The 57,671-nt window shown below is 60.3% G+C and carries 49 protein-coding genes, 1 tRNA gene and 2 pseudogenes (2 of these 52 only partly in view); 22 read left to right on the top strand and 30 right to left on the bottom strand.

Annotated features, from left to right (window positions below; genetic code table 11):
• Nucleotides 1-17 carry the start of a LysR family transcriptional regulator gene (locus tag C4J94_RS24900; protein ID WP_124388464.1) on the bottom strand. It extends 883 nt beyond the left edge of the window, so the window shows 17 of its 900 coding nt (coding positions 1-17); the start codon lies at nt 15-17; the stop codon falls past the left edge of the window.
• Nucleotides 18-226: 209 nt separating this feature from the next.
• Between C4J94_RS24900 and C4J94_RS24895 the strand changes: the two genes are divergently transcribed.
• On the top strand, nt 227-1,489 hold the full coding sequence (locus C4J94_RS24895; protein ID WP_124388463.1) for an aspartate aminotransferase family protein: 1,263 nt from the start codon (nt 227-229) through the stop codon (nt 1,487-1,489).
• 493 nt (nt 1,490-1,982) lie between these two features.
• Nucleotides 1,983-2,141: a YqaE/Pmp3 family membrane protein gene (locus tag C4J94_RS24890; protein WP_003194776.1), complete on the top strand. Its 159-nt coding sequence runs from the start codon at nt 1,983-1,985 to the stop codon at nt 2,139-2,141.
• Between the two features lie 5 nt (nt 2,142-2,146).
• Here C4J94_RS24890 and pqqE read toward each other — a convergent pair whose 3' ends face one another.
• The 9 genes from pqqE to C4J94_RS24845 form a co-directional block, all read right to left on the bottom strand.
• Nucleotides 2,147-3,277 carry a pyrroloquinoline quinone biosynthesis protein PqqE gene (pqqE, locus tag C4J94_RS24885; protein WP_124388462.1) on the bottom strand — a complete coding sequence of 377 codons (1,131 nt, stop codon included), beginning with the start codon at nt 3,275-3,277 and terminating at the stop codon, nt 2,147-2,149.
• Nucleotides 3,270-3,545, bottom strand: a complete 276-nt coding sequence (gene pqqD / locus C4J94_RS24880) for a pyrroloquinoline quinone biosynthesis peptide chaperone PqqD (protein WP_124388461.1) — start codon at nt 3,543-3,545, stop codon at nt 3,270-3,272. Before pqqD ends, pqqE begins: the two co-directional genes overlap by 8 nt.
• Nucleotides 3,542-4,294, bottom strand: a complete 753-nt coding sequence (gene pqqC, locus C4J94_RS24875; RefSeq protein WP_124388460.1) for a pyrroloquinoline-quinone synthase PqqC — start codon at nt 4,292-4,294, stop codon at nt 3,542-3,544. Before pqqC ends, pqqD begins: the two co-directional genes overlap by 4 nt.
• 11 nt (nt 4,295-4,305) lie before the next feature.
• Nucleotides 4,306-5,217, bottom strand: a complete 912-nt coding sequence (gene pqqB, locus C4J94_RS24870) for a pyrroloquinoline quinone biosynthesis protein PqqB (RefSeq protein ID WP_124388459.1) — start codon at nt 5,215-5,217, stop codon at nt 4,306-4,308.
• 70 nt (nt 5,218-5,287) lie between these two features.
• On the bottom strand, nt 5,288-5,362 hold the full coding sequence (gene pqqA / locus C4J94_RS24865; protein WP_003194766.1) for a pyrroloquinoline quinone precursor peptide PqqA: 75 nt from the start codon (nt 5,360-5,362) through the stop codon (nt 5,288-5,290).
• Nucleotides 5,363-5,520: 158 nt separating this feature from the next.
• The gene (gene pqqF / locus C4J94_RS24860; protein WP_124388458.1) at nt 5,521-7,896 is read right to left on the bottom strand and encodes a pyrroloquinoline quinone biosynthesis protein PqqF; all 2,376 of its coding nucleotides are present in this window, start codon (nt 7,894-7,896) and stop codon (nt 5,521-5,523) included.
• Between the two features lie 48 nt (nt 7,897-7,944).
• Nucleotides 7,945-8,739: a carbon-nitrogen hydrolase family protein gene (locus tag C4J94_RS24855; protein ID WP_124388457.1), complete on the bottom strand. Its 795-nt coding sequence runs from the start codon at nt 8,737-8,739 to the stop codon at nt 7,945-7,947.
• Nucleotides 8,740-8,749: 10 nt separating this feature from the next.
• Entirely contained in the window at nt 8,750-10,432 is a 1,683-nt protein-coding gene (locus C4J94_RS24850) for an NAD(P)/FAD-dependent oxidoreductase (RefSeq protein ID WP_124389039.1), read from the bottom strand.
• 167 nt (nt 10,433-10,599) lie between these two features.
• Nucleotides 10,600-11,046 carry an Lrp/AsnC family transcriptional regulator gene (locus tag C4J94_RS24845; RefSeq protein WP_124388456.1) on the bottom strand — a complete coding sequence of 149 codons (447 nt, stop codon included), beginning with the start codon at nt 11,044-11,046 and terminating at the stop codon, nt 10,600-10,602.
• Nucleotides 11,047-11,523: 477 nt separating this feature from the next.
• Here C4J94_RS24845 and C4J94_RS24840 point away from each other — a divergent pair, with 477 nt between their 5' ends.
• Nucleotides 11,524-12,489 (top strand): hypothetical protein, encoded by a 966-nt coding sequence (locus tag C4J94_RS24840; RefSeq protein WP_124388455.1) that lies wholly within the window; start codon nt 11,524-11,526, stop codon nt 12,487-12,489.
• Nucleotides 12,490-12,537: 48 nt separating this feature from the next.
• Entirely contained in the window at nt 12,538-13,077 is a 540-nt protein-coding gene (locus C4J94_RS24835; protein WP_124388454.1) for a hypothetical protein, read from the top strand.
• Here the strand turns inward: C4J94_RS24835 and C4J94_RS27935 are convergent.
• From C4J94_RS27935 to rpsU, 6 genes and pseudogenes are all read right to left on the bottom strand, one after another.
• Nucleotides 13,073-13,227: pseudogene (locus tag C4J94_RS27935) on the bottom strand (site-specific integrase); the annotation flags it as partial. The gene C4J94_RS24835 and the pseudogene C4J94_RS27935 sit on opposite strands and share 5 nt — an antisense overlap.
• 127 nt (nt 13,228-13,354) lie before the next feature.
• Nucleotides 13,355-13,431 (bottom strand) — tRNA-Ile (locus C4J94_RS24825).
• A gap of 15 nt (nt 13,432-13,446) precedes the next feature.
• Complete coding sequence (locus C4J94_RS24820; protein ID WP_124388453.1) at nt 13,447-17,190, bottom strand: bifunctional diguanylate cyclase/phosphodiesterase; 3,744 nt, start codon at nt 17,188-17,190, stop codon at nt 13,447-13,449.
• A gap of 133 nt (nt 17,191-17,323) precedes the next feature.
• Complete coding sequence (rpoD, locus tag C4J94_RS24815) at nt 17,324-19,174, bottom strand: RNA polymerase sigma factor RpoD (protein ID WP_124388452.1); 1,851 nt, start codon at nt 19,172-19,174, stop codon at nt 17,324-17,326.
• Between the two features lie 67 nt (nt 19,175-19,241).
• Entirely contained in the window at nt 19,242-21,212 is a 1,971-nt protein-coding gene (dnaG, locus tag C4J94_RS24810; RefSeq protein ID WP_124388451.1) for a DNA primase, read from the bottom strand.
• Between the two features lie 441 nt (nt 21,213-21,653).
• Nucleotides 21,654-21,869 carry a 30S ribosomal protein S21 gene (gene rpsU, locus C4J94_RS24805; protein WP_002551877.1) on the bottom strand — a complete coding sequence of 72 codons (216 nt, stop codon included), beginning with the start codon at nt 21,867-21,869 and terminating at the stop codon, nt 21,654-21,656.
• 202 nt (nt 21,870-22,071) lie between these two features.
• Between rpsU and tsaD the strand changes: the two genes are divergently transcribed.
• Nucleotides 22,072-23,097, top strand: a complete 1,026-nt coding sequence (gene tsaD / locus C4J94_RS24800; protein WP_124388450.1) for a tRNA (adenosine(37)-N6)-threonylcarbamoyltransferase complex transferase subunit TsaD — start codon at nt 22,072-22,074, stop codon at nt 23,095-23,097.
• A 19-nt stretch (nt 23,098-23,116) separates the two neighbouring features.
• Here tsaD and plsY read toward each other — a convergent pair whose 3' ends face one another.
• Nucleotides 23,117-23,686 (bottom strand): glycerol-3-phosphate 1-O-acyltransferase PlsY, encoded by a 570-nt coding sequence (gene plsY, locus C4J94_RS24795; RefSeq protein ID WP_124388449.1) that lies wholly within the window; start codon nt 23,684-23,686, stop codon nt 23,117-23,119.
• 74 nt (nt 23,687-23,760) lie between these two features.
• Here plsY and folB point away from each other — a divergent pair, with 74 nt between their 5' ends.
• Nucleotides 23,761-24,114, top strand: a complete 354-nt coding sequence (gene folB, locus C4J94_RS24790) for a dihydroneopterin aldolase (RefSeq protein ID WP_032883867.1) — start codon at nt 23,761-23,763, stop codon at nt 24,112-24,114.
• The gene (gene folK / locus C4J94_RS24785) at nt 24,105-24,623 is read left to right on the top strand and encodes a 2-amino-4-hydroxy-6-hydroxymethyldihydropteridine diphosphokinase (protein ID WP_124388448.1); all 519 of its coding nucleotides are present in this window, start codon (nt 24,105-24,107) and stop codon (nt 24,621-24,623) included. The genes folB and folK overlap by 10 nt, the downstream gene beginning before the upstream one ends.
• 72 nt (nt 24,624-24,695) lie before the next feature.
• Here the strand turns inward: folK and C4J94_RS24780 are convergent, their stop codons facing one another.
• The 11 genes and pseudogenes from C4J94_RS24780 to C4J94_RS24730 all read right to left on the bottom strand — a co-directional run bounded on the left by C4J94_RS24780 (nt 24,696) and on the right by C4J94_RS24730 (nt 38,798).
• Nucleotides 24,696-25,928, bottom strand: a complete 1,233-nt coding sequence (locus C4J94_RS24780; RefSeq protein WP_124388447.1) for a multifunctional CCA addition/repair protein — start codon at nt 25,926-25,928, stop codon at nt 24,696-24,698.
• Nucleotides 25,929-25,991: 63 nt separating this feature from the next.
• On the bottom strand, nt 25,992-27,557 hold the full coding sequence (locus tag C4J94_RS24775) for a SpoVR family protein (protein WP_124388446.1): 1,566 nt from the start codon (nt 27,555-27,557) through the stop codon (nt 25,992-25,994).
• Nucleotides 27,554-28,825 carry a YeaH/YhbH family protein gene (locus C4J94_RS24770; RefSeq protein ID WP_124388445.1) on the bottom strand — a complete coding sequence of 424 codons (1,272 nt, stop codon included), beginning with the start codon at nt 28,823-28,825 and terminating at the stop codon, nt 27,554-27,556. Before C4J94_RS24770 ends, C4J94_RS24775 begins: the two co-directional genes overlap by 4 nt.
• 113 nt (nt 28,826-28,938) lie before the next feature.
• Nucleotides 28,939-30,861, bottom strand: a complete 1,923-nt coding sequence (locus C4J94_RS24765) for a PrkA family serine protein kinase (protein ID WP_124388444.1) — start codon at nt 30,859-30,861, stop codon at nt 28,939-28,941.
• Nucleotides 30,862-31,146: 285 nt separating this feature from the next.
• Nucleotides 31,147-31,476 (bottom strand): thiosulfate sulfurtransferase GlpE, encoded by a 330-nt coding sequence (glpE, locus tag C4J94_RS24760; protein WP_124388443.1) that lies wholly within the window; start codon nt 31,474-31,476, stop codon nt 31,147-31,149.
• Nucleotides 31,477-31,485: 9 nt separating this feature from the next.
• A complete protein-coding gene (locus C4J94_RS24755; RefSeq protein WP_124388442.1) occupies nt 31,486-32,337 on the bottom strand; it encodes a symmetrical bis(5'-nucleosyl)-tetraphosphatase in 852 nt (283 codons plus the stop codon).
• Nucleotide 32,338: 1 nt separating this feature from the next.
• A complete protein-coding gene (gene apaG / locus C4J94_RS24750; RefSeq protein ID WP_124364650.1) occupies nt 32,339-32,719 on the bottom strand; it encodes a Co2+/Mg2+ efflux protein ApaG in 381 nt (126 codons plus the stop codon).
• Between the two features lie 195 nt (nt 32,720-32,914).
• Nucleotides 32,915-33,726 (bottom strand): annotated as a pseudogene (gene rsmA / locus C4J94_RS24745) (16S rRNA (adenine(1518)-N(6)/adenine(1519)-N(6))-dimethyltransferase RsmA).
• Nucleotides 33,723-34,712, bottom strand: a complete 990-nt coding sequence (gene pdxA / locus C4J94_RS24740) for a 4-hydroxythreonine-4-phosphate dehydrogenase PdxA (protein ID WP_124388441.1) — start codon at nt 34,710-34,712, stop codon at nt 33,723-33,725. The pseudogene rsmA and the gene pdxA overlap by 4 nt, the downstream one beginning before the upstream one ends.
• Complete coding sequence (locus C4J94_RS24735) at nt 34,709-36,043, bottom strand: peptidylprolyl isomerase (protein WP_124389038.1); 1,335 nt, start codon at nt 36,041-36,043, stop codon at nt 34,709-34,711. Before C4J94_RS24735 ends, pdxA begins: the two co-directional genes overlap by 4 nt.
• Nucleotides 36,024-38,798, bottom strand: coding sequence for an LPS-assembly protein LptD (locus C4J94_RS24730; RefSeq protein ID WP_124388440.1), 2,775 nt, complete (start codon nt 38,796-38,798; stop codon nt 36,024-36,026). The genes C4J94_RS24735 and C4J94_RS24730 overlap by 20 nt, the downstream gene beginning before the upstream one ends.
• A 130-nt stretch (nt 38,799-38,928) precedes the next feature.
• On the opposite strand from C4J94_RS24730, the gene C4J94_RS24725 reads away from it, so the two are divergent.
• Genes C4J94_RS24725 through C4J94_RS24715 form a run of 3 tightly spaced genes read left to right on the top strand, consistent with a single transcriptional unit; the run spans nt 38,929 to nt 41,394 of the window.
• Nucleotides 38,929-39,954, top strand: a complete 1,026-nt coding sequence (locus C4J94_RS24725; RefSeq protein WP_124388439.1) for an aminoglycoside phosphotransferase family protein — start codon at nt 38,929-38,931, stop codon at nt 39,952-39,954.
• A complete protein-coding gene (gene murU / locus C4J94_RS24720) occupies nt 39,951-40,625 on the top strand; it encodes an N-acetylmuramate alpha-1-phosphate uridylyltransferase MurU (protein ID WP_124388438.1) in 675 nt (224 codons plus the stop codon). Before C4J94_RS24725 ends, murU begins: the two co-directional genes overlap by 4 nt.
• A 1-nt stretch (nt 40,626) precedes the next feature.
• Nucleotides 40,627-41,394 (top strand): TerB family tellurite resistance protein, encoded by a 768-nt coding sequence (locus C4J94_RS24715; RefSeq protein WP_124388437.1) that lies wholly within the window; start codon nt 40,627-40,629, stop codon nt 41,392-41,394.
• Between the two features lie 82 nt (nt 41,395-41,476).
• Here the strand turns inward: C4J94_RS24715 and C4J94_RS24710 are convergent, their stop codons facing one another.
• Nucleotides 41,477-42,451 (bottom strand): alpha/beta hydrolase family protein, encoded by a 975-nt coding sequence (locus C4J94_RS24710; RefSeq protein WP_124388436.1) that lies wholly within the window; start codon nt 42,449-42,451, stop codon nt 41,477-41,479.
• A gap of 77 nt (nt 42,452-42,528) precedes the next feature.
• Here C4J94_RS24710 and C4J94_RS24705 point away from each other — a divergent pair, with 77 nt between their 5' ends.
• The 10 genes from C4J94_RS24705 (at nt 42,529) to trpE (ending at nt 54,194) form a co-directional block, all read left to right on the top strand.
• Complete coding sequence (locus C4J94_RS24705) at nt 42,529-44,517, top strand: histidine kinase (protein ID WP_124388435.1); 1,989 nt, start codon at nt 42,529-42,531, stop codon at nt 44,515-44,517.
• 18 nt (nt 44,518-44,535) lie between these two features.
• The gene (locus tag C4J94_RS24700; protein ID WP_124388434.1) at nt 44,536-45,165 is read left to right on the top strand and encodes a response regulator transcription factor; all 630 of its coding nucleotides are present in this window, start codon (nt 44,536-44,538) and stop codon (nt 45,163-45,165) included.
• A gap of 225 nt (nt 45,166-45,390) precedes the next feature.
• Nucleotides 45,391-46,503 (top strand): ABC transporter ATP-binding protein, encoded by a 1,113-nt coding sequence (locus C4J94_RS24695; protein WP_124388433.1) that lies wholly within the window; start codon nt 45,391-45,393, stop codon nt 46,501-46,503.
• Between the two features lie 43 nt (nt 46,504-46,546).
• Nucleotides 46,547-47,587: an ABC transporter substrate-binding protein gene (locus C4J94_RS24690; protein WP_124388432.1), complete on the top strand. Its 1,041-nt coding sequence runs from the start codon at nt 46,547-46,549 to the stop codon at nt 47,585-47,587.
• Nucleotides 47,588-47,737: 150 nt separating this feature from the next.
• Entirely contained in the window at nt 47,738-48,964 is a 1,227-nt protein-coding gene (locus C4J94_RS24685) for an ABC transporter permease (protein WP_124388431.1), read from the top strand.
• Between the two features lie 12 nt (nt 48,965-48,976).
• On the top strand, nt 48,977-49,801 hold the full coding sequence (locus tag C4J94_RS24680; protein ID WP_124388430.1) for an ABC transporter permease: 825 nt from the start codon (nt 48,977-48,979) through the stop codon (nt 49,799-49,801).
• A gap of 120 nt (nt 49,802-49,921) precedes the next feature.
• Nucleotides 49,922-51,070, top strand: a complete 1,149-nt coding sequence (locus C4J94_RS24675) for an iron-containing alcohol dehydrogenase (protein ID WP_124388429.1) — start codon at nt 49,922-49,924, stop codon at nt 51,068-51,070.
• A gap of 84 nt (nt 51,071-51,154) precedes the next feature.
• Nucleotides 51,155-51,829, top strand: a complete 675-nt coding sequence (gene rpe, locus C4J94_RS24670) for a ribulose-phosphate 3-epimerase (protein ID WP_065937054.1) — start codon at nt 51,155-51,157, stop codon at nt 51,827-51,829.
• Nucleotides 51,826-52,644 carry a phosphoglycolate phosphatase gene (locus C4J94_RS24665; RefSeq protein WP_124388428.1) on the top strand — a complete coding sequence of 273 codons (819 nt, stop codon included), beginning with the start codon at nt 51,826-51,828 and terminating at the stop codon, nt 52,642-52,644. Before rpe ends, C4J94_RS24665 begins: the two co-directional genes overlap by 4 nt.
• 68 nt (nt 52,645-52,712) lie before the next feature.
• Nucleotides 52,713-54,194 (top strand): anthranilate synthase component I, encoded by a 1,482-nt coding sequence (gene trpE, locus C4J94_RS24660; RefSeq protein WP_124388427.1) that lies wholly within the window; start codon nt 52,713-52,715, stop codon nt 54,192-54,194.
• Between the two features lie 136 nt (nt 54,195-54,330).
• Here the strand turns inward: trpE and estP are convergent, their stop codons facing one another.
• Nucleotides 54,331-56,253 carry an esterase EstP gene (estP, locus tag C4J94_RS24655; RefSeq protein WP_124388426.1) on the bottom strand — a complete coding sequence of 641 codons (1,923 nt, stop codon included), beginning with the start codon at nt 56,251-56,253 and terminating at the stop codon, nt 54,331-54,333.
• A gap of 411 nt (nt 56,254-56,664) precedes the next feature.
• Between estP and C4J94_RS24650 the strand changes: the two genes are divergently transcribed.
• Both C4J94_RS24650 and trpD read left to right on the top strand, forming a co-directional pair.
• Complete coding sequence (locus tag C4J94_RS24650; RefSeq protein WP_124388425.1) at nt 56,665-57,258, top strand: aminodeoxychorismate/anthranilate synthase component II; 594 nt, start codon at nt 56,665-56,667, stop codon at nt 57,256-57,258.
• Between the two features lie 9 nt (nt 57,259-57,267).
• Nucleotides 57,268-57,671, top strand: the beginning of a protein-coding gene (trpD, locus tag C4J94_RS24645) for an anthranilate phosphoribosyltransferase (protein WP_057723690.1). It continues 646 nt past the right edge of the window; 404 of the gene's 1,050 nt are visible here — the first part of the coding sequence; the start codon lies at nt 57,268-57,270; its stop codon lies off the right edge, out of view.

Below are 57,671 nucleotides of genomic sequence, written 5' to 3'. Positions count from 1 at the left end.
AGTTGCTTGAAATCCATAAGATTTGCTTATCGAAAAAGCTGGAAAATCGAAATGGCCGTTGGCCCCCCAGAGGCCTAGTCTAGCGCCTATTCTCAGGGCTTACAGGGCCGGATTGGGCAATGAATAACGTTTTGGGTAATGGCGTTTACATAGGCAAGGCAAAAAACCTCAGCACAGTTCCAGCACCTGGCACCGGCCAAGGTCCGGTTGCTTTCGGGGGTGAATTGTGAACCTGTTCCGGCGTCATGCGCCGAGCCTTGATGACCTTGTGCTTGATGCCCCGCGTCATGATTTTTCCAGCGAAAGCCTGATGCCCACTGTTGCACGCCCCGCTGAGGTTTTTGTGCAGGGCCAAGGCGCCTGGCTTTCGGACAGTGACGACCGTGCCTACCTGGATTTCAGCCAGGGCGGCGGCGCCAATAGCCTCGGCCACAGCCCACAAGCCGTGCGCGACGCCATTGCCGAACAGCTGCAAAGCGTGATCAACCCTGGGATGGGCTTGCACAATCGCGCTCAGCTCAACCTGGTTGACCGCCTGTGCCATCACACCGGCAGCGACCAGGCCTACCTGCTTAACAGCGGCGCGGAGGCCTGTGAAGCAGCCATCAGGTTGGCACGCAAATGGGGCCAGCTGCATCGCGGCGGCGCTCATCACATCATCACGGTGAGCAATGGCTGCCATGGCCGTAGCCTTGCAACGTTGTCGGCTTCGGCAGTTGCCTGCGAAAACCGTTTCGAACCGCAATTGCCAGGCTTCAGTCATGTGCCATTCAACGACCTGCCGGCGCTGCACGCCGCCGTCGATGCGCACACCGTGGCGATCATGCTGGAGCCGATCCAGAGCGCTGCGGGTGTGATCCCCGCGACCGCACACTATCTCAAAGGCGTGGAACGCCTGTGTCGTGAGCTGGGGATCCTGCTGATCCTTGACGAAGTGCAAACCGGGATTGGCCGGTGCGGCAGCTTGCTCGCCGAACAGCAATACGGCGTACGCGCCGACATCGTTACCCTCGGCAAAGGCCTGGGCGGTGGCGTGCCCTTGGCGGCGTTGCTGGCGCGCGGCACAGCCTGTTGTTTCGAAGCGGGCGAGCTGGACGGTACGCATCATGGCAATGCGCTGATGGCGTCGGCGGGCAGTGCGGTGCTCGATGCCGTGCTGGCAACTGGCTTTCTAGAACAGGTACGAGAATCCGGCCTGTACCTGGCAGAAGGTCTCGCCCGCCTGGCTTATCGTTACGAACACGGGCAATTGCGCGGCAACGGTCTGATATGGGGCCTGACCCTATCGGACGATTCCGCGAGTGCCGTGGTAAAGGCCGCGCTGCACGAAGGCTTGATCCTCACCGCTGCGCAGCCTGATTGCCTGCGCTTCACCCCCGCCCTGAACGTCAGCAAAAACCACATTGACGAAATGCTCCTGCGCCTCGCCCGCGCCTTCTCTCGGGTACGCACCGCCCAACTGCAATGCCGCAAGGGCATCGCGGTCTGATCCGAATTTTCTGAACCGTCTCGCGGAATACGCGGCGCCTCCAGCCTGATTCTTTTGGCTGGGGGCGTTTTTTTGCGTGGGTAATTTTTGGACTGAAAAGGTTGCTTGTGCGTCATTGGAAACGATGGCTTTTTAGCTGGCCTCGGCAAGGACTGTCGGGGGCTCAGTGCGCCTCTTCCATCGCTCGATGGTGCTGGCTAAAGGTGGGCACTACTGGGTAATGCCTGTCAGTTAGGCCTTTTGTAGGAGCGAGCTTGCTCGCGAAGAACTCAGGGGCTCCGCGCTTATCCAGGATGAGCCCGTTGCCTGGACGTTTTTCGCGAGCAAGCTCGCTCCTACAGTGATGGCGCTTAAGTTATTGAGCATCGTGCAGAAACATGGCCTGCAGATTCTGGCCTGAGATGGCCCAATGCCAGAAACCACTGAACCCTAGCGAAGCGCCAATGTCGATTAGCTACACGGCTCACACGAGCCGATTTTCTGGAGCTGACCCATGGACATCATTCGTATCATCATCGCCATTCTGCTACCGCCACTGGGTGTGTTCCTGCAAGTAGGATTCGGCGGCGCGTTCTGGCTGAATATTCTGCTGACCCTGTGCGGTTACTTCCCCGGCATCATTCACGCGGTGTACATCATCGCCAAGCGCTGAGGGCGTCAGCCTTTGGCGATGAGGCGTGAATTGCGCTCATTGCGAAACGCTAGTTGCTCAATGGTCTGGGTGGCATGTTCGGCTTCTTCCCGCGCTTGAAGGATGATGCCGTGCTGCTCGGACTTGCTGCACACCGGGTCGGCGTTGCTGGCATCCCCCGTGAGCATGAACGCCTGGCAACGGCAGCCGCCGAAGTCCTTTTCCTTCTCGTCGCATGAACGGCACGGTTCGGGCATCCAGTCGTAGCCGCGAAAACGGTTGAAACCGAACGAGTCGTACCAGATGTGCTGCATGCTGTGGTCGCGCACATTGGGAAACTGTACCGGCATCTGTCGGGCGCCATGACAGGGCAGGGCGGTACCGTCCGGTGTCACTGTGAGAAAAATGCTGCCCCAGCCATTCATGCAGGCTTTCGGGCGTTCCTCGTAGTAATCCGGTGTCACGAATATCAGCTTGCACGGATGGCCTTCGGCTTCGAGCTTGGCGCGATATTCGTTGGTGATGCGTTCGGCGCGCACCAGTTGTTCCTTGGTCGGCAACAGCCCCACACGATTGAGCTGCGCCCAGCCATAGAACTGGCAGGTGGCAAGCTCGACAAAGTCCGCCTCGAGCGCAATGCACAGCTCGATAATGCGGTCGATCTTGTCGATGTTATGCCGATGGGTGACGAAGTTCAGCACCATCGGGTAGCCGTGCGCCTTCACGGCGCGCGCCATCTCCAGCTTTTGCGCGAAAGCTTTCTTCGAGCCGGCCAGCAGGTTGTTCACCTGTTCGTCGCTGGCCTGGAAGCTGATCTGGATATGGTCCAGGCCGGCTTTTTTGAAGTCACTGATCTTCTGTTCGGTCAGGCCAATGCCGGAGGTGATCAGGTTGGTGTAGAAACCCAGCTTGTGTGCCTCGCCGATCAGCTCGGCGAGGTCCTGGCGTACCAGCGGTTCACCACCGGAAAACCCGAGTTGGGCCGCGCCCATCTCGCGGGCTTCGCGAAATACCTTGATCCATTGCTCGGTGCTCAGTTCCTTGCCCTGCTCGGCAAAATCCAGCGGGTTGGAGCAGTACGGGCACTGCAACGGGCAGCGATAGGTCAGCTCGGCCAATAGCCACAGCGGCAGGCCGATAGCAGGTTTTTCAGGCAAGGGTGATCCAGTGCTCAGCACGGGCGACCTCCATGAATTGCTCGATGTCTTCACCGAGTTCCGGCACGCCGGGAAATTGCCGGTCCAGCTCGGCGATGATGGCCGCCACGTCGCGCTCGCCGTCAATCAAGCCACCAATCAGCGCGGCGCTGTCGTTGAGCTTGATCATGCCTTCCGGGTAAAGCAGCACATGGCCTTTCTGCGCGGGCTCGTACTGAAAGCGATAACCCGGGCGCCAGGTCGGTTTTTTGCTGCGATCAAAGCTCATAGGATGATTCCTTTATGCCACACCCGCTGCTCGGTCACGCTGTGATACGGCGGGCGGTTCAGTTCGTAGGCCATGCTCATGGCGTCCAGCATGCTCCACAGGATATCCAGTTTGAACTGCAGGATTTCCAGCATGCGCTCCTGGCCTTCGCGGGTGGTGTAGTGCTGCAGGGTGATCGCCAACCCGTGTTCCACATCGCGCCGGGCCTGGCCCAGGCGTGTGCGGAAGTATTCGTAACCGGCCGGGTCGATCCATGGGTAATGCTGCGGCCAGCTGTCGAGGCGCGACTGGTGGATCTGCGGCGCGAACAGCTCGGTCAGGGAGCTGCTGGCGGCTTCCTGCCAGCTGGCGCGGCGGGCGAAGTTGACGTAGGCGTCTACCGCAAAGCGAACGCCGGGCAGCACCAGTTCCTGGGAGCGCAGCTGGTCCGGGTCGAGGCCCACGGCTTGGCCCAGGCGCAGCCAGGCTTCGATGCCGCCGTCTTCGCCGGGTGCACCGTCGTGGTCGAGCAGGCGCTGGATCCATTCGCGACGAATCTCGCGGTCCGGGCAGTTGGCCAGGATCGCGGCGTCCTTGAGGGGAATGTTCACCTGATAGTAGAAGCGGTTGGCGACCCAGCCCTGGATCTGCTCGCGGGTGGCACGGCCTTCGTACATTGCCACGTGGTACGGATGGTGGATGTGGTAGAAGGCGCCTTTGGCGCGCAACGCGGCTTCGAATTCGGTGGTGGTCAACGGTGTGTCAGTCATTTCGCCTGCTCCTACAATTCGATGCTCATGCCGTCGTAAGCCATTTCGACATTGCGCCGCACCAGTTCCGCTCGCTCGGGGGAGTCTTCATCGAGGATCGGGTTGGTGTTGTTGATGTGGATAAGCACTTTGCGTTGCCTTGGCAACTGTTCGAGCACTTCAAGCATGCCGCCGGGGCCGTTCTGCGCCAGGTGGCCCATTTCGCGGCCGGTACGGGTGCCGACGCCACGGCGCTGCATTTCGTCGTCGTCCCACATCGTGCCATCCACCAGCAGGCAGTCGCTGCCGGCCATGATCTTGAGCAGCGGTGTGTCGACCTTGCCCAGACCGGGGGCATAGAACAGTTTGCCGCCGGTGCGCAGGTCTTCGACGATCAGGCCGATGTTGTCGCCTGGGTGCGGGTCGAAGCGGTGCGGCGAATAAGGTGGGGCGGCGCTGCGCAGTGGCAGCGGGGTGAAACGCAGGTTGGGGCATGCCGGGATGGTGAAGCTGGCGTCCAGCTCGATACGGTTCCAGGCCAGGCCGCCGTTCCAATGGGTGAGCATTGTGAACAGTGGGAAACCGGTGCTCAGGTCTTCATGGACCATGTCGGTGCACCAGACTTGGTGCGGGCAACCCTCGCGCAGGCTCAGCAGGCCCGTGGTGTGGTCGATCTGGCTGTCCATCAGGATGATCGCGCTGATGCCGGTGTCCCGCAGGGCGCGGCCGGGTTGCATCGGCGCAAAGCCTTGCAGTTGTGCGCGGATATCCGGCGAAGCGTTGCACAGCACCCAGTTCACGCCATCGTCGGAAATCGCGATGGACGACTGGGTACGCGCCTGGGCCCGCAGGCTGCCATCACGAAAACCTGCGCAGTTCACGCAGTTGCAGTTCCACTGCGGGAAGCCGCCGCCGGCGGCGGAACCTAGAATCTGGACAAACATGGTCGCTCCATCAGCAAAGCTAAAAACAAAAACGCCCCGGGCGAACCGAGGCGTTGTATTACCCAGCGGATTAGCGGCTGGCGAAGTACATGGTGACTTCGAAACCGATGCGCAGGTCGGTGTAAGCAGGTTTGGACCAGGTCATATTCATACTCCTATCAAGGGACGGGATGTTCACTACCGAGTAGTACATATAGTCCACCTCCCATGGGAGATGTTCAGATATTGCGTGTGAATATTACGCAATTCTTTTCGAGTTAGCGCTGTCTTGAAAGAAAAAGCCTGTTGCACGGTTGGCAACGATCAACCCGCCGACTGCCAGTGCCCGCCGATGCATGGGCCGTTGGCGATGCAATGCCAGCCGCCTGTGACGTCGTTCAGTTGCTGGGCGGCGCGCTGCATATCGGCATGCGAACAGATTTGTATCAAGTGTTGTAATTGCTCCAGGTAGTCCGCTGCGTGGCCCGCCAAATGGGCGTGCCACACAAGATCAGCGGCTTGGCCGATAGGCAGCGACTGGGCCGTGAATTGCTGCGCCAGGGCCGTGTTGCCCATGTCTGCGCTGCGCTCGATCAACGACGGCAGTTGCGCCAGAAAGGTCTGCAGATGCTCGACGATCTCACCCAGGGACGCGCTGGGGGACTGCACGCCGAACAGCAGGCCGGTTTGCCCATCGATCTGTCGGATACCGCTGAACACGGCGTAGCCGATTTGTAGCTCGACGCGCAGGCGCTGGTAGAAGGGCCCCTGGAGCAGATGACCGAGCAAGCGCCAGGCCGCTTCATCGGCCAGCGTTTGTGTCGGTGTCGGGCAGAACAACAGCACTGCCGCTTCGCTGGACTCGGTACTTACCTCGTGCCAGAGATGCTGTTCGTTGAGCACTTGAGGCAGGCATTGGAAATGTGCGGGCTGGCCAGGCAGTCTCGCTGCCGCGGCCTTGATCGCCGCTTCACAGCCTACCGGTAAACCTGAGCCCAGCCCTTGCCAGCGGGCGCTGGCCCATGGCGCTGGCGTTGCCCGGGATTCAGGCTGAACACCGGCACAGCAAGTGGGCAATGCCTTGAGCAATTCGCGGATGGCAATCATCGGCAGTGCGGGCGTTGGTGCCATGTGTTCATCGGCCGTGCTCAAGCAGCGCGCCAGCGCCTCAAGCACGGCAGGCATGGGCTCGTGGAAACCGAGCATCTTTACCTGCCAGTCATGGCCGATGGTTTCGGCACTCAATTCGACGCCGGCCTGGCCGGCACTCTCGCACAACGGTTGTAGCAGGCTCTCCAGGCCAGCAGGCACGGCGCAGTCAAAGCGCCAGCGCAGGTACAGGGCGCCTTCATCGTTGTCATTGGCCAAGGCCTGGCTGAATGTCAGCGCCGACATGTCCCGTCGGCCTCGTGAGCGGTCCTGGGCGAAAGTGCGCAAGCCTCGGTGGGCGCTGGTCTGGCCGCGAATCAGGCCGGCACGTTCTTCTTTGGCGGCTGGACGAAGGAAGGGATTATTCGGTGGAAGCTGCCAGGAATGTTTGGCGGGCGGCAGATGCAATGCGTCGAGCATGGCCTTGAGGGCTGCAAGACTTTGGTCCGATAAGTCCTCTTCATCGTTGCGTGCCAGCGCCAGGGCGCTTTGCACCTGTTGCTCGCGAGCCTTGAGCAAGGCGAACTCTTCGCGTAGCGGCGTCCAGTCGCTGTGTGCGAAAAAACTCAGCCAGTCGTGCAGCAGCGCCTCTATCTGTGTCGGCGAATCGCCTTGAGGGTCGAGGGTGAAGTCGATATCCAGCACGGCTTGACCGGCAAAGTGATACAGCACCGAGGCGTGCAATGCAGTCGCCAGGCGTCGAGTTTTGAGTTCGACGAGCAAGCCGCCCGACGCTGAACTGTTGAGCCAGGTACAAAGAAACGCCAACGCTTCACGCGGTGCGTCACCGGTGATGACCTGATGCAGATGCGGGTCGGCAACTTGTTGATAGCTGCTGGCGTGCCCGGCCATCAGTGCCGGTGGCTCGGCCTGGGGATGCAGCGGGCCGCCGATCAATTGCGCACTGAATTGCTGCGCCAGCGCTTCCAATTCTTGCTGGGATTGTGGGCCGGCCAGGCTGAGCGTCATCTGACCACTCTGATAGAAACGCTGGTGGAATTCGCGCAACGCCTGTTGAAACGCCTCACGTTCCACCGGCAGGCTGTCACGGTTGCCCGCATGAAAGCCGCGCAGCGGATGGTCGGCGGCCAAACCCTGGAGCAAGGTCACTTGTTGCTGCGCCTTGGCATCCTGGGACCAGGCGACGAACTCGGCGTGCAGCACTTCGCGCTCGCGTAGTTGGTCATCGATGGCCAGGCGAGGATGCGTAAGCATGTCAGCCAATCGCACGAGTCCATCGGCGAAGATCGAAACCGGCAGCTCAAAAAAGAACTCGGTAGTGCGCTCCTTGGTGCTGGCATTCACCTGCCCGCCATGGCGCTGCACGTAGGCCATTAGCCCTTCGCCTGCCCCAAAGCGCTCCGTCCCCAGAAACAGCAGGTGCTCAAGGAAGTGCGCCAGCCCCGGCCACGCCAATGGCGCGTCATGACTGCCCGCCGCCACGCGTAAAACAGCTGCACAGCGCTTCAAGCGCGGCGCATGACGCAGGCAAAGGTGCAGGCCATTGGCCAGAGTCAGGTGCAGGGGCTGAGGGTGAACCGGCGCAGGCATGGGCACTTCCGAAACGGGGGAAGCGCCTATGCTAGCAAACCCGGTGGATCAGGGCTTGTGCAGTGCGCCGTAAAGCTCGGGGCGGCGGTCTTGCAGATAATGATTGGCGGCGCGGGCGTCGAGGATCGATTGCCGATCCAGCGTGCCGACGATCAACGCTTCATCCAGGCCCGCCTGGGCGATGCGCTGGCCATCGGGCCCGGCAATGCTGCTTTGGCCGCAATAGTGAATGTCACCTTCGTGGCCGCAGTAGTTGGCGTAAGCCACGAAACACTGGTTCTCGAACGCCCGCGCTCGCACGGTGACGTCGGCGACAAAGTCGAACGGCACCATATTGGCGGTGGGCACCAGGATCAGTTCGGCGCCGGCCAGGGCCAGGCGCCGGGTGTTTTCCGGGAACTCCAGGTCGTAGCAAACCAGGAAACCCAGCTTCCAGCCATTCAATTCCACCAGCGGGAAATCGTCTTCACCGGCGCTGAACATCGCGCGGTCCAGGTCGCCAAACAGGTGCGTCTTGCGGTAGTTGCACAGGCGTTTGCCATGGGCGTCGATCAACTGCACGGCGTTGTAGATCTGGCCGTCCTCGGCGCGCTCCGGATAACCGTACAGAATCGCCAGCCCGGCACTTTGCGCGATCTCAGCGATGGATTGAGCCGAGTCTCCATCCTGAGCCTCGGCCAAGGCGCCAGTGGCTTCGGCGCCGATGTTGTAGCCCGTGAGAAACATCTCCGGCAGCACCAGCACATCGGCACCCGATGCTTCGTGCGCCAGTTGCTGCAGGCGCTTGAGGTTTCCGGCGACATCCAGCGGCCATGGAGGGCATTGGTACAGGGCAACACGCATGACTGGCTCCTTATTCGGGCAGGGCGATTGGCCCTATCTCGTCAAACACATCGCCGGGCCCCGGGTTTTCCGGATGGGTGCTGCCGCCGAAGTGGGTCATGATGCCCCATACCGCGTTCAGCGAGGTTTGTACCGCGCCTTCCACCCAGGCCGGCGTCCAGGAAACGTCGTCGCCAGCGATAAAAATCCCACGCTGTTCGGCGGGCATGTCCTTCTGCATGAAGTGCGCATACATGCGCTGGTTATACCGGTAGTGGCCGGGCAACGCACCCTTGAAGGCACCGAGGAAATGCGGGTCGGCTTCCCAGGAGATAGTGATCGGGTCGCCGATGATGCGCGCCTTGATGTCGACTTTCGGGTAGATCTTACTCAGTGCGTCGAGGGCCAGTTTGACCCGCTTGTCGATGGGTTGGGGCAGCATTTTCAACGCGTCGCTCATCCACGAGTAGGACAGGCAGATCACCCCCGGCTTGTCGTCGCCGTTGTCGAACAGATAGGTGCCGCGCGTCAGGCGATCAGTGAGGGTCATGCTCATCAGGTCGCGGCCGGTTTCCGGGTCTTTGTCTTTCCAGAACGGGCGGTCGACCATGACAAAGGTCTTGGATGACTGCATGTAGCGCGTGCGATCCAGGGCCATCCACATCTTTTGCGAGAACAGGGTTTCGTCGCATTCGATCTGGGTGGTCAGCAGCCAGCTTTGGCAGGTGGTCAGCACGGCGGCGTATTCGCGGGTGTCACCGTAGGTGTCGGTGACGGCGAAACGGCCGTCGGCAGCATGGGCAATTCGCTTCACACCCGCCCGTGGCGCGCCTCGGTGCAGTGAACTCAGGCTGGTGCCGGCAGGCCAGTGGGCACAGCGCTCCGGCACGTGACGCCAGATGCCCATGGGCACTTGGGCTACGCCGCCGACGACCAGGTGCTGATGGTCGTCGCAGTTGGTCATCACCACGCGGAAGATTTCCAGCATGGAATTGGGGAAGTCCGAGTCCCAGCCTCCAGTGCCGAAACCGACCTGGCCAAATACTTCGCGATGATGGAACGACAGCTTGGCAAAGGCTTTTGAGGTGGCGACGAAGTCGTAGAAGGTACGGTCATCCCACAGCGGCACCAGCTTATTCCACAGCGCTTTGAGGCGCGGCACGTCGCGGTCACGGATCGCCTGTTGGATATCGCCGAACTGCGACCCGGCTTCCAGCGCGTCGGCCCAGGCGTCAGCGACTTCCTGGAACAGCACCGGCAGGTCGGAGAGCTTTTGCGCGTAATGCGTCTGGCCTTCCAGATCAATAACGGTGCTGCCGGATGCCGGCGTCAGCGGGTTGGGAAAGGGTTTGGTTTCCAGGCCCAGCTTGTCCACATAGTGATAGAACGCCGTGGACGACACCGGAAAGCGCATCCCGCCCAGCTCGGCGATGATGCCTTCGGCGCCTTCGAAAGCCTGGGAACGCAGGCGACCGCCCATCTTCGAGGCTTCGTAGACCACCGGCTTCAAGCCCAGCTTCATCAGCTCGTAGGCAGCCACCAACCCGGCAATACCGGCGCCCACGATCGCCACTTCGGCGCCGTGACTGGCGGCAGGAATACTGCCCAGGCCGGCGGGATGTTCGATCCAGTCATCAAAGGCAAACGGGAAATCCGGGCCGAAGATGGTGATGGGTTTTTTCCCGTCAGTGGGGTGGCGATGGGGCTTGGCGATGCTGCTGGACGGAATGCTCATGGCTGACCTTACTGACGACTCGGCGGGATAGGGCCCGTTGAGTATAGGAAAAGATGGCAGCCAGTTTAGGGAGCGTTGCGCTCATTAATAAGACGCAATGTGTCGTCGGATTGCACTCGTTTCAGTCAATCTGACGAGGCTATTAGTCAGATAGGTTGCCCGCGGTCCAATTTGTTACTAAGGATGATAGACGTGGTGGTTTTTTCCACCCCATCGACGCTGCCGATCTGATCCAGCAACTGATCAAGCTGCTCCGGCGACTCAGTGCGCAGCCACGCCACGTAATCAAACTCGCCGCTCACCGCACACAACTGCTGTACCTGGGCCATTGCACTCAACCTGCGCAGTACTTCCTTGCCCGAACGCGGCTGCACGGTAATGCCCACATACGCCTGCAAACCACCATCCGCCACGCGCTGGCCCAGGCGCACGCCATAACCGGTAATCACCTGGGTTTTCTCAAGGCGTGCCAGGCGCGAAGTGACCGTGGTGCGCGCGATCCCCAACTGCCGGGCAAGCATGGCTACGCTTTCGCGAGCATTGAGCTGCAAGGCGGCGATCAGTTGGCGGTCGATTTCGTCTAGGGCGGGCAAGGGTGAAGCTCCAGTGCGAGGGTGCAGTGGGCAGGTATGTTACAGGCTTGGTCGGGCTTACAGAACTGCTGCGCCAGATACGCAAAAGCCGCGCAATGCGCGGCTTTCAAAGTGGTGGGCCCACACGGACTTGAACCGTGGACCAAAGGATTATGAGTTGCCTAGAAACGCTGCAAGCTTAATAAAACCACACAGAGCTTAGCGTAAGTACACAAAGCTTAAAGCACCGTGAATAGTGGGTTTGGCGTAATTTCGAGAAATAGTAATAGCCATGTCTGTACCGCCTCTGTACCGATTTTGTAGTGCTTTGTTAGGGGGGCGCCTCACGACTGTGAGCATCTGTGATCAGGATTGATGGTGAAGTAGGCTTAATCTGATAGCCAATTTGTGTGGTCTTTAAGGAAAAAACAAAATGATCGCAAACTGACGTCTTTTTGTAGTATTTTTAAGGTCCCTCTCTTTGTAGCAGGTTTGGCTATGTTCAATAGCGATGTCCCCAACGGAAAAATCACTGTCCGAAATCTGCCTGCCGAGGTGCTTAGAGCCTTGAATGTATTGGCTGATCACCGCGATAGATCTCTAGAAGCAGAAGCAAGGCAGGCGCTAAGAGCCTGGGTATCACCTCAGCTTGAAAGCGAGATTCGAACAACCAGGGCTGCGGCAATTGGCCAGCGCTTACGTTACTTGCAGGAAGAAATCGATCGCGCGCGCTTAGGCAAGTCCGCGTCGCCTTCGCGGTTAGCAGAGGCCCTTGGCTGGCAGTATGCTGAAAATGTGGAATTGTGGTTTGCGGGAGAATTGGAGCCATCTTTCGAAGAGCTTTCACAGATAGCAAACATTTTCGGCTGTACCCGAGAATGGCTCTTGCATGGTGAAGGCACTCCATATTCCTCCCAATACCAACGTATACCCGAGGATGCCTTTGCAGGTGCAGATTTTCTCTTGGCTCCATCCGAGACTGGAGTTAAGCCGAAGCTTTACCTTCTGCGTAGTAAAAGTAAGTCAGGTGAGTTTGCATATGTGCGGAGTTACTCCGATTGGCATGCCCATACTTATTCAACGCCTTATCATATTAGCGACAGCATTGGCGCGGGGGGAGAATCAAGCCTAGCTGCCCTGAGCGTGATCTTCGAGAACTTGTACAGGCGTTGGACGCGGGGCGATGCGACAGAGACATCGATTCAAGCTTTCTTAGTCGATGATGAGGACTTTTCCTCTATCTTGGCAGGGAAGCGCCATCCTATCGGAATTATTCGTCACCAAGAGAAGAGCTGCTGGTGGGAAGATTTCTGGGATGAAGACCAGTTTACTAAACAAAATTACTGGCCGGGGTGGGGAAGTATCGCCGCTCGGATTGCTAAGGTCGTTGAAGGCAGGCCATCCTTGAAGGGGCAAAGGGAAAGACTCAGGGGCAACCCTCAATCTGTAGCTGACGAAATCTGATTCTGGCACTTTCACTAAGGCTCAGCTTTACCAAGGAGTTCACTGTTTATGGATGGATATGAACATCCCACCCGTAATACGTCCCCGCACGAATTGTATAGATTGTCCTGGCTCGCCTATCTCAGCACGATTTTTGCCTTCTTCGCTCTGGTAGCTTTTTCAGCGGGAATCGGGTGGCTGACGGTAACCAAGGCTCAGACCGAACAGGCCTATCAAATCGGCATTTCGGTCAGCGTTGTTGTTCTGCTGTTCGCGTTCGCTGTGCTCATCTATAAGATCCTCTACCTGAGAAGCGTTTATCTCTACACGGACAGCGTTGGCGTTTGGTTGTACCAGGGGATTTTGCCTTGGCGACGGGGATACCGTGGGGTGAAGTGGCGTGATATCGAAGACGCCATGTACTTCACGGGTTTTTTAAGCTGGGTTTTCCGATCATATACCGTACGTATCGGACATCGCTTTACCAAAACAAGCGAAATCTTGGTCACCCACCTTGCCCGAGGCAACAAGGCAGTGGAGCACATTAACCAACTGCATCAGGACATCCTGAAAGCAGAACAGGCCACCGAGATCTCCTCAGAGGCCTGATGTAAACGCCTCTGACCATTTCATCTTCTGTGCGATGCCCCAGTCTTCGGCATCACGCTTGGTGCGAAAGGTCTTCGCGTTGGCGGGTCAGCCGGTTTTCCGCACTAGGGCTTTCCAGGTGCCAGCGTCTGTTTTGACGACGGTGGCCATCTTATTTCTGCTCCAAAACGTACCGTCGCTTCGGCACTGTACCGATTTTTTACCTGCGGACCATAGGGCTGGTCCAGCTGTTTTTTCGCAGACAGCAAAAAGCCGCGCAATGCGCGGCTTTCTTGTTTGGTGGGCCCACACGGACTTGAACCGTGGACCAAAGGATTATGAGTCCTCTGCTCTGACCAACTGAGCTATAGGCCCTCAGTAGGTCGCGGATTATAACGATGGTTTGTTCACTGTGCCATCCGAATAATCCTCGAGTCTCGTGCGAAGGAAGCTTGCGGCAAATTGCTCCGGTGGCAACGGCAGGCTGACGATGTAGCCTTGCATCTGTTCGCAGCCTTCTGCAGCGAGGAAGGCTTGCTGGGCGGGGTTTTCCACGCCTTCGGCGATGATGGTGAATTGCATGCTGTGGCCGAGGGCGATGATGGCGCGCACGATGGCGGCGTCGTGGGGGTCGTCGGGCAGGCCGCGGACGAAGGATTGGTCGATCTTGAGGAAATCCAGCGGCAGGCGCTTGAGGTAGCTGAGGGACGAATAACCGGTGCCAAAATCGTCGATCGCCAGTTGCACCCCCAGCCCTTTGAGTTGGTGCAACACTTCCAGCGCTTCTTCGGCCTGGCTCATGATGAAATTTTCGGTGATTTCCAGTTGCAGGCAGCCGGGTTCCAGGCGGTAATCGCGCAGCAGTTGTTCGATGCGTGACAACAGGTTGGGGTGACGCAGCTGTGCGCCGGCGAGGTTGACGGACAGGGGGCCGAAATCATCGAAAGTGCCTCGCCAGATGTGCATCTGTCGGCAGGCCTGCTCCAGTACCCAATCGCCGATTTGCAGAATCATGCCGTTCTCTTCGGCGAGGGCGATGAAGTGTTCGGGCGGTACTTCGCCAAAGGTTGGGTGGTGCCAGCGAATCAAGGCTTCGGCGCCGATCAGTTCCTGGGTGATCAGGCTGCGTTTGGGCTGGTAATAGAGGCTCAACTCGTCACGTTCGAGGGCGCGGCGCAGTTCATGCTCCAAGGCCACGCGTTCATTGGCCTGGGCCGTCAGGTCGCGGGTATAGCTTTCGACACGGTTGCGGCCCTTGGCTTTGGAACGGTACATCGCGGCGTCGGCATTCTTGACCAGGGTGGCGACATCGGTGCCGTCCTGTGGGTACAGGCTGGTGCCGATACTCGCGCTGATAAAGAACTCATGCTCGCCCGCCTGGAAGGGCGGGGTGAAGCAATCGAGCAGTTTATTCGCCAGGTATTGGGCGTCGCTGGCCTGTTGCAGGCCGGGCAGCAGGATGATGAATTCATCGCCGCCCAGGCGGGCGACAGTGTCGATATCGCGCAGTTGTTCCTTGAGGCGCACGGCGATGTCTTTGAGCAGCAGGTCGCCCACCGGGTGACCGAGGCTATCGTTGATATGTTTGAAGCGGTCCAGGTCCAGAAACAGCACGGCGCCTTGATTACCGCTTTCCTGCTGGCCATTGAGGGCGGCCTGCAGTCGGCTTTCAAACAGCGTGCGGTTGGGCAGGCCGGTCAGCGGGTCGTGATGGGCCTGATAGTCGAGGCGCGCCTGGGCGAGCTTGAGGCTGGAGATGTCGGCAAATACGGCCACGAAGTGCGTGACCAACTGATCGCGATTGCGCACGGCGCTGATGGTCAGCCAGCTGGGGTACAACTCACCGTTCTTGCGTCGGTTGGAAATTTCGCCCTGCCAGTGGCCCTGGGTCGTCAACTGGTGCCACATCGCCGCATAGAAGGCGCTGTCGTGCATGCCGGAGGCGAGCAGGCGCGGGGTATGGCCCAGCGCCTCGGCCTCGCTGTAACCGGTGATTTCGCTGAAGGCGCGGTTGACGGCACTGATGTTCTGCCGCGTGTCGGTGATCAATACGCCTTCGGCGGTGCTTTCGAACACGGTGGCGGCTTGTTGCAGTTTTTCCTGCATCAGTTGGCGTTCGGTGATATCGCGGGCGATGGTCAGCATGCAGTCTTCTTCGCCGATGGGCAGCGGGCGGCTGGACAGTTCGCAGAGGCGAACCTGGCCATCGACGCGGCGGATATGGCAGATAAAGTCGCGGACAAAGCCGTCGCGCTGCATCAACTCCAGCATGTGTTTGCGTTCATTGAGGTCGACCCAGATGCCAAGGTCCAGGGCCGATTGATCCAGCGATGTGGCGCTGGTGTAGCCGGTCAGGTTGCTGAAACCCTCGTTCACTTCTATCAGCAGACCGTCGCTTTGCCGGCTCAGCAACAAGCCATCTGGGGAAGCATGGAACGCCTTGGCAAATTTCTCTTCTGAAGTTTGCAGCTGCTGTTGGGTTTCCTTGAGCTGAGTGATATCCCGCACCACCACCACCAAGGCCTCGGTGGTATCGAGTTGGAACGGTTCGGCGGAAATAAGCCCGGTAAATGCCTGCCCGTTGCTGCGCAGGAAGGTCATCTCCAGGTTGCGGATGCTGGTGGTCTGCACGCGTTGCAGCAAATCCGGACCGACGCCCTGAATGCCCCAGATATTCAGCTCGGTGGCGGTTTTGCCCACCACGTCCTTGGCGCCCAGGCCAATCTGATCTTCAAACGCCTTGTTGACTTCAAGCAGGCATCCATCGGCCAGTCGGGCGATCACCAGGATGTCCGGGCACTGCTGGAACACCGAGGCAAACTTCTGTTCAGACAGCTGCAACGCCTCTTCCGTACGCTTGGCTTCGCTGATATCGATCATCAAGCCGCGTAGCACCGGTTCATGGCCGTGTTCGATCAGGCTGACGATGTCGCGTACCCACAGGCAGCGGCCGTCTGCGGTGATAACGCGATAGTCGATGCTGTGATCACGGTTGGCGCGAGTTTCACGGAAACAATATGTTTCGGCGCGCGTCAGATCGGCAGGGTGAATGATGTTGCGCCAGAAGCCAGGGATCAACCAGTGGGCGCGGGGGTAGCCAAGCAGTTCTTCGGCATGGGGCGACACGTAGCTGTAGGTGAAGTCGCTGATGCTGGCTTCCCAGGCGATGGCGGATAGGCTCTCCACCAGGCCGCGATAGTGGTACTCGCTGCTGCGTAGTTCCTGCTCAAGCGCTACTCGGCGGGAAATTTCCGAACTGAGCCGGCGATTAATCCGAATCACAATGGCCAGCACGGTGCTTAGCAGCAACACGGCGGGGAGACCGTACGTCAACAAATCTACCCAGAATGTGCGGTGATCGCTGAAGCTGCCGACCCAATGCTGCTGGATCGCGTCGGTTTCGGCCGGGCTGAGGTCGGCGAGCACCTTGTCCAGGATGCCCACCAGTATTTTCCCATCGCGGGGCACGCCCATTGCCAACTGATAGCGGTAAGGCGTTTCGCCACTGACATACAAACCATCGAGTTTCAGCTGGCGCAGGCTCCAGACGCTGGACGCCAGGTCGCTGACGACTGCATCGACTTCATCGGTCGCAAGGGCCTGCAGCGTAGAGCTGACGTTAGGCATCGCGACGAGATTGAGGTCCGGATGATGGGTGCGCAGTAATTCATGAGGCGCATAGTTCTCCACCACTGCGATTTTCAGCCCGTACAAGTCCTTGAGGTTGCGCGGCTTCGCGCCGCCTTCATGGGCCAATATCACGATGGGAAAGTCGAGATAGGGGCGCGTGAAGGCCAGGAAACTCTGGCGTTCCGGGGTAGACATGATGCCGGGCAGCAGGTCGAGTTGATTGTTGCGTGCTTGTTCGAGCACAGCGGTCCAGTTCGTAGGCTCGATCAGACTGACCTTGACGCCCAGGCGATCCTGGATCAGGCGCACGTAATCAGCGGCCAGGCCCTGGTAGCGGCCATTCTCATCGCGGTATTCAAAGGGTGGCCAGGACGCATCCACCCCAAGGCGCAGCTCCTGATGGTCCGTCAGCCAGCTACGCTCATCATCAGTGAGAGTCAACGCGCCAGCCGTTGCGGTCCAGGTCAGCAGCGACAGCAGTATCACGGTCGGCAATCTGGGCATAACGGTCTCGTTATGGCACGGGGAATGTCTCGAGTGTAGACGGGCATTGCGAGGGCGGGGGTGTCGCAGGGAGTTAATCTGTGGAACTAACGGTAGAAAGCAAAACCCCCGGCCTGGGCCGGGGGTTCTGGTATCACTCGTCGAGGAAGGAGCGCAGATGCTCGCTTCGCGTCGGGTGGCGCAGCTTGCGCAGCGCCTTGGCTTCGATTTGACGGATCCGCTCGCGGGTCACGTCAAACTGCTTACCGACTTCCTCAAGGGTGTGGTCGGTATTCATGTCGATGCCGAAACGCATGCGCAGTACCTTGGCTTCACGGGCAGTGAGGCCGGAGAGTACGTCGCGAGTCGCTTCTTTAAGGCTCTCAACAGTGGCGACATCGATTGGCGACTGCATGGTCGAGTCTTCGATGAAGTCACCCAGATGGGAGTCTTCGTCATCACCAATCGGCGTTTCCATGGAGATCGGCTCTTTAGCGATCTTCAATACCTTGCGGATTTTATCCTCAGGCATTTCCATGCGTTCGCCAAGCTCTTCCGGGGTCGGTTCGCGACCCATCTCCTGCAACATCTGCCGGGAAATACGGTTGAGCTTGTTGATGGTCTCGATCATGTGCACCGGAATACGGATGGTGCGGGCCTGGTCGGCGATCGAGCGAGTGATCGCCTGACGGATCCACCAGGTGGCATAAGTCGAGAACTTGTAGCCGCGACGGTATTCGAACTTGTCCACCGCCTTCATCAAGCCGATGTTGCCTTCCTGGATCAGGTCGAGGAATTGCAGGCCACGGTTGGTGTACTTCTTGGCGATGGAGATCACCAGACGCAAGTTCGCTTCAACCATCTCTTTCTTCGCGCGGCGGGCCTTGGCCTCACCGATCGACATGCGACGGTTGATGTCCTTGATCTCGGCAATCGTCAGGCCGGTTTCAGCCTCCAGTGCGCTCAGTTTCTGCTGGCAACGGATGATGTCCGGCTGCAGGCGACCAATGGCTTCGGCATATTTCGCCTTGCCTTTGGCCAGGGCATCGCTCCAGGCTTCGTCAACTTCGTGGCCCGGGAACTGGCGCAGGAAGTCGGTACGCGGCATGCGCGCATCACGGACACAGAGCTGCATGATCGCACGCTCTTGTGCACGCAGACGCTCAAGGGCGCTACGAACGCGTTCAACCAGGCCTTCGAATTGCTTCGGTACCAGCTTGATCGGCATGAACAGCTCGGCCAGGGCCAGCAGCTCGGCAATTGCCTGCTTGTTGGCACGACCATGCTTTTTCAGTGCCTTGCGGGTGATTTCCATTTGATCGGAAACCGCACCGAAGCGCTGGGCAGCGATGATCGGGTCTGGGCCGCTTTCGACTTCTTCTTCGTCGTCGGTGCTGGCTTCAGCCTCGTCTTCGTCGGAGTCGTCGTCCGCTTTCGGTGCCTTCGGATCGACAGGCGGCGGTACTTCGGCGGCAGGCGGCGCAATGCCGTCGTCCGGGTCGATATAACCGCTCAGGACGTCAGACAGGCGGCCACCTTCGGTGGTGACGCGAGTGTACTCGGAGAGAATGTGGTCAACCGTGCCAGGGAAGTGCGCGATTGCGCCCATCACTTCACGGATGCCCTCTTCGATACGCTTGGCGATTTCGATTTCGCCTTCGCGTGTCAGCAACTCGACGGTACCCATTTCACGCATATACATGCGCACAGGGTCAGTCGTGCGACCGATGTCGGTCTCCACCGCGGCCAACGCGGCAGCGGCTTCTTCAGCGGCTGCCTCGTCGGTATCGGCGTCGGCCAACATAAGGGCGTCCGCATCCGGAGCACTCTCGTGTACGGGGATCCCCATGTCATTAATCATGCGGATGATGTCTTCCACCTGCTCTGGATCTGAAATATCCTCAGGCAGGTGGTCGTTGACCTCTGCGTAAGTCAGATACTTCTGCTCACGACCAAGGGTGATCAACTCTTTGATACGAGACTGCTGTTGCGCTTTTCCGGACATAACACCCTATCCACTGAAGGTCTTGGCGGGCAAAAAACAAGCCGAGGATTATACCCGAGCTATGACCTCACACGCCAGCTGAGGTCGGGTTTGATGTGCAAACGTTCTGTTTTAAGAGGTCGCGCATCTGTTTTGCTATCTGAATCTGCTCTTCAGCCGACAATCCCGGCTGCCTTGCTCGCTTGATGAGCTCATCGAGGGTCTGTGTGTGCTGACCCGCGGATAACCTATTAATGGTGTCTAAAAACTGTTGTTCAAGGTTGTCGCCGTCAATTAGCCACTCCTTTTCCGCGAGCGCCTTCAACAGGCGGCCCTGCTCCGTGCCATGCCAACGAGCCATTAGCTGAATTGAGTTTAGCTTAGGATTTTTCTGCACGGCCTCGATCAGGGCGATAAGCACCTGGGCATAGGTGTTGCTCTCGTTGGCGAAATGATCGGCGCTTTCAACCTTGCCCGCCAGTTGCGGGTGGTGGATGAGCGTGCGCAAGGCAATCAGCGTCGGCGCTTCTACGGCAACCGGCGTGCGCGGGGCGTAGGCCTCGTCGCGATCGCCGCGTTTACCATTCTTGCTCCAGGGCTTCTTGTCCCATTTCTTGCCGCCGGCACCGGGCTTCTTCGGCGTCCACTCCTGCTGGGGCGTATACGCTTCCTGCGGTTGGTGGAAGTCGGCATAGTCCGGCATGGCGTCGTAATCCATGCCCGGGTCGTAGGCGGGTGGCGCATCCTGAGGGGCGCTATGCACCAGCTGGCTCACGGCTTCGCCGCTCAATCCGGTGATTTCCAGCAGGCGCTGGCGCATCAGGGTGCGCAAATTGGCGCCCGGAACCTTGTCGATCAACGGCGCTGCGAGGGTGGCCATATGGGCCTTGCCCTCAAGCGAGCGCGGGTCGGCTTCTTCGGTCAACTGCTGGAAAAAATAGTCTGCCAGCGGCTGTGCGTGTTGATTGATGCGTGCGCGGAACGCGTCGGTACCTTCGGAACGCACCAGGGTGTCCGGGTCTTCGCCTTCGGGCAGGAACAGGAAGCGTGCACGGCGCCCATCCTGCAGGCTCGACAGCGTGGCTTCGAGTGCGCGCCAGGCAGCGTTGCGGCCGGCCTGGTCGCCGTCGAAACAGAACAGCACGCTGGGCACGACGCGAAACAGGCGCTTCAAGTGCTCTTCGCTGGTGGCGGTGCCGAGCGTCGCCACCGCATTGCGCAGGCCTTGCTGGGCCAGGGCGATGACGTCCATATAGCCTTCAACCACGATGATCTCGTCGAGGTTGCGGTTGTTCTTGCGCGCTTCGAACAGGCCGTAGAGTTCCTGGCCTTTATGGAACACCGGGGTTTCCGGGGAGTTCAGGTACTTGGGCTTGTCGTCTCCCAGCACTCGGCCGCCGAACGCGATGATGCGGCCGCGGCTGTCGCGGATCGGAAACATCACGCGGTCACGGAAGCGGTCATAGCGTTTGCCGGTCTCGGCGTTTTCCACCAACAGGCCGGCGTCAATCATGGCTTTTTGCTGGAGCGTATCGCTGCTCAGGTGCTTGTACAGGTTGTCCCAGCCGGGCGGCGCAAAGCCGAGGCCGAAGTCCCGGGCGATTTCACCGGTAAGGCCGCGGCCCTTGAGGTAATCGACAGCGGCTTTGCGCTGCGGATGGCTTTTAAGCGCCTGCCGGTAGAACTCGGCGGCGGCCGTCAGCAGTGGATACAGCGGCGAGTCGGTGGGTTGTCGCGGTTTGTGCGCACGGCCACTTTCTTCGCGGGGGATTTCCATGCCGGCGGCTTTCGCCAGGTCCTCGACGGCCTGGGGGAAATCCAGGTTGTCGTGGTCCATCAGGAAGCCGAGGGCGTTGCCGCCGGCGCCGCAACCGAAGCAGTAATAGAACTGCTTGTCCGGGCTGACGCTGAACGACGGGGTTTTTTCCTTATGGAACGGGCAGCAGGCGGTGTAGTTCTTGCCGGCTTTTTTCAGTTGCACGCGTGAGCTGACGACATCGACGATGTCGGTGCGGTTCAGAAGGTCGTCAATAAAGCTCTGGGGAATCAGCCCGGCCATGGCGTTCTCGTCATCACTGCGTGTAAATGAGGGCCCGTGAAATGTTCAAGCGCACGTTGGGTGCTCGAGCATTATCGTCTGCATGGGGTGTCAGGGAGTGTATCTGTCGAACATTCGCTGACGTTAGTCTCTATCAGTGTTCGACGAATAAAAGTTGCCCGTGAGTCCGGTCTTGACCTGTGGGCGGTCTCGGAAGCTCATCAATGGGCACAGTCGACACAGTTGATCGTCTGCTTGAAGAATAGGGTGTGCTCGTCAGTAGCCTTGTTAGGCTCGTCAGAAGAGACGTGCACCGCTGGCAAAAGAGCCAGTCCTGACGTTTGAAGCAGTGTCTCGGTCGCGTGTGCGGCGTCGACGATGAAGCATCAAGCGATATCCGCAAATGCCAACAGCCCGGCTGAGGGCCGGGCTTGGCAGAAGCTTGCTACGAACGTCTGTGTATTAGTACAGACGAACGGCGCGGCGCTGTTCGCGCTGAACTTTCTTGGCGTGACGCTTAACAGCGGCTGCTGCTTTACGCTTACGCTCAGAAGTTGGCTTCTCATAAAATTCGCGGCTACGAACTTCAGCCAGAACACCGGCTTTTTCGCAGGAGCGCTTGAAACGACGCAGAGCTACGTCGAAGGGTTCGTTCTCTTTTACTTTGACGGCTGGCATCCAGAGCTACCTTCTTTCATTACCGGGATCAACGTTCTCGTCGCAAAAAATTCGCGGCTGAGGTCGTCGGTTTTTAAGGGTTGCGGATGTTAACCCCTCATTGGCAGGAATGCAAAGCCTCTGATCGAAAACCGCTAGTCGGGAGGGGGAGTGGCGACTATTATGCGCGCCTTCGAATTCAGCCTCTACAAGGCGCAAACCCATGCTAGTACTGGGACTTGAAACCTCCTGCGACGAAACCGGTGTCGCACTTTACGACAGTGAACGCGGGCTTTTGGCCGATGCGCTGTTCAGTCAGATCGACCTGCATCGCGCCTATGGCGGCGTGGTGCCGGAGCTTGCCAGCCGTGATCACGTCAAGCGCATGCTGCCGTTGATTCGCCAAGTATTGGATGAGGCTGGCTGCGTGCCGACGGAGATCGACGCGATTGCCTATACCGCAGGCCCTGGATTGGTCGGAGCCCTGTTGGTTGGGGCTTCCTGTGCCCAGGCGCTGGCGTTTGCCTGGGGCATTCCGGCTCTCGGCGTGCACCACATGGAAGGGCATTTGCTGGCACCCATGCTGGAAAAATCACCGCCGGCGTTCCCGTTCGTCGCTTTGTTGGTTTCGGGGGGGCATACGCAGCTGGTTCAGGTCGACGGCATCGGCCAATACACCTTGTTGGGCGAGTCGCTGGACGACGCGGCCGGCGAAGCGTTCGACAAGACCGCGAAGATGATGGGGCTCAATTACCCCGGTGGTCCGGAAATCGCCCGCCTCGCCGAAAAGGGCGTGGCCGGTCGTTACACGTTCCCTCGGCCGATGTGCGATCGCCCTGGCTTGATGTTCAGCTTCAGCGGCTTGAAAACCTCGGCGTTGAATACCTGGCAGCAGAGCGTCAGCGTCGGGGACGACGGCGAGCAAGCCCGTTGCGACATCGCGCTGGCGTTCCAGCAGGCCGTGGTAGAGACTTTGACCATCAAGTGCAAACGCGCCCTGAAGCAGGCCGGCATGCAGCGCCTGGTGATTGCTGGTGGCGTCAGCGCCAACAAGGCCTTGCGCAGCTCGCTGGAGAAAATGCTTGGCGAGATGAAGGGGGAGGTGTTCTACGCGCGGCCTGAGTTCTGCACCGACAATGGCGCGATGATCGCCTACGCCGGCTGTCAGCGTCTGATGGCCGGGCAGCATGAAAGCCTGGCGATCAGCGTGCAGGCGCGCTGGCCGATGGAGCAGTTGTCGCCGTTGTAAGGGTTAGCGAGGACGCGCTTTAAAAATGCCGTTCGCGCCCGGCAAACAGGTCGCGTAGATTGCCGCGGTGGCGCCACACGATCAGCAGGGTCAGCACGCTCATGGGCAGCAATGCCGCCGGAGCCTGCCAGGCCAACAACGGCAGGGTGAGCGGCGTGGCGATCAGCGCAGCCAGTGAGCTGGTACGGGTCAGGTAGAACGTCAGCAGCCAGGCGAGCACCGCGAGCAAGGCTGCCGGAGGGTAGATCCCCAGCAACATGCCGGCTGCCGTGGCGACGCCTTTGCCGCCGCGAAAGCGGAAGTACAAGGGGAACAGATGGCCCAGGACGGCGCAGACGCCCACCCAGGCCTGCTGTTGCAGGGTAAGGCCGGCGAGGCTGGCGATCAGTACGGGCAGCAAGCCTTTGCACAGGTCGCCCAGCAGCGTCAGCACGGCAAGTTTCTTGCCGGCCAGGCGCAGCATATTGGTGGCACCGGCATTGCCTGAGCCACTCATTCGCGGATCGGGATTTCCCGTCAGGCGGCTGAGCAAGATGGCAAAGGACAGCGAGCCGAGCAGGTAGGCGAGAATCGCCAGTAACCAAAACATGCTAACTATTCCGGGCGAGGACGCCCTGATTCTAACGGGGCATTGCGCCCTTGTCGTGCTGCGGAGAAGAGTGCTTGGACAGAGTGTTTATCGAAGGCCTGGAAGTCGACACCGTGATCGGCGCCTACGACTGGGAGCGCGGAATCCGTCAATGCCTGCGCCTGGACCTGAGCTTTGCCTGGGATAACCGTCCGGCCGCGGCCGGTGACGACCTGACCCTGGCGCTGGACTACGCCAGCGTGTCCGCGCGCATTCAGGCCTTTGCCGAGCAGTCCCAGTACCAACTGGTGGAAACCTTCGCCGAACGCCTGGCGCAAGTGCTGATGAGCGAATTCCAGATTCCCTGGCTGCACCTCAAGTTGACCAAGCCAGGTGCCGTCCCGGCGGCCAAGGGCGTGGGCGTGGAGATCGAGCGCGGATGTCGCTGACTCAGGTTTACCTTGGCCTTGGCAGTAATATCGAGCGCGAGCTCAATTTACGGGCGGGGCTGGATGCGCTGGCGAGCTTTCTGACGGACATGCGCTGTTCAGCGGTGTTCGAAAGCCAGCCCGTGGGTATCAAGAGCGGGCCGTTCTTCAATCTGGTGGTGTCGGCCTTTACCGACCTGCCGTTGAAGGAACTCGACCGCCGGTTGAAATTCATCGAGGCCGACAACGGCCGTTATGCGCCAGACCGTAAAGGCCTGCCACTGGATATCGACGTGCTGCTGTATGGCGACCTGGTGGGTAATTTCGACGGCTTGATCCTGCCGCGGGCAGAGATCCTGAAAAACGCGTTCGTGTTGTGGCCGCTGTCGATGATGGCGCCTGATCGTGTGCACCCTGAAACGGGCAAGACCATGGCGGCGCTGTGGCGTGATGCGCAGATCGATCAGGTGCTTGCGCCTGTGGCGTTTGAGTGGCAGGGCCGGCAACTCACGGCAGACGTGCTTCTGTAGGCGCCGAGCTTGCTCGCGAAGAGCGTGAACGATAACGCAGCGCTCTCAGGTTTTTCGCGAGCAAGCTCGCTCCTACAATGAACTTTGTTGTTCCTTGTAGGTTTTTAATGCGTTAAGCCGTTCACGTTTCAGGGCTTCGCCCAACTCCGGGCCTTTGAAGCCTTTCTCCAGCAGTGGCGCCACTGCCACCTCGCGTGCAGCCTTTGCCGCGCCGCGCAAATAGTCCGCCTGTGGATAACTGCGCTGTTCCAGACCCTTGCGGCCTCGCGCATCCATCTCGCACGCGACGATGAACTCTTCGAAGCGTTGCGGCCGACGGTAGACGTCGAAACTTTGCAATAGCTCCAGCAACGTCGAAGCCTTCAGCTCCAGGGCTCGATGCCCGTGGGTGTGATACTGGCCCACCAGCAGCGCCAGCTCTTGGCAGTCCTTCGGCACCTTGAAGCGTTCATTGACCGCCTTGATCAGTTTCAAGCCCCGGTGTTCGTGGGCAATGTGCTGCGGCAACTTATCCACAGGCGTCAGCCCCTTGCCCAGATCGTGCAGCAGGCAGGCCCAACGCACGGTCAGTGGTTGTTTGTGCACTGCAGCCTGTTCCAGCACGCATAGGGTGTGCACACCGGTGTCGATCTCGGGATGATGGGCTTCGGGCTGCGGTACGCCGAACAGCGCATCCACTTCAGGCATCAGGGTTTTCAGCGCATGGCAGTCGCGCAGTACCTGGATGAACACCTGAGGTTGCTCTTCCATCAGTGCCCGGGAAATTTCCTTCCAACTGCGCTCCGGTGTCAGGGCTTCCAGTTCGCCGGATTCGCTGAGTTGACGCATCAGCTCCAGAGTCTGCGAAGCGACGGTGAATCCCAGGTGCGCATACCGCGCGGCAAACCTGGCAACGCGCAGAACTCGTAGAGGATCTTCGGCGAACGCGGGTGAAACGTGCCGCAAAATACGCGCTTCCAAGTCACGTTGGCCGTGGTAGGGGTCGGTCAGGTTGCCGTCGTCGTCTTCGGCCATGGCATTGATGGTCAGGTCGCGGCGTATCAGGTCTTCTTCCAGCGTGACGTCGGGGCTGGCGTGAAAGACGAAGCCGCCATAGCCCCGGCCACTTTTGCGCTCGGTGCGGGCGAGGGCGTATTCATCGCCGTTTTTTGGGTCCAGGAACACCGGGAAGTCAGCGCCGACCGGTTTGAAGCCTTTGGCCTGCATTTCTTCGACGGTGGCGCCGACGACGACGCGGTCGATATCGGTGACCTTGATGCCCAGCAGGCGATCACGCACGGCACCGCCGACTTTGTAGATTTTCATGAAAAAGCCTCCATTAGCGGCACAGGATAACGCCTGTTTCCACCCAATGGAGGCTTTGCTGTTTCAGAGGTGCACGACAGCCAGGTCCAGGCGGCCGTAGTCGTTGTCGTTATGATCGCTGCGTGGTGGAACATGGTGGGTTTTCATCACTTGGTCGCCCTGCAGGGTTTCCAGGTGGATATCGAAGCCCCACAGCCGATGCAGGTGCTTGAGCACTTCCTCGGTGGATTCGCCCAGGGGTTTGCGGTCGTGCTGCTGATGACGCAAGGTCAGTGAGCGGTCACCGCGCACGTCGATGCTGTAGATCTGTACGTTGGGCTCGCGGTTACCCAGGTTGTATTGCGCCGCCAGGGTCTCGCGGATCGTGCGATAACCAGGCTCGTCGTGGATGGCCGGCACAACCAGGTCGTCCTTGAGGTCGTCGTCCAGGATACTGAACAGCTTGAGGTCGCGAATCACCTGGGGCGACAAGTACTGCAGGATGAAGCTTTCGTCCTTGAAACTGCTCATGGCGAACTTGATGGTGGAGAGCCAGTCGCTGCCGGCGATTTCCGGGAACCAGCGACGGTCCTCCTCGGTGGGGTGTTCGCACATGCGACGGATGTCACGGTACATCGCAAAGCCCAGCGCGTAGGGGTTGATGCCGTTGTAGTACGGGCTGTCGAAACCGGGCTGGAACACCACGCTGGTGTGGGAGGTGAGGAATTCCATCATGAAGCCGTCGGTGACCAGGCCTTCGTCGTACAGGTCGTTCATCAGCGTGTAGTGCCAGAACGTCGCCCAACCCTCGTTCATCACTTGAGTCTGGCGCTGTGGATAAAAGTACTGGGCGATCTTACGCACGATGCGCACTATTTCCCGTTGCCACGGCTCCAGCAGTGGCGCGTGTTTTTCCAGAAAATAGAGGATGTTTTCCTGAGGTTCGGCGGGGAATCGTGCATTGTCCTTGTCGCTGTTTTTGCCGGCGCGTTTCGGAATGGTGCGCCACAAATCGTTGATCTGTTTCTGCAGGTGTTCCTCACGCTCTGCCTGGCGCAGCCGTTCTTCTTCGGCCGAAATCGGATAGGGCCGTTTGTAACGGTCGACGCCGTAATTCATCAAGGCGTGGCAGGAGTCGAGCAGGTCTTCTACTGCGTCGATGCCGTGGCGCTCCTCGCATTGCATGATGTACTGCTTGGCGAACACCAGGTAATCGATGATCGAACTGGCATCGGTCCAGGTGCGGAACAGGTAGTTGCCCTTGAAAAAACTGTTATGCCCGTAGCACGCGTGGGCGACCACCAACGCCTGCATGCAGATGGTGTTTTCTTCCATCAGGTAGGCGATGCACGGGTCGGAGTTGATCACGATCTCATAGGCCAGGCCCATCTGGCCGCGGGTGTAAGACTTTTCGGTGCTGAGAAAGTGTTTGCCGTAGGACCAGTGGTGATAACCCAGCGGCATACCGACGGAGGCATAGGCATCCATCATCTGTTCGGCGGTGATCACTTCGATCTGATTGGGGTAGGTGTCCAGCGCATAACCGGCCGCGATGCGGCTGATTTCCCGGTCATAGGCCTGGATCAGTTCAAAGGTCCACTCGGACCCGGTGGAGATAGGTTGGCGCTTATGCTCTTTTTTGGCGGTCATGTCACTAACCTGCGCTGGAAGAGTTCACGGAAGACCGGGTAGATATCGCCGGCCGAGACCAGTTGCTGTTGGGCGAACGTATCGGCAAAGGCTTCGCCGATGCGCTCGTATTCGAACCACAGTGCCTGGTGCTCACGGGGGGTAATTTCGACGTAAGTGTAGTACTGCACGAAAGGCATGATCTGGTTGATCAGGATGTCGCGGCAGATCGGCGAATCATCGTTCCAGTTGTCACCGTCGGACGCTTGGGCCGCGTAGATATTCCACTCATTGGCCGGGTAGCGCTCGGCCATGATCTCCTGCATCAGCTTCAGGGCGCTGGAAACGATGGTGCCGCCCGTTTCGCGCGAGTAGAAGAACTCTTCTTCGTCCACTTCCCGCGCGCTGGTGTGATGGCGGATGAACACTACTTCGATCTTGTCGTAGTTCCGCTTCAGAAACAGGTAGAGCAAGATAAAGAAACGCTTGGCGATGTCCTTGGTGGCCTGGGTCATGGAGCCGGACACATCCATCAGGCAGAACATCACGGCCTTGGAGCTGGGGTTGGGCTGCTTGACCAGCAGGTTGTATTTCAAGTCAAAGGTATCAAGAAACGGCACACGGTGAATGCGTGCGCTGAGTTTCTCGATTTCTGCCTCGATTTCCTGGATATCGCCGAAGTTGTCTGGCTCTTCGCGCTTCAACCGCGCCAACTCTTCCTTGGCCTGCTTCAATTTTGCACGGCTGCTGCCCGACAGTGCGATACGTCGGGCGTGGGCCGAGCGCAGGGTGCGGATGATGTTGATACGGGATGGGTTGCCTTCGTTGCTGATACCTGCACGCACGGTTTTGAAGGTGTCGGTGCCGGTCAGGTTGCGTTTGACCAGGTTGGGCAGCTCCAGGTCCTCGAACATGAATTCGAGAAATTCCTCCTGGGTGATCTGGAACACGAACTCATCCATGCCTTCGCCGGAATTACCGGCCTTGCCCGCGCCCTTGCTGCCCCCGCCACCCTGCGGGCGCTGGATGTGTTCGCCTGTGGTGAATTCCTTGTTGCCGGGGTGCACGACGGTCTGTTTGCCGCCCCGGCCATGGTGCAGCACCGGTTCGTCGATGTCCCGACCGGGAATGCTGATCTGTTCGCCATGCTCCATGTCGGTGATGGAGCGGCGGCTGACGGCCTCTTCAACGGCCTTTTTGATGTGGTCACGGTAACGCCGCAGGAAACGCTGGCGGTTTACCGTGCTTTTGTTCTTGCCATTGAGGCGTCGGTCGATCACATAGCTCATGGGGAGCCCTCCGGGCAGCTTCACGTTACAAGCTTCAAGCCGCAAGCTGGAAGCTTAGGGACAAGCGGTCGCCTGCCAGGTCGGATGCCTGGCAGTCGGCGCCTGTCGCTGCCTTACTGCGATTTACGTACCCGCAGGTACCACTCGGAAAGCAACCGCACCTGTTTGTCGGTGTAGCCGCGCTCGACCATTCGTGTGACGAAGTCGTTGTGTTTTTGCTGGTCCTCCTTGCTGGCCTTGGCATTGAAGCTGATAACCGGCAGCAGATCCTCGGTGTTGGAGAACATTTTCTTCTCGATGACCACGCGCAGCTTCTCGTAGCTGAGCCAGGTTGGGTTCTTGCCGTTGTTGTTGGCGCGGGCGCGCAACACGAAGTTGACGATTTCGTTGCGGAAATCCTTCGGATTGCTGATGCCGGCGGGTTTCTCGATCTTCTCCAGTTCCTCGTTGAGCGCCACGCGGTTGAGGATTTCACCGGTTTCCGGGTCGCGGTATTCCTGGTCCTGGATCCAGAAGTCGGCGTACAGCACGTAGCGGTCGAAGATGTTCTGACCGTACTCGCTGTAGGACTCGAGGTAAGCGGTCTGGATTTCCTTGCCGATGAACTCGATATAGCGCGGCGCCAGGTATTCCTTGAGGAAGCGCAGATAGCGCTCGCGGGTTTCGGCCTGGAATTGTTCCTGTTCGATCTGCTGCTCCAGCACGTACAACAGGTGCACCGGGTTGGCGGCGATCTCGTGGGGATCAAAGTTGAAAACCTTGGAGAGAATCTTGAACGCGAAACGTGTCGACAGGCCGTTCATGCCTTCATCGACGCCCGCCGTGTCGCGGTATTCCTGGATCGATTTGGCCTTGGGATCGGTGTCCTTGAGGTTTTCACCGTCGTACACGCGCATTTTCGAGTAGATATTCGAGTTCTCCGGCTCCTTGAGGCGCGACAACACGGTGAACTGGGCGAGCATCTTCAGGGTGTCGGGTGCACAATGAGCCTTGGCCAGGGAGCTGTTGAACAGCAGTTTGTCGTAGATCTTGATCTCATCGCTGACCCGCAGGCAGTACGGCACCTTGACGATGTAGATACGGTCGATGAAGGCTTCGTTGTTCTTGTTGTTGCGGAAGGTGTGCCACTCCGATTCGTTGGAGTGCGCCAGCAGGATCCCGGTGAACGGAATCGCGCCCAGGCCTTCGGTGCTGTTGTAGTTACCCTCCTGGGTAGCCGTGAGCAGTGGGTGCAGCACCTTGATCGGCGCCTTGAACATCTCCACGAACTCCATCAGGCCCTGGTTGGCCCGGCACAGCGCGCCCGAGTAGCTGTAGGCGTCGGCGTCGTTCTGCGGGAATTCTTCCAGTTTGCGGATATCGACCTTGCCCACCAGCGCCGAAATGTCCTGGTTGTTCTCGTCGCCCGGCTCGGTCTTGGCGACGCCGATCTGGTTGAGGATCGAGGGGTAGAGTTTGACCACGCGGAACTGGCTGATATCTCCGCCGAACTCGGACAGGCGCTTGGTGGCCCAGGGCGACATGATGGTATTGAGGTAGCGCCGTGGGATGCCGAAGTCTTCTTCGAGGATCGCGCCATCTTCGGTGGCGTTGAACAGGCCCAGGGGCGACTCGAACACCGGCGAGCCCTTGATCGCATAGAAGGGCACTTTTTCGATGAGTTGTTTGAGCTTTTCAGCCAGGGACGACTTGCCGCCGCCAACGGGGCCAAGCAGGTAGAGGATCTGCTTCTTTTCCTCCAGGCCTTGGGCGGCATGGCGGAAGTAGGAGACGATCTGGTCGATGCATTCTTCCATGCCGTGGAAGTCTTCAAAGGCCGGATAACGGCGGATCACCTTGTTGGAGAATATTCGCGACAGGCGCGAATTGTTCGAGGTGTCTACCAGCTCCGGCTCGCCAATCGCCAGCAGCAGGCGTTCGGCGGCAGACGCGTAGGTGCTGCGGTCCCGTTTGCACAGCTCGAGATACTCTTGAAGCGTGAGTTCTTCCTGCTGTGTGGACTCGAAACGTTGTTGGAAGTGGCTAAAGATACTCATGACGTCGTCACCTCGCTCGATACGTGGAGCCGACGCCGGATCAATCAGTCGATGCTGGCAGCCCTTGACGTTCGCCAATGGCTGTTTTCCCCCCAGAACACCCTGAAACGCTACCGATGACCCGCACGCCGGTGTACCGGCTCTCCCCTGATTTGGATGGCCTGCACTTAAGGATAGTTCGGAATCGGGGAGGTCAAGGCGCGATGCGTAATTAGTTTGGCTGCGCCGTTCGTCAGAAACGGCGCAAGCCCAAGCGTCACGCGGGGTAGCGGGGTGTGAAAAAAATTATTGCGAATCGCCTGAGGAAATTTCTGCAGGATAGGTCGCACGCCACAGCTCAAAGCCGCCATCCAGGCTATAGACGTCGGAGAAACCCTGGCTGACCAGATAGGCCGCTGCGCTCTGGCTGGAATTGCCGTGGTAGCACGCCACGATCAGTGGTGCGTCGAGGTCGGCGGCGCGGATGAAGTCGGCGATGTTGACGTTGTCCAGATGCTGGGCGCCGCTGATATGGGCAGCGGCATAGGTTGGCTGGTCGCGGATATCGACGACCACAGCGCCTTGCTCTCGCAGGGCCTGGGCTTGTTCGGGAGGGATACGTTTGAATTCTGTCATGGCGGGCTCCTAGGGCTTGGCGGCGGCCGTCTGTGTCGTGGGTTCGGGGGATTCACACTGGCAACTGATGCGCTCGCCGGTGTCGATGTTCATCAGCGTCATGGCGCCGCCCCACACGCAACCGGTGTCGAGGGCGAACACGCCGGGTTCTTCGCACTTGCCTTCAAGGGCGGCCCAGTGGCCGAAGACAATTCTGGTGTCGCGGGTTTTGCGTTCCTTGTGGGCAAACCAGGGCTTATAGCCAGGCAGCGCAGTGTCGGCGCCTTCCTTGCTCTTGAGGTCCAGTTTGCCCTCGGCCGTGCAAAAGCGCATGCGCGTGAAGTAGTTGGTGATCACTCTCAGGCGAGCGACGCCGGTAAGGTCGTTGTCCCACTTCACCGGCTCGTTGCCGTACATGCCATCGAGGTAGGCGCTGTAGAGGTTGTCATCGGCCAGCGCGCTTTCGACTTCGGCGGCGCATTTGAGGGCTTTTTTCACTGTCCATTGCGGTGGGATGCCGGCATGAACCAGGGCGATATCGCGGGCCTCGTCGTAATGTACGAGCTTCTGTCGGCGCAACCATTCCAGCAACACGCCCCGGTCCGGCGCTTCGAGGATTTCCCGCAGGGTGTCGCCTTTTTTCAGACGCTCGATGTTGTGGCCTGCCGCGAGCAAGTGCAGATCATGATTGCCCAGCACACAGACCAGCGAGTCGCGCAGGCGATAGAGGTAGCGCAAGGTTTCCAGAGACTGCGGGCCACGGTTGACCAGGTCGCCGACCAGCCACAGGCGGTCGTTTACCGGGTCAAAAGCCACGCGTTCGAGCAGGCACTTGAGGGGCTCCAGGCAGCCTTGCAGGTCACCGACCGCATACGTTGCCATATCAGTGCAGGGCCCCAGGTACGGCGAGGCGGAACGGTTTGATGATCGCGTCGAACAGTTTGCCGTCGGTAGCCTTCATCTGATACGTGCCTTGCATGGTGCCGACTTTGGAGGTCATCACCGTGCCGCTGCTGTAGGTATGGCTGGCGCCGATGTCGATCAACGGTTGCTGGCCGACCACACCCGCGCCGCGCACCTCCTCGACCTGGCCGTCCCCGTCGGTGATCACCCAGTGGCGTGACAGCAGCTTGGCCGGCACCAGCCCGTTGTTTTTCACCGTGATGGTGTAGGCAAACGCAAAGCGGTTGTGTTCAGGTTGCGATTGGTCCGCCAGGAAGCGGGTGACGACGCTGACGTCGATCTGGTAACGAGGATCGGACATGCAAGAGGCCTTAAAAGCAAATGCGCAGGACAGCTGATGCGGGCCAGTCTAGGCCAATAGGTGGGCACTAGGCCAGATACGTGATCCAAATGTGGGAGGGGGCTTGCCCCCGATAGCGGTGGGTCAGGTAAACATTCATTTACTGAGACGCCGCCATCGGGGGCAAGCCCCCTCCCACATTTTTTTCCTTATGCCTTATTCCACTGTCGGCGCAGGCTGGATGGCGAGCTGGTCGGCCAGGCGTACGAACGCGGCCAGGTCCAGTTGCTCGGGGCGCAGGCTGCCGTCGACGCCGGCCGCTTCGATTTCGGCGTTGCTTAACAGCGCCTTGAGCGTGTTGCGCAGGGTCTTGCGGCGTTGGTTGAAGGCTTCGCGCACGACGCGCTCCAACAGTTTGTGGTCCTTGGCCGGGTGCGGCAGCACGGCATGCGGCACCAGGCGCACGATGGCCGAGTCGACCTTCGGTGGCGGGTTGAATGCACCTGGGCCCACGTTGAACAGATGTTCCACGCGGCAATGGTACTGAACCATGATCGACAGACGGCCCCAATCACCCCCCCCGGCCCGGCGGCCAGGCGTTCAACCACTTCTTTTTGCAGCATGAAGTGCATGTCGCGGATGATCCCGGCGTTGTTTAGCAGGTGGAAAATCAGCGGTGTGGAGATGTTGTACGGCAGGTTGCCCACCACCCGCAGGCTGTTAGGCGCGGCATTCAGGCTGTTGAAGTCGAACTTCAGCGCGTCGCCCTGGTGCAGGTTGAAATTGGGTTTGTCGGCGAATTGCTGATTCAGGATCGGGATCAAGTCCTTGTCCAGCTCAACCACGTCCAGTTGACCGCCGCTGGCCAGCAGACCCTGGGTCAATGCACCCTGGCCTGGGCCGATTTCCAGCAGACGGTCTTCGGGCTTGGCGTGGATGGAGCGCAGGATACGGTCGATCACGCCAGCGTCGTGCAGGAAGTTTTGCCCGAAGCGCTTGCGCGCCCGGTGTTGGTAATGCTCAGTCATATACGGGTCTCGGCCATCTGATAGGCGGTTTCCAGGGCCACGTGCAGGCTGCCGGTGTCGATCTTGCCGCTGCCTGCCAGGTCCAGGGCGGTGCCATGGTCAACGGAGGTGCGGATGATCGGCAGGCCCAGCGTCACGTTGACGGCGGCGCCGAAGCCTTTGTATTTCAGCACGGGCAGCCCCTGGTCATGGTACATCGCCAGCACTGCGTCGCAGTGCTCCAGATATTTGGGGGTAAACAGAGTGTCTGCAGGCAATGGGCCGCGCAGGTCCATGCCTTCTTGGCGCAGGCGCTCTAATGTCGGTTCAATGATGTCGATTTCTTCATGGCCCAAATGGCCGCCTTCACCGGCGTGGGGGTTAAGCCCACAGACCAGGATGCGCGGTTGGGCAATGCCGAACTTGTGTTGCAGGTCGGCGTGCAGGATGCGCGTAACGCGTTCTATGCGCTCGGCGGTGATGGCGTCGGCGATATCGCGCAGCGGCAGGTGCGTGGTGACCAGCGCGACGCGAAGGCCACGGGTGGCCAGCATCATCACGACTTGTTCGGTATGGGTGAGTTCGGCAAGGAATTCGGTATGGCCGGAAAAGGCGATACCGGATTCGTTGATCACGCCTTTATGTACAGGGGCGGTGATCATGCCGGCGAAGTCGCCGTCGATGCAGCCTTGGCCGGCACGGGTCAGGGTTTCCAGCACAAAGGCCGCATTGGCCTTGTCCAGTTGCCCGGCGACGACCTTGGTTTGCAGCGGGGTATCCCACACATACAGGCTGCCTGCGGGTGCCGGCAAGTCTGGCCAGTTGCCCGGTGCGACGCTCAGCAGGTTGACCACCACACCCAGCTGCGCGGCCCGCTCAAGGAGCAGGTCGCGGCTGGTAATGGCAATCAGGGGATGTGGCTGGGGTTGCGAGGCGAGCAGCAGGCACAGGTCTGGACCAATGCCGGCCGGCTCGCCGGGTGTCACGGCGAAACGCTGGGGTTTCACTGGGCTGCCTGGTCGGTGCCTGTTTGCTCGGCGCCTGGCAGCTTGTTTTCAACGTAGGCTTCGTCACGGATCTGACGCAGCCAGGTTTGCAGCTCTTCGTCGTATTTGCGGTTACGCAGTACGGTCAGGGCTTGCTGTTCGCGGGCCTGGGTGGTGTTGTCGGTGGCGCGACGGCCAAGGACTTCCAGCACATGCCAGCCGTATTGGGTCTTGAACGGCTTGGACAGCACGCCTTGCGGCGTATCGGCCATCACCTGCTGGAACTCGGGCACCAAGGCTTTTGGGTCGATCCAGTTCAGGTCGCCGCCGTTGAGGGCAGAACCCGGGTCTTCCGAAAAACTCTTGGCCAGGGTGGCGAAGTCTTCACCGCTTTCGATGCGGTCATAGATCTTCTGGGCCAGTTCCTTGGTTTGTGCCTCGGTACGGATTTCGCTTGGTTTGACCAGGATGTGACGAACGTGTACTTCGTCTTTCAGCGAGGTCTCGCCGCCGCGCTTGCCTAACAGCTTCAGGATGATAAAACCGCCCGGAGTACGTGCCGGTTGGGTGATGTCACCCACGTTCATCGCGCTCAGCTCACGGTCGAACGGAGGGGGCAGTTGAGCGGCTTTACGCCAGCCCATGTCACCACCGTCGAGCGCGTTGTCGCTGCCGGACTGGGCAATCGCCATCTGGGCGAAATCAGCGCCGGCCTTGAGGCGATCATAGATAGCCTGGGTTTTGGCGGCGGCAGCATTGAGCTGCTCGGCATTGGCGCTGTCTGGTGTCGGGATCAGGATGTTGGCCAGGTGCAGCTCTTCGGAAAGCTGCATCTTGCCCAGGTCCGAGGCCAGGAAGTTCTTCACTTCCTGCTCCGACACCTGAACCCGTTCGGCTACGCGACGTTGGCGTACACGGCTGATGATCATTTCGCGCTTGATCTGGTCACGCGCGTCCTCATAGGACAGGCCATCGTGGGCCAGGGCCGCGCGGAACTGATCGATGCTCATATTGTTACGCTGAGCGATGGTGCCGACAGCCTGGTTCAACTCTTCGTCAGAAATACGGATACCGGAGCGTTCGCCGATCTGCAGTTGCAGGTTTTCGACGATCAGGCGCTCCAGCACCTGAGGTTCCAGGACGCTGGTGGGCGGCACACCACCGCCACGCTTGGCGATGGTTTGCTGAACTTCCTTGACCCGTTGGTCCAGTTGGCTCTGCATGATCACGTCGTTATCGACGATGGCTGCGACTTTATCCAGCTGCTGCACCGCGGCATGCGCCGAGGCGGCACCCAGGAACAGCGCGCCCAGCACGAGCGGGCGCAAGCACTCAGAAAGCTTTGTCTTCACGTTCACGATAACCTTCAATGCCTTTGTCGAGGAAGCTCTCTACCTTGGCGCCGGTCAGGCCGCCGAGTCCTTTGAGGACGATCTGGAAGAAGAGCCCGTGGTCACCCTTTTCGTTAAGGGGGGCGATCTGGGTATATTCGTCGTTGGAAACCCAATAACGGTTGATGACGCGCAGTTTCCAGCAGCAGTTGTCGTATTCGAAGCCACCAAAGGCTTCCAGGGTACGGTTGCGTGCATAGTCATACTGCCAGCGGGTGATCAGGTTCCACTGTGGAATGATCGGCCACATCATCGAGAAGTCGTGTTGTTGGATTTTGTAGTAATCCTTCACGAAGTTCGGATCGCCTGGTTGGCCGTAGTCGCCACCGAACTGCCATTTGCCGGTCAGTTGGTTGTAGACCACTTGGTCGTTGCGATAGCGATAGCCGAGGTTGACCACCTTGTTCGGGTTGTCTTCCGGCTGGTAGTGGAACATCGCGCTGCCGGAACGTGGGGCGTGGCTTTCGGTATCCCAGTTGTAGTCGGCGGTGGCGCGCCAATCGCGGTTGAAGCGGAATTCATACTCCAGGGCGATAGGCGAGACATCGGTGCGGGCGTCGTCGCGGTCGGCAGCCAGTACGCCTGGCAGTTGGACTTCGCGATCCTTGAAGTACAGCGCCTGGCCAACGGAAACGCGTTGGCGTTCGAAGCCGTTATCCTCGATCCAGCGACTGGTTACGCCCAGGGAAAGTTTGTTCTCGTCACCGATCCTGTCGGAGCCAGCGAAGCGGTTATCACGAAATAGAGAGCCGTAGCTGAACGCGTATTCACTAGTATCGAAGACCGGAATATCGCTCTGATCTTTATTCGGGACGTACAAGTAGTACGCCCGCGGTTCGAGGGTTTGGTTAAAGTCCTTACCGAACAAATTGGTTTTGCGATCAAAGTAAAGACCACTGTCTACACTTGCGATCGGTATTGCGCGGTCCTGCGAACTTTTGAACTCATCTCCTGCCGCGAGCGAGTTTTTACCGAACGTATCAAGATCAAGATCGTACTTTGTATAGACGTACTTGAGCTTCGGCGTAATAAAACCGTAGGTCCAGTTCATCGGGTATTCAACAGCTGGCGCAACGTTCAGACGAGTACCGTTTGCACGGGTGAGGCCTCTGACGTTTGTATCCAGGCGAGGTGAAACTGCCCCGTTCTCATCGGTAAAGGTGCCGTTTTCCAAGTCACGATCGAAGCGCACGGCTTCGGTTTCATAACTGAAATTCAAACCGCCTGGATGAAATGGCAGCTGGCCACTCAGCGTGAGCTGCGGCAACCGGTCATACGGCGTGATCTGAGAGATCGTCGCCAGCTGGTAAGCCTGCACATTCAAGCGAGCCTGATAAGAATCGCCCCGATAGGTCAGGGAGCCCTGCTGATTCAGGAAGTCCTGGCTCTCAACACCTTCTTCAAAGGACTTCAAGTCCTGGAAGTAGTAAGGATCGCTGATCCGGGTGTAATCCACCTGAGACGTCAGACGCGAATCCAACCCACCTTTATGCTGCCAATTGAGCATATAACGAGTTTTTTCATAATCGGTCTGGTTCTTGCGCTCATCGTTGTCGTCGTTGAGGTACGCCCCACCAAACTGCCCTTCACTCGACTTGGTGAGGTAGCGGAATTCGCCCTCCATCAACAGGCCGCGCTTGGTCATGTATTGCGGGTACAACGTGGCGTCGTAGTTCGGTGCCAGGTTGAAGTAGTACGGCGTCACCAGCGTAAAGCCAGTTTCACTGCCGGTGCTGAAGCTTGGCGGCAGGAAGCCGGACTGACGACGGTCGTCAATCGGGAAATAGATGTAAGGGGTGTACAGGATCGGGATGTTCTTGACCCGCAACGTCGCGTTGGTGGCCGTACCGAAACCGGTGGCCGGGTTCAACGTGATGTTGTTGCCCTTGAGCTGCCAGGCGTTGCTGTCTGGCTCGCAGGTGGTGTACGTACCGTCCTTGAGACGGATGATCGCGTTCTCGGCGCGCTTGGCGTACAGCGCGTTACCGCGGATGCGCGACTTGTGCATCACGTATTCGGCGTTGTCGATCTGGGCGGCGCCGGTATCGAGCTGGACCTGGGCATGGTCGCCCACGATCAGCGCGCCGTTGTCGCGCAGACGCACGTTGCCGTTCAGCTCGCCACGGTTCTCGGCCTGGTACAGGCTGGCTTCTTCGGACTCCAGCTGCATGCTGCCCTGGCGCATGACGACGTCACCGGCCAGTGTAGCGACCTGCTGTTCCTGCTCGTAACGAGAGGCCTTGGCACCGATGAAGGTCGGCGCATCGCTCTTGTTCGTCTTGTCGTTCATGCCAGGACGAGTCGGCTCGATGTAGGCGCCACCGCAGTAAGGGCCGGTTTCGGCCAGCTGCGCTGCGGTCAGCTTCTCGCGAGGCACCCAGTCCAGGTGGCTGTAGTCTGTGCTGCGCGAACGCAGGCCGCGGCCCTTGGCTTCGGTGACCAGCATGGTCTTGGGCTCGGCGTCGACGCTGCCGCCAGCCTCGCCTTGCGGCGTGCTGTTGGCCGAGCTGACGGCAGAGCCGTCATGCACCGGGCGCGGTGGCAATGGGGCTGCGGCGGTTTTTGGCGCGCAATCCCAGGCACCCGAAGCAGAGACTGAGCAGTCATACTGTTCCGCGGCGACCACGAATGAGGTGGCGAAAGGTTGCAAGGCCAGCAGACTGCCGGTTACCAGCAACGGAAATTTTCTACGAAACGCGGGGGATTTCAATGCCATCTTATTAGTCCGGGCTTCCTGCGTGCCATCTGCCCGCGGTTTGGGCCGCACGCCTCTCGATGGTCTGAAAAAGATGCGTGATAATAAAGCATGCCCCGCTTGACGGCTAGCGCCGTCGGAGACCCTTGTAATGCCCGAGCACGATCTACGTTTACAACAGCTGGAAGTCTGGCTGGATGAGCAGTTGCCGATCCTCTTCAACGCTCAGGACTGGGGCGCCGTACCCCCGGCCACATTGACCGCGGCCAGCAGCGACGCGAGTTTCAGGCGTTACTTCCGATGGGAGGGCGGGGCGCATACATTCGTTGTAATGGATGCACCGCCCCCCCAGGAAAACTGCAAACCTTTCGTCGATATCGCGCATTTACTCGCGAAATCGGGAATCAACGTGCCAAGAATTTATGCAGAAGATTTGCCGCGTGGCTTTCTTTTGCTCAATGACTTGGGCCGAAAAACCTATCTGGACGTGATTGACGAGCAAAACGCCGATCAGTTGTTTGCCGATGCCATCGATGCCTTGCTGGCTTTCCAGCAGTTGCCGATGGACGCGCCGCTGCCCAGCTATGACGTGGCGTTGTTGCGCCGCGAGCTGGAACTGTTTCCTGAATGGTATGTACGCCGCCACTTGGGTATCGAGCTGGATACTCAGCAGCAAGCCCTCTGGCAACGCGCCAGCGAACGGCTGATCGACAGCGCCCTGGCCCAGCCGAAAGTGCTGGTGCACCGTGACTATATGCCGCGCAACCTGATGATCAGCGAGCCCAACCCCGGCGTGCTGGATTTCCAGGACGCGGTCTACGGCCCAGTGACCTACGACATCACCTGCTTGTTCAAGGACGCCTTCCTCAGCTGGCCCCAGGCTCGCGTGCGCCAGTGGCAGCGCGGCTATTGGGAACGGGCCGGGCAGTTGGGAATTCCCGTGCACGACGAGTTCGAAGACTTTCTGCGCGCCAGCGACCTGATGGGCGTGCAGCGCCATCTCAAGGTCATCGGTATCTTCGCGCGGATTTGCCACCGCGATGGCAAGCCCCGCTACCTGGCCGACGTGCCGCGCTTCTTTGCCTATATAGAAGCGGTGCTCGCCGACCGTCCTGAGTTGAGCGACCTGGGCGAATTGCTCACCAGCCTGCGCCAGCCGGCCGAGGCCTGCGTATGAAGGCGATGATCCTGGCAGCCGGCAAGGGCGAGCGCATGCGCCCGCTGACGCTGCACACACCCAAGCCGCTGGTGCAGGCCGGCGGCAAACGGCTGATCGAGTATCACCTGGAAGCGCTGGCCAAGGCCGGCTTCACCGAGATCGTGATCAACCATGCCTGGCTCGGCGAACAGATCGAAAGCTACCTGGGCGACGGAGCCCAGTTCGGCTTGCGCATCCGCTATTCAGCCGAAGGTGAGCCGCTGGAAACCGGCGGCGGGATTTTCCAGGCATTGCCTTTGCTGGGGGACGAGCCGTTTCTGGTGGTCAACGGCGATATCTGGACCGACTACGATTTCAGCCAATTGAAGCGGCCTCTCCAGGGCCTGGCCCATCTGGTGATGGTCGACAACCCGGCGCATCACCCCACCGGTGGCGACTTCTACCTGAGCGATGGGTTGCTTCATGATGCGGCGCCCGGTGCCGATAACCTGACCTTCAGTGGCATTTCCGTGCTCGACCCCCAGTTGTTCGCGGGTTGCAGTGCGGGTGCCTTCAAGCTGGCGCCGCTGTTGCGGGCGGCGATGGCCAAGGGGCTGGTAACGGGTGAACACATGAAGGGACGCTGGGTTGATGTCGGAACGCTTGAGCGTCTGGCGCAGGTTGAAACCTTGCTGACAGCGAGGCCGTAGGATGTTGTGGCCAGGGACGCTGATCGGCGCCGGAGCTGGCTTTGCGATTGCCAGTATTCCGGGGGCTTTGTTGGGTGCATTGCTGGGGCAGGCGTTGGACCGGCGCCTGCAATTGCACAGCTGGGCGCAGTTGCGTGAACGCCTGGGCGGGCGCCCGGCGCTGCGCAATGATGAGTTGTTGTTCGTGCTGCTGGGGCGCCTGGCCAAAAGCAATGGCCGGATCGTGGACGGGCATATCCAGCAGGCGCGCCAGGAAATGCGCGCGCTGGACATGACCGAACCGGCCCAGCGCCGGGCCATCCTGGCGTTTAACCGGGGCAAGTCCGGTACCGACCGGGTGCGCAGTTATTTGCGCGTGCTCAAGGCGCAGCCCCATGCCGCGGAGGGCGTTCTACGTGCGTGCTGGCGCATGGCCTGGGCCGACGGTCGGGCGGATGATGCCGAGCGTGACCTGATCGAGTTGTGGGGCAAATGGCTGGGCTGGACGCCGCAACAAATTCGCGCCCTGGCCGCCGATTACACGCCGGCGCGCAAGCCATTGGTCAATCGAAGTGGTGGCTATCAGGAAGCGCTGCGGCTTCTGGGGGTGACGGCGACCACTGAACCCTCGGCGATCAAACGTGCCTATCGCCGCCTGCTCAGCCGCCATCACCCGGACAAGATCGCCGGCAGCGGCGCCAGCCCGGCGCAGGTGCGCGAGGCCACCGAACGTACCCGTGAATTGCACAACGCCTACGCGTTGATTCGCGAACGACGAGATTTTCGCTGAGGCTATTGCCCTGACACCGATCCAATGTGGGAGGGGGCAAGCCCCCTCACACATTGGTTTTGTAATATCTGCTGAAACTGTGTCAGCCTTTGTCGGCCTGCGGGCTCAACCATCCGCGCACGCGTCGATATAGCTGCTCCTGTTCGGCAGTGTTGTTGCCAGGCAGGGCCTTGAGTTGCACCTGCTTGTAACCGTCATTCTTGCCGCGTTTGGCCGCCTGGCTACGGGCCAATGCGTTTTTGCCGTCCTGCGCACCGTCTTGATAGAACACATCCGCGGTTGGGACTTTCAACGTCGGTGCCAATTGCTGCAGGTCCGGTTGGCGAGCGGCGGGCGTCTTCCCAGCCACCATCACCAGCTTCTGCACCTGGGCAGGTTGTTTCTCGCTCAGATAACGCGCCGCCCACCATGCGCCGGTGCCATGACCGAGCAATGCCACGCTGCGCGCGCCCTGGGTCTGGGCGAAGGCAACGGCCGCATCGATGCGGTCGAAGATGCGCTTTGCATCGGTCTTGTCCTGTTCATCCGCACCCGCTACCACCGCCGGGTCAGTGCCTTCGGCTTCTGCGCTGGCGGCCTGTTCGACGGGTTTGGCCACCGTGCTGCCGTCTTTGCTGCTGGTATCGACCGCCGCCTTGGGCGGTTCGATCACGCGTGGCGGCAGGGTATCCACACTGACGTCCGGCAAGGACAGGCTGAGAGTGCCCCAGGCCGCATCCGGCAATTTACGCCGCAACGGGCCGATGGCTTGCGGCCAGTCAGCATTTTCGCCAGCGCCTGGCACGATAATCACCACGCCTTGGGGTTCGGCGCTATTGGCGGGCTTCCACAGGGCCAGGAACGAATCGCTGCCGGCCTGTAGTTGTTGTTGCTCCTGCTGCGCAACCTGGCGTTCGAGGGCGCTGGCTTCGGCCTGGCTGCGCTCGGGCAAGGGCTGACGCTCGGCGGGTGTTTCAGCGGCTGACGCTGGCGCGTCGTCGGCTTGAACAGAAAAGGCGCTGGTAAATAGCAGCGACAGGCACAATGCTGGCAGTGCCGAACGGTTTCGAGGTGGCATCGTTAAATCCCGGCCAGAAGTGATTCCAGCAGCCTAATGGGTTGATCAGTATTTGTCAGTGATGTGAGACGTGGATCATGGGTTTTCGCTTCCTGCTGGTTATCGGCTGCCTGTGTGTGGCCTTGATGGCAAATGCCGCGCCCGCCAGCCCTCAGGCGCAACTCACTGCGCAGCAGCGCGAGTGGCTGGCGCTGCACCCAGAGTTGCGGGTGGGCGTGGTATTGCAGGCGCCTTACGCTCAATACGACCGCCGGCTGCAGCGGTTGTCCGGGGCCAATGTCGAGTTGATGCAATGGCTGGCCAAGGCGCTGGGCATCGAGCTGACTTGGCGTAACTTTCCCGATCAGGAGCAGCTTGAAGCAGCCGTGCGCGACGGCGAGGTGGATATTGCCCCCGGCCTGCAGCAAACCCCGGCCGGCTTGCGCCTGTGGTTATTCAGCGACCCGTATATGCGTGTGCCTCAACGCATCGTCGGCATTCGCGAAGGCGGCGGCGCCGTGGAGCTGGAAAAACTCGACGCACAGTCGCGCATCGCGGTGCGCATGCCCAGCGCGGTGGCCGACTACCTGCGCAGCACCTACCCCAAGCTCAACCTGCAAGGCGTACCCATGGAGCGCCAGGCCCTGCAACTGTTGGTGAGCCAGCAGGCACGCTATGCGGTGGTGGATGAAGCGCAACTGAGCCGGTTGTCTGGCGAGGCGGAGTTCGCCGGGCTGGCGGTGGTCGGCGATATCGGCCTGCCGCAGCTGTTGCGAGTGGCCACGCGGCGTGAATGGCCGGAACTGGCGAGCATCCTGCAAAGTGGCTTGCGGGCGATACCCGCCCGTGACCTCGACCAACTGCACAGCCGCTGGCTGCAACCCAAGTACCCACGTTTGGCGGAGTCCATGGGCTTGTGGAAAAACCTCAGCGTGCTGCTGGGGCTCATGCTGTGCGCCAGCCTGGCGGGGTTGCTCTGGCAGCGTCGCCATCAGCGCAGCCTGGAACACGACCTGCTGGCGGCGCGAGAAGAGAGTGCCGCACGCGCCGCCGGCGCCGAAGCCTTGCGGTTGACGCAGTTTTCCATCGATCAAAGTACGGTCGGCATCCTGTGGGTGAACTGGGACAGTCACGTGCGTTATGCCAACCGTGCCGCCGAAAGCATGCTCGGCTACGACACGGGCGCGCTGATCGAGCGACCCCTGATCGACTTTGACCCGGCCCTGAGCATGGACCGCTGGCTCAACCTGTGGAAACGCGCGCGTGCCAGCGAAGACGGCGCGCAGACCTTCGCCACCGATTGCCTGCGCGCCGACGGCAGCATCCTGCCCGCCGACGTGTCCTTGAGTTTTCTGCGCTTTGCCGACGCCGAGTACCTGGTGGTTTACCTGACGGATGTCACCGAGCGCCGCCGTTATGTGGCCGCGTTGCTGCAAAGCGAGGCGCAGTTGCGTGAATTGTCAGCCCACCTGGAAACGGTGCGCGAAGAAGAAAAGGCGCGTATCGCCCGTGAAGTGCACGACGAGCTAGGGCAAATGCTCACCGTGCTCAAACTGGAAACGTCGATGTGCGAACTGGCCTATGCGCAACTCGACCCGGGCCTGAACGAGCGCTTGAACAGCATGAAGCGCCTGATCGCCCAGCTCTTCCAGCTGGTGCGCGACGTGGCAACTGCACTGCGCCCGCCGATTCTCGACGCGGGCATCGCTTCGGCCATCGAATGGCAGGCCCGGCGCTTCGAAGCGCGCACGCAGATTCCCTGCCTGGTCAAAGTCCCGGAAAATTCACCGCTGCTCAGCGATGCCAAGGCCATCGGCCTGTTCCGCATCCTGCAGGAGGCACTGACCAATGTGATGCGCCATGCCCAGGCGCATACTGTGGAACTGACGCTGGAGGTGGACGGCCCGGACCTGCGCCTGACCATCAGCGATGACGGCATCGGTTTCGTGCAGGCGCAAGGGCGCCCGGTATCCTTTGGCCTGGTCGGCATGCGTGAGCGGGTACTCATCATGGGCGGGCAGCTATCCCTGGTCAGCGAGTTGGGGGAGGGCACCACCCTGAGCGTTTCGGTGCCGTTGAATGCATAACAATAAAAGGAAGTCCCCGTGATCCGCGTACTGGTAGCCGAAGACCACACCATTGTCCGAGAAGGCATCAAGCAATTGATCGGCCTGGCCAAAGACCTGCAGGTAGTGGGCGAGGCGGGCAATGGCGAGCAGTTGCTGGAGACGTTGCGTCATGTGCCCTGCGAGGTGGTGTTGCTGGATATTTCCATGCCCGGCGTGAATGGCCTGGAGGCCATTGCACGCATTCGTGCACTGAGTAATCCTCCAGCCATCCTGGTGCTGTCCATGCACGATGAAGCGCAAATGGCCGCCCGTGCCCTGAAGGTTGGCGCCGCCGGTTATGCCACCAAGGACAGCGACCCGGCATTGCTGCTGATGGCGATTCGCAAGGTGGCGGCGGGCGGGCGTTATATCGACCCGGACCTGGCTGACCGGATGGTCTTCGAAGTCGGCCTGACGGACTCGCGACCGCTGCATTCACTGCTGTCGGAACGCGAATTCTCGGTATTCGAGCGTCTGGCACATGGTGCCAACGTCAACGACATCGCCCTGCAACTGGCTCTGAGCAGCAAAACCATCAGCACCCACAAGGCGCGCTTGATGCAAAAGCTCAATATCACCTCCCTGGCCGAGCTGGTGAAGTACGCCATGGAACACAAGCTGCTGTAGCGGCGTATCCATCAGCGACACCTCAAAAACGCCGCCGGGCCTGTTCTTGCCGCTTGCAGCCCGCCTCTTGCAGCTGCACTGTCCCATGCCCGCCATCCGTGTAGGGCGATCCCTACCCGGGACCTTCCATCCGGCTGATGCGATTCTCTCCTGGCCCCCGATTTCCGGGGTCTCGCGGCTGGACTACGCTTGTGTCACAGCAGTCCAAAACACAAAGGTGCGGGTATGAGCGAGGTGGATTCAAATGATGTGCTGGTCAGCTTTCGTGGCGTGCAGAAAAGCTACGATGGCGAGAACCTGATCGTCAAAGACCTCAACCTGGAGATTCGCAAGGGCGAGTTCCTCACCCTGCTTGGGCCGTCCGGTTCGGGCAAGACCACCAGCCTGATGATGCTCGCCGGCTTTGAAACGCCAACCGCCGGCGAAATACAGCTGGCCGGGCGCTCGATCAACAACGTGCCGCCGCACAAGCGTGATATCGGCATGGTGTTCCAGAACTATGCACTGTTCCCGCACATGACCGTGGCCGAGAACCTCGCATTCCCCTTGTCGGTGCGCGGCTTGAGCAAGACCGACATCAGCGAACGGGTCAAACGCGTGTTGAGCATGGTCCAGCTCGACGCCTTTGCCCAGCGCTACCCGGCGCAACTGTCTGGCGGCCAGCAACAGCGTGTGGCACTGGCTCGGGCGCTGGTGTTCGAGCCGCAACTGGTGCTGATGGACGAACCCCTCGGCGCCCTCGACAAGCAACTGCGCGAACACATGCAGATGGAAATCAAGCACCTGCACCAGCGCCTCGGCGTCACCGTGGTGTACGTGACCCACGACCAGGGCGAAGCCTTGACCATGTCCGACCGCGTGGCGGTGTTCCACCAAGGCGAAATCCAGCAGATCGCCGCGCCGCGCACCCTCTATGAAGAACCGAAAAACACCTTCGTGGCCAACTTCATCGGCGAAAACAACCGCCTCAATGGCCACCTGCACAGCCATACCGGCGAGCGCTGTGTGGTGGAGTTGGCGCGCGGCGAGAAGGTCGAGGCACTGGCGGTGAACGTCGGCCAGGTCGGCGGCCCGGTGACCCTGTCGGTGCGTCCGGAACGCGTCAGCCTCAATGGCGCGAGTGACAGCTGCATCAACCGTTTTTCCGGGCGGGTGGCGGAGTTCATCTACCTGGGCGACCACGTGCGCGTGCGCCTGGAAGTCTGCGGCAAGAGCGATTTTTTCGTGAAACAACCGATCGCCGAGCTGGACCCGGCCCTGGCGGTCGGCGACGTAGTACCGATTGGCTGGCAAGTCGAGCACGTTCGCGCACTCGACCCACTTCTAGAGGCGAATTGATCGCCCCCTGGCTTCACCAACCCTGCACGTGGAGAGCACAACAATGTTGAGATCCCTTAAGTTTTCCGTCCTGGCTATCGGCTTGATGGGCGCGACACAGGCCATGGCAGGCCCGGACCTGACCGTCGTCTCCTTTGGCGGCGCGAACAAGGCGGCGCAGGTCAAGGCCTTCTATGCACCGTGGGAAAGCGCGGGCAACGGCAAGATCATCGCCGGTGAATACAACGGTGAGATGGCCAAGGTCAAAGCCATGGTCGACACCAAGAGCGTGTCCTGGGACCTGGTGGAAGTGGAGTCGCCTGAACTCTCCCGAGGCTGCGACGAAGATATGTTCGAGCCTCTGGACCCGAAACTGTTCGGCAACACCGCGGACTACGTCAAAGGCGCGATCCAGCCGTGCGGCGTAGGCTTCTTCGTTTGGTCGACGGTATTGGCCTATAACGCCGACAAGCTGGCCTCTGCACCTACCAGTTGGGCGGATTTCTGGGACACCAAGAAATTCCCCGGCAAGCGTGGCCTGCGCAAAGGCGCCAAGTACACCCTGGAATTCGCCTTGATGGCCGACGGCGTCGCGCCTAAGGACGTCTACAAAGTGCTGGCCGGCAAAGATGGCCAGGACCGCGCGTTCAAGAAGCTTGATGAACTCAAGGCCTCGATCCAATGGTGGGAGGCCGGCGCACAACCGCCGCAGTACCTCGCTTCGGGCGACGTGGTGATGAGTTCTGCCTATAACGGCCGCATCGCCGCCGTGCAGAAGGAAAGCAACCTCAAAGTAGTGTGGAACGGCGGCATCTACGACTTCGATGCCTGGGCCATTCCAAAAGGCCTGGCGAAGGACCGCGCCGAAGCGGCGAAGAAATTCATCGCCTTCTCGGTGCAGCCGCAGCAGCAGAAGACCTACTCCGAAAACATCGCCTACGGCCCGGCCAACACCCAGGCGGTACCGTTGCTGGCCAAAGACGTGCTCAAGGACATGCCGACCACCCCGGAAAACATCGCCAACCAAGTGCAGATCGATGTGAGCTTCTGGGCCGATAACGGCGAGCAGCTTGAACAGCGCTTCAATTCCTGGGCGGCTAAATAACCCATGTGGGAGGGGGCTTGCCCCCGATGGCGGTCTGTCAGCTGACCCATGTACTGGCTGAACCACCGCTATCGGGGGCAAGCCCCCTCCCACAGGGATGGCCTGTGTGTTGAAAGATTGCGTTCATTTTCCAAGATCCGGAGTTCAGCCATGGCCCTCGCCATTCCCACCCTCAAGCAGCGCCTGGCCCGTGCCGAGCGGCTCAACCGCTGGAAGGCCCAGGCCTTGATTGCGCCATTGGTGCTGTTTTTGCTGCTGGTGTTCCTGGTGCCCATCATCGCGCTGCTCTACAAGAGCGTCGGTAACCCGGAGGTGGTGGGCGGCTTGCCGCGTACGGTGGTGGCGGTGACGGCTTGGGACGGCCGTGGCTTGCCTGGCGAGTCGGTGTACCAGGCGCTCACTGAAGACCTGGGCGAGGCGCGCAAAAACCAGACCCTGGGTGACCTGTCCAAACGCTTGAACATGGAACTGGCCGGTTATCGCAGCCTGCTGACCAAAACCGCGCGGGCGCTGCCGTTTACCGAAGCGCCGGCTTCTTACAAAGCCGCGTTGGAAAGCCTCGATGAACGTTGGGGCGACCCGGCGTACTGGCAGGCGATCCGGCGCAATACCAGCAACCTGACGCCTTACTACCTGCTGGCGGCCGTCGATCACCGTATCGACGACCTCGGCGAAATCGCGCCGGCGACGCCTGACCAGGCGATCTACCTGGATATCTTCGCCCGCACCTTCTGGATGGGCCTGGTGATCACCGTCATCTGCCTGCTGCTGGCCTATCCCCTGGCTTACCTGCTGGCCAACCTGCCGGCGCGCCAAAGCAACCTGTTGATGATCCTGGTATTGCTGCCGTTCTGGACCTCGATCCTGGTGCGGGTGGCCGCGTGGATCGTATTGCTGCAATCCGGTGGCTTGATCAACAGTGCGCTGATGGGCATGGGCCTGATCGATGCGCCGCTGGAGCTGGTGTTCAACCGTACCGGCGTGTACATCTCCATGGTGCATATCCTGCTGCCCTTCATGATTCTGCCGATCTACAGCGTGATGAAAGGCATCTCGCCGACTTACATGCGTGCGGCGATTTCCCTGGGTTGCCACCCCTTCGCCAGCTTCTGGCGCGTGTACTTCCCGCAAACCTACGCCGGCGTCGGCGCCGGTTGCCTGTTGGTGTTCATCCTGGCGATTGGTTACTACATCACCCCGGCCTTGCTGGGCAGCCCGAACGACCAGATGGTGAGCTACTTCGTGGCCTTCTATACCAACACCAGCATCAACTGGGGCATGGCCACGGCGCTGGGCGGCCTGCTGCTGCTGGCGACGGTGCTGCTGTACCTGATCTACAACCGGCTGGTGGGCGCCAGCCGCCTGCGCCTGAGCTGAGGAGACCTTGCGATGCTGAGCCCTTATATGTCCCCGGTGGAGCGGCTGTGGTTTTACAGCCTGCGGATTCTGTGTGGCCTGATCCTGCTGTTCCTGATCCTGCCCGTGCTGGTGATCATCCCGCTGTCGTTCAACAGCGGTAGTTTCCTGGTGTACCCGTTGCAAGGTTTTTCGCTGCAGTGGTATCAGGACTTCTTCGCGTCGGCCGAATGGATGCGCGCCCTGAAGAACAGCATCATCGTCGCCCCGGCGGCCACGCTGCTGGCGATGGTGTTCGGAACGCTGGCGGCGATTGGCCTGACCCGTGGCAACTTCCCCGGCAAGGCCTTGGTAATGGCCCTGGTGATTTCGCCGATGGTGGTGCCGGTGGTGATTATCGGCGTGGCCAGCTACCTGTTCTTTGCCCCGCTGGGCCTGGGCAACAGCTTCTTCTCGCTGATCGTGGTGCATGCGGTGCTGGGCGTGCCGTTTGTGATCATTACTGTGTCGGCGACCTTGCAGGGTTTCAACCACAACCTGGTGCGGGCGGCGGCCAGCCTGGGCGCATCACCGTTGACCGCGTTTCGTCGGGTGACCTTGCCGCTGATCGCGCCGGGGGTGATTTCCGGGGCGCTGTTTGCCTTCGCCACCTCGTTCGATGAAGTGGTGGTGACGCTGTTCCTGGCCGGGCCGGAGCAAGCCACATTGCCCAGGCAGATGTTCAGCGGCATCCGCGAAAACCTCAGCCCGACGATTGCAGCGGCGGCGACCTTGCTGATCGGGTTCTCGGTGGTGCTGTTGCTGACCCTGGAATGGCTGCGCGGGCGCGGCGAAAAGCTGCGCACCGCACAGGTCTGAAGCCTCCCACACGGGTTCTTTGTTCATTGAGATGATGACCATTCAGCTCTTGAATGGCAGACAACCCATTTGTCTCAGCTACTCTTGTGCCAGCCCATTTCTCAATAAGAGGCCGCGCACATGAGTACTTCCTCATTCAAGATCGCCCACAAACTGCTGACCGGCGCTGGCGCCATTGAGCAACTCGGCGCCGAGTTGACGCGCCTGGATGTGGACAACCCGCTGATCGTCACCGATGCCGTGCTGGTCAAGTCCGGTACGGTCGCGCTGGCGCTCGAGCACCTGGGCGGGCGCCCTTACGAAATCTTCGACCGCGTGCTGCCCGACCCGGAAATCGCCATTGTCGAGGACTGCATGCAGGCCTACCGCGAGGGCGGGCACGACGGCCTGATTGGCTTGGGCGGCGGCAGTGCCATCGACATCGCCAAGAGCGTGGCCGCTTACGCCGGTTACCACGGCGCCCTGGCGGATTTGTTCGGCGTCGACCAGGTGCCGCGCAAGGGTCCGCCGCTGATTGCCATTCCCACCACAGCCGGCACCGGTTCGGAGGTGACCAATGTGGCGATTCTTTCCGACAAGGTCGCCCAGCTGAAAAAGGGCATCGTCAGCGACTACCTGCTGCCGGATGTCGCGCTGATCAGCCCGCAAATGACCCTGACCTGCCCACGCAGCGTCACGGCGGCCAGTGGCGTCGACGCGCTGGTGCATGCCATTGAGTCCTACCTGTCGTTGAACGCCTCGCCGATTACCGATGCCTTGGCGATTGGCGCGATCAAGCTCATTGCTGGCGCATTGCCCAAGGCTTACGCCAACCCGGTCAATCTGCAGGCTCGTGACGATATGGCCACCGCCAGCCTGATGGCTGGCATGGCTTTTGGGAACGCCGGTGTCGGCGCGGTGCATGCGCTGGCCTATCCGCTGGGCGGTCGTTTCAACATCGCCCACGGCGTGAGCAACGCATTGTTGCTGCCCTATGTGATGCACTGGAACAAGCTGGCCTGTGTCGAGCGTATGCGCGACATTGCCCAGGCCATGGGTGTGAATGTCAGCGGGCTGAGCGCCAATGATGCCGCCGACCGGGCCGTCGAGGCGATGACGCGCCTGTGCGCCGAGGTCGAGATCCCGTCGGGCCTGCGCAGTTTCGGCGTGCCTGAGGCGGCTATCCCGGCGATGGCCGCCGAGGCTGCGGGTATCGAGCGCCTGATGCGCAACAACCCGCGTCAGCTCAGCGCGGCCGATATCGAGAAAATCTACCGGGCTGCGTACTAGCCGTTGAGTTAGGTCACGGTGCGCAGGGCAAAGCATGAGGTATACAATGCGCGCCATCGTGATTTAGCTCAAAAAAGGTGCGTCATGCAGCCCTTCGTCATTGCTCCATCGATTCTCTCCGCCGACTTCGCCCGCCTGGGCGAAGAAGTGGACAAGGTATTGGCCGCCGGTGCCGACTTCGTGCACTTCGACGTCATGGACAACCACTACGTGCCCAACCTGACCATCGGCCCGATGGTGTGCGCAGCGCTGCGCAAGTACGGGATTACCGCACCCATCGACGCACACCTGATGGTCAGCCCGGTGGACCGCATCGTCGGCGACTTCATCGACGCCGGCGCGACGTACATCACCTTCCACCCCGAAGCCACGCTGCACGTCGACCGTACCCTGCAGTTGATCCGCGAGGGCGGCTGCAAGGCGGGCCTGGTGTTCAACCCGGCCACGCCGTTGAGCGTGCTGGAGTACGTGATGGACAAGGTCGACATGGTCTTGCTGATGAGCGTCAACCCAGGCTTTGGCGGGCAGAAGTTCATCCCCGGCACCCTGAACAAGCTGCGCGAAGCGCGGGCGCTGATCGATGCGTCGGGCCGCGATATCCGCCTGGAGATCGACGGCGGGGTCAATGTGAACAATATCCGTGAAATCGCAGCGGCGGGCGCCGACACCTTTGTGGCCGGCTCGGCGATCTTCAATGCCCCTGATTACCAGGAAGTGATCGCCAAGATGCATGCCGAACTGGCGCTGGCGCGTCCATGAGCGGCTTTGAGCAGTTGTTCCCCGGCAAATTGCCACGGCTGGTGATGTTCGATCTGGACGGTACCTTGATCGACTCGGTGCCCGACCTGGCGGCGGCGGTGGACCAGATGCTGCTCAAGCTGGGGCGCAAGCCTGCGGGGATCGAGGCGGTTCGCGAATGGGTCGGCAACGGCGCGCCGATGTTGGTGCGGCGGGCGCTGGCGGGCAATATCGACGCCTCTGGTGTGGATGAGGTGGAAGCCGAACACGCGCTGGAGTTGTTCAATGCCGCGTATGAGAGCAGCCACGAACTGACGGTGGTGTATCCCGGCGTGCGTGACACCCTCAAGTGGTTGAGCAAGCAGGGCGTGGAAATGGCCCTGATCACCAACAAGCCGGAGCGCTTCGTCGCGCCGCTGTTGGACCAGATGAAGATCGGCCGGTATTTTCGCTGGATCATCGGCGGCGATACCCTGCCGCAGAAAAAACCCGACCCGGCGGCGCTGTTCTTCGTGATGAAAATGGCGAATATTCCGGCGTCCCAGTCGTTGTTCGTCGGCGATTCGCGCAGCGATGTACTGGCGGCAAAAGCCGCAGGGGTGAAGTGCGTAGCCTTGAGCTACGGCTACAACCACGGCCGGCCGATTGCAGAAGAATCGCCGACGCTGGTCATTGATGACCTGCGCCTGTTAATCCCCGGTTGCTTGGGCGCGGGCGCTGAGATAACGTTGCCCGACACCGAACCGTCCCCTTCTGGAAATGCCATCGTGGTGGTCACTCGCAAACTCTGGATGAAAGTCATCAAGGCCCTGGCCCGCTGGCGTTGGCGCGCCTGACTGATCCCCGCCGCGCTGCGGCACGTTTGCCTACCTGACCGATTGACCCTCACACCACGAGGCACCTGATGATCCGCGAAGAATTCCTGCGTTTGGCCGCTGCCGGCTATAACCGTATCCCCATGGCCCGTGAAACCCTGGCCGACTTCGACACACCGCTGTCGATCTACCTGAAACTGGCCGACGAGCCGAACTCCTATCTGCTGGAGTCGGTACAGGGCGGCGAGAAGTGGGGCCGTTATTCGATCATCGGCCTGCCGTGCCGCACGGTACTGCGGGTGCACGACCATCATGTGAGCATCACCCATGACGGCGTCGAGATCGAAAGCCACGACGTAGATGACCCGCTGGCCTTCGTCGAGGCCTTCAAGGCGCGCTACAACGTGCCGACCATTCCCGGCCTGCCGCGTTTCAATGGTGGCCTGGTGGGGTATTTCGGTTATGACTGCGTGCGCTACGTGGAGCAGCGGCTGGGGAAATGCCCGAATCCGGACCCGCTGGGCGTGCCGGACATTCTGCTGATGGTCTCCGACGCGGTGGTGGTGTTCGACAACCTTGCCGGCAAGATGCACGCGATTGTGCTGGCTGACCCTTCCCAGGCGGACGCCTTCGAGCAAGGCCAGGCCAGCCTCGAGGCGCTGCTGGAAAAACTGCGCCAGCCGATCACGCCGCGTCGTGGCCTGGACCTCAGCCGTCCACCCGCCGCCGATCCGGTGTTCCGCTCCAGTTTTACCCAGGCGGACTATGAGCGCGCAGTCGATACCATCAAGGAATACATCCTGGCGGGCGATTGCATGCAGGTGGTGCCCTCGCAACGGATGTCCATCGACTTCAAGGCGGCGCCGATTGATCTGTACCGGGCGCTGCGCTGCTTCAACCCGACGCCGTATATGTACTTCTTCAATTTCGGTGACTTCCACGTGGTGGGCAGTTCGCCGGAAGTGCTGGTGCGTGTCGAAGACAACCTGATCACCGTGCGCCCGATCGCCGGTACGCGCCCGCGTGGTGCCACCGAAGAAGCGGACCTGGCGCTGGAAGAAGACCTGTTGAGCGACGACAAGGAAATCGCCGAGCACCTGATGTTGATCGATCTGGGGCGTAATGACACCGGGCGTGTCTCGGAAATCGGTTCGGTGAAGTTGACCGAAAAGATGGTCATCGAACGGTATTCCAACGTGATGCACATCGTGTCCAACGTCACCGGTGAGCTGAAGGCCGGTTTGACCGCGATGGACGCACTGCGCGCCATCCTGCCGGCCGGCACCTTGTCGGGCGCGCCGAAAATTCGCGCGATGGAAATCATCGACGAGCTGGAGCCGGTCAAGCGTGGCGTCTACGGCGGGGCGGTGGGGTATTTTGCCTGGAACGGCAACATGGACACGGCGATTGCGATCCGTACGGCGGTGATCAAGGACGGCGAGCTGCATGTGCAAGCCGGTGGCGGAATTGTGGCTGACTCGGTACCGGCCCTTGAATGGGAAGAAACTTTGAACAAACGCCGGGCGATGTTCCGTGCGGTGGCGTTGGCTGAGCAAACGCCGCAAAGCTGAAGTCAGATGTAGATCAAAATGTGGGAGGGGGCTTGCCCCCGATAGCGGTGGTTCAGTTTGAGATACTGAGACTGACACACTGCTATCGGGGGCGAGCCCCCTCCCACATGGGTTTTGTGTTGGTTGCAAGATTCCATTAGAAATCCAGGCTTACACCGACACTGACCCCTTGCTGGGTCAGATTGTCATCCTTCCTCACGTTGTACGCCGCCCTTAGCGCCAGTTCCTGCGTCAGTTTGTGACTCACCCCAAGACTCAACCGGTCCGAATTGCTGCGCGGTGTGTACCCGTCCAGCTTGAAGTCGAGCCCCGGCACGCTGTTGAGGAAGAGCTTGACCTTCTGAGTGTCATTCTCGAACTCATGCTCATGGGCCACTTCACCGAACACCTGGGTTTGCGGGGTGATGCGGTAGCTGCCTTGCAACCCGACGCCCAAGCGCTTGGAGTCGCGCTGCTGGTCATCGAAGGTCAGGGCGGTGGAACGGCTGTCTTTTTCCGAGTAGCCGTTCACTTCGACCCGCGCGTAATCGGCGCTGATGAACGGCGACAGGTGCCAGTCGCTGCCCGGCGCGGCGATGTCATAACCCACGCGACCACTCAGGGCCCAGAGCCAGCCATCGGTGTCACCTTTTTCCGACCCCTCGCTGACGCCCAGGGCGAACTTGCGCTTGAGGCTGTCAAAGTCCAGCTTGCCACCGGTCAAGGCGGCATCGGCCCACCAGTGATTCTGCTGATACTGGGCGAACGCCGTGCCCATGTAGCTGTTGAGCTTGTAGTCCGAATCGCTGGCGCCGGCTTCCAGTGTCTGGCGGTACAGGCCTGCGGCAACACCCACGCGCCAGGCCTCGTTGAGTCGGTAACTGCCGCCGATGTTGAGGTTATATCCACTGCCATCACCGCTGGCCGAGCTGTTCTGGTCATCGAAATCAAGACGCTGGCCACCTGCCGCCATGATCGCTCGCCATTGTCCGAGGGCTTGCCAGTTGCCGTTGTCTGCCTGCCATTGGTTGCGCAACTCATCTTGGTGGGCGCGCAACGTGCCTTGGGCCATTTCTGGCAGCAGGGTGATTTCCCACGGGGCGGCGAGCAGCGAATAGGCGTAATCGGCGATCAGCCGCTGGCCGGCTTCGGTGGGGTGAACGGTATCGTTGTAAATCAGCTTGGTAGGGTCTGGATTGGTACCGCCGACGCCATACACGGGGTTTCTGCAGGCGGCAGCGCTGAAGCACGTCTGGTTCAGGTTCTGGTTTGTGGCAAAGCCAAAACGTCCCGGGTCGGCAAAGGCTTCATTGAGCAGCAGCGGAATGTTCAGCGGGATGATCTGTGCATCAATCTGCGACAGGCGCTGCACCAGGGTCTGATTGAACACATTGCTCAACGCCGTGGTGGGGCCCTGCAGGGGCGTGCCGTTGACGGCGGGCGTGAGGCCCAGGTTTGGCAACATCCACACCATCACATAGCGGGCGCCGGCCTGCTGCAAGGCCTGCGCGCTGTCAGCCAGGCGACCGGCAGCGGCCGCGGAGCTCGGCGCGTCGAGCACCAGGCCATCGAGAAAGTCGTTACCGCCGCCCGAGAGGAAATACAGCGCCGTGGGGTCGGCCCGCCCGCCGGTCGCTGCCAGATAGCCGGGGCGGGTGCGCAGCACTTCGCCGGTATCGGAGTTGGTGACGGTCGAGTTTCCGGTGATGGAGTCAAGAACCTGCGCGGTGGTGTACCCACCCACCGCCCAGTTGCTGCCGTCAGCCAGACCCTGCGCGGCACGCTCCGGCGAGGTGGACGCGTGCAGGTCGCCGGCCGCGACGCCCAGTTTTCCGCCCAATAACGTGGAGGAGATCAGCGAAGTGCTTTCGCCACTGCCGTCGAAATATTGCGGGCCGGTACGGTTGGTGAAGCGATAGGTCGAACCGGGGGTGCCGGGGTCGGCGAATGTTCCGGCGTCAGCCAGGCTGTCACCGAATACGATCATGGTCGAATAGGGCGAGTGGGCTGCCAGGGCCTGGGAGCAGGCGAGTGTCAACAAGCAACCGGCGACAGGGGCGAAATACGACGTCTTGGGCATGAGTCCATCCATGGTTTTGTTTTTGTCTGCACAAGAGACTGTAGCGCCGCCTAAAGGGTTCTGAAAGTTTTGACGCCAATTATCGGTCAGGCATTTTTCCCGTATTTGCGGCCCCATATTGCACCGCTGACGAGGCTACGTTACTGTGCCTGAACGTATGAATGAGACCCTCCCCGTGTTGATCATCAGCAAACTCTTGATGCGAGTAGTCAAGGCACACGCCCGTTGGCGTTGGCGCGCCTGACATTTTTCTCTGCCGGCCTGGCCGGACCTGTACCGATTTGCCTTCTTCACCCTTGTTCGACGCCCCTTGCCGGCTCATTCCGGCAACCGGAACGTGCGTCTGGCAGCGGGCCACACGCTTGGAAGGCGGTCATTCGAAATCAGTGAATTCAAGAGGTTTGAACCCACATGTTGCTGATGATTGATAACTACGATTCCTTTACCTACAACGTTGTGCAGTACCTGGGCGAACTGGGTGCCGAGGTCAAGGTTGTACGCAACGACGAACTGACCGTTGCCCAGATCGCTGCGCTGAACCCGGAACGCATCGTGGTTTCGCCTGGCCCATGCACGCCGACCGAAGCGGGTATCTCCCTGGAAGCCATTCAGTATTTTGCCGGCAAGCTGCCGATTCTCGGTGTGTGCCTGGGCCACCAGTCGATTGGCCAGGCATTCGGCGGTGACGTCGTACGCGCGCGCCAGGTGATGCACGGCAAGACCAGCCCGGTATTCCATAAGGACCTGGGTGTGTTTCACGGCTTGAACCTGCCCGTGAGCGTGACCCGTTATCACTCGCTGGTAGTCAAGCGCGACACCCTGCCCGAGTGCCTGGAACTGACGGCCTGGACCCAGCTGGAAGACGGCTCGGTCGACGAGATCATGGGACTGCGCCACAAGACACTGAATATCGAAGGGGTGCAGTTTCACCCTGAATCGATCCTGACCGAGCAGGGCTACGAGCTGTTCGCCAACTTTCTCAAGCAGAGCGGCGGCACGCGCTAAGGACTTTCCATGGATATCAAGACTGCCCTGGGTCGTATCGTCGGCCACCTGGACCTGAGCACCGCTGAAATGAGCGATGTGATGCGCGAGATCATGACCGGTCAATGCTCCGACGCGCAGATCGGCGCCTTTATGATGGCCATGCGCATGAAGAGCGAAAGCATCGACGAAATCGTCGGCGCCGTGTCGGTGATGCGCGAGCTGGCGGACAAGGTCGAACTCAAGACCCTCGACGGCGTGGTCGACGTGGTCGGCACCGGCGGCGACGGTGCGAACATCTTCAACGTGTCGACGGCGTCCTCGTTCGTGGTCGCGGCAGCGGGTTGCACCGTGGCCAAGCACGGCAACCGCGCGGTGTCCGGCAAAAGTGGCAGCGCCGACCTGCTGGAAGCCGCGGGTATCTACCTGAACCT

The sequence above is a fragment of the Pseudomonas sp. R5-89-07 genome (assembly GCF_003851685.1).
Lineage (GTDB): Bacteria > Pseudomonadota > Gammaproteobacteria > Pseudomonadales > Pseudomonadaceae > Aquipseudomonas.
This window is presented reverse-complemented; position numbering and strand designations above follow the sequence as displayed.

Excerpts from the sequence above, each read along its gene's own strand:
- rpsU (WP_002551877.1), bottom strand. The coding sequence starts at position 21,869 with ATGCCAGCCGTCAAAGTAAAAGAGAACGAACCCTTCGACGTAGCTCTG.
- C4J94_RS24755 (WP_124388442.1), bottom strand. The coding sequence starts at position 32,337 with ATGGCAACGTATGCGGTCGGTGACCTGCAAGGCTGCCTGGAGCCCCTC.
- pqqF (WP_124388458.1), bottom strand. The coding sequence starts at position 7,896 with ATGCCTGCGCCGGTTCACCCTCAGCCCCTGCACCTGACTCTGGCCAAT.
- C4J94_RS24675 (WP_124388429.1), top strand. The coding sequence starts at position 49,922 with ATGAGTACTTCCTCATTCAAGATCGCCCACAAACTGCTGACCGGCGCT.
- estP (WP_124388426.1), bottom strand. The coding sequence starts at position 56,253 with ATGCCCAAGACGTCGTATTTCGCCCCTGTCGCCGGTTGCTTGTTGACA.
- C4J94_RS24770 (WP_124388445.1), bottom strand. The coding sequence starts at position 28,825 with ATGAGCTATGTGATCGACCGACGCCTCAATGGCAAGAACAAAAGCACG.
- C4J94_RS24685 (WP_124388431.1), top strand. The coding sequence starts at position 47,738 with ATGGCCCTCGCCATTCCCACCCTCAAGCAGCGCCTGGCCCGTGCCGAG.
- C4J94_RS24695 (WP_124388433.1), top strand. The coding sequence starts at position 45,391 with ATGAGCGAGGTGGATTCAAATGATGTGCTGGTCAGCTTTCGTGGCGTG.
- trpE (WP_124388427.1), top strand. The coding sequence starts at position 52,713 with ATGATCCGCGAAGAATTCCTGCGTTTGGCCGCTGCCGGCTATAACCGT.
- pqqB (WP_124388459.1), bottom strand. The coding sequence starts at position 5,217 with ATGTTTGTCCAGATTCTAGGTTCCGCCGCCGGCGGCGGCTTCCCGCAG.
- C4J94_RS24765 (WP_124388444.1), bottom strand. The coding sequence starts at position 30,861 with ATGAGTATCTTTAGCCACTTCCAACAACGTTTCGAGTCCACACAGCAG.
- murU (WP_124388438.1), top strand. The coding sequence starts at position 39,951 with ATGAAGGCGATGATCCTGGCAGCCGGCAAGGGCGAGCGCATGCGCCCG.
- C4J94_RS24710 (WP_124388436.1), bottom strand. The coding sequence starts at position 42,451 with ATGCCACCTCGAAACCGTTCGGCACTGCCAGCATTGTGCCTGTCGCTG.
- C4J94_RS24705 (WP_124388435.1), top strand. The coding sequence starts at position 42,529 with ATGGGTTTTCGCTTCCTGCTGGTTATCGGCTGCCTGTGTGTGGCCTTG.
- rpoD (WP_124388452.1), bottom strand. The coding sequence starts at position 19,174 with ATGTCCGGAAAAGCGCAACAGCAGTCTCGTATCAAAGAGTTGATCACC.
- C4J94_RS24820 (WP_124388453.1), bottom strand. The coding sequence starts at position 17,190 with ATGCCCAGATTGCCGACCGTGATACTGCTGTCGCTGCTGACCTGGACC.
- C4J94_RS24650 (WP_124388425.1), top strand. The coding sequence starts at position 56,665 with ATGTTGCTGATGATTGATAACTACGATTCCTTTACCTACAACGTTGTG.
- C4J94_RS24730 (WP_124388440.1), bottom strand. The coding sequence starts at position 38,798 with ATGGCATTGAAATCCCCCGCGTTTCGTAGAAAATTTCCGTTGCTGGTA.
- pqqC (WP_124388460.1), bottom strand. The coding sequence starts at position 4,294 with ATGACTGACACACCGTTGACCACCACCGAATTCGAAGCCGCGTTGCGC.
- glpE (WP_124388443.1), bottom strand. The coding sequence starts at position 31,476 with ATGACAGAATTCAAACGTATCCCTCCCGAACAAGCCCAGGCCCTGCGA.
- C4J94_RS24715 (WP_124388437.1), top strand. The coding sequence starts at position 40,627 with ATGTTGTGGCCAGGGACGCTGATCGGCGCCGGAGCTGGCTTTGCGATT.
- pqqD (WP_124388461.1), bottom strand. The coding sequence starts at position 3,545 with ATGAGCTTTGATCGCAGCAAAAAACCGACCTGGCGCCCGGGTTATCGC.
- C4J94_RS24890 (WP_003194776.1), top strand. The coding sequence starts at position 1,983 with ATGGACATCATTCGTATCATCATCGCCATTCTGCTACCGCCACTGGGT.
- C4J94_RS24835 (WP_124388454.1), top strand. The coding sequence starts at position 12,538 with ATGGATGGATATGAACATCCCACCCGTAATACGTCCCCGCACGAATTG.
- tsaD (WP_124388450.1), top strand. The coding sequence starts at position 22,072 with ATGCTAGTACTGGGACTTGAAACCTCCTGCGACGAAACCGGTGTCGCA.
- C4J94_RS24680 (WP_124388430.1), top strand. The coding sequence starts at position 48,977 with ATGCTGAGCCCTTATATGTCCCCGGTGGAGCGGCTGTGGTTTTACAGC.
- C4J94_RS24725 (WP_124388439.1), top strand. The coding sequence starts at position 38,929 with ATGCCCGAGCACGATCTACGTTTACAACAGCTGGAAGTCTGGCTGGAT.
- folK (WP_124388448.1), top strand. The coding sequence starts at position 24,105 with ATGTCGCTGACTCAGGTTTACCTTGGCCTTGGCAGTAATATCGAGCGC.
- C4J94_RS24665 (WP_124388428.1), top strand. The coding sequence starts at position 51,826 with ATGAGCGGCTTTGAGCAGTTGTTCCCCGGCAAATTGCCACGGCTGGTG.
- C4J94_RS24840 (WP_124388455.1), top strand. The coding sequence starts at position 11,524 with ATGTTCAATAGCGATGTCCCCAACGGAAAAATCACTGTCCGAAATCTG.
- C4J94_RS24690 (WP_124388432.1), top strand. The coding sequence starts at position 46,547 with ATGTTGAGATCCCTTAAGTTTTCCGTCCTGGCTATCGGCTTGATGGGC.
- C4J94_RS24775 (WP_124388446.1), bottom strand. The coding sequence starts at position 27,557 with ATGACCGCCAAAAAAGAGCATAAGCGCCAACCTATCTCCACCGGGTCC.
- rpe (WP_065937054.1), top strand. The coding sequence starts at position 51,155 with ATGCAGCCCTTCGTCATTGCTCCATCGATTCTCTCCGCCGACTTCGCC.
- dnaG (WP_124388451.1), bottom strand. The coding sequence starts at position 21,212 with ATGGCCGGGCTGATTCCCCAGAGCTTTATTGACGACCTTCTGAACCGC.
- plsY (WP_124388449.1), bottom strand. The coding sequence starts at position 23,686 with ATGTTTTGGTTACTGGCGATTCTCGCCTACCTGCTCGGCTCGCTGTCC.
- apaG (WP_124364650.1), bottom strand. The coding sequence starts at position 32,719 with ATGTCCGATCCTCGTTACCAGATCGACGTCAGCGTCGTCACCCGCTTC.
- C4J94_RS24855 (WP_124388457.1), bottom strand. The coding sequence starts at position 8,739 with ATGCGTGTTGCCCTGTACCAATGCCCTCCATGGCCGCTGGATGTCGCC.
- C4J94_RS24780 (WP_124388447.1), bottom strand. The coding sequence starts at position 25,928 with ATGAAAATCTACAAAGTCGGCGGTGCCGTGCGTGATCGCCTGCTGGGC.